The sequence below is a fragment of the Jeotgalibacillus terrae genome, from assembly GCF_016908195.1.
GTDB lineage: Bacteria > Bacillota > Bacilli > Bacillales > Jeotgalibacillaceae > Jeotgalibacillus > Jeotgalibacillus terrae.
In genome coordinates, this window is record NZ_JAFBDK010000004.1 from 1 (window position 1) to 57,671 (window position 57,671).

Consider the following 57,671-nt stretch of genomic DNA (forward strand, 5'->3'; position numbering starts at 1 on the left):
AACAAGGCTTATTTGAGTGTGATCAAGGACCTGTACGACGGATCTGCCGTAGCCTATAAGATCGGTCACTTCAACAACAACGCCTTGGTGATGGACACGCTGAAGGCAGCCATCGAAGCGAACCCGGACGCGGCTCCCCTACTCCATAGCGACCGTGGATCACAGTATACATCGAAAGAATATCGCTACATCACGACAGAGGCAGGGATCACGCGTAGTATGTCCCGCGTCGGGAAGTGTATCGACAACGCGCCGATAGAGAGCTTCTTCGGTCACTTCAAATGTGAAAGCTATGAATTGAAACAGTACAAGAGCTATGAAGAATTGGTCGATGACATCGATCAATATATACGATTTTATAACGAGGGACGATATCAAGAGAAATTAAACAACCTGGCACCGATAGAGTATCGATACCAGGCTGTAGCGTAGATCTAACCTTTTTTCTTTTTTACTGTCTACTTGACAGGGCGCAGTTCACATTCTGACCGGTCTTTTCTTTTGAATACATCGAAACCGGCTTGCATATACTTCACTACCACCACTAAAGGGAGTGAGGACTTGCACAAAAAGGGGCGTCCGCTTCTTTATGTCAACCAGCCTGAGTTTCCGGAAATTAAACCCGTCATGCAGCATTATTATCAGGCACCTATTACAAAAGAAAAAGCGCCTGTTAAAAAACCAAAAGTTCCACCGCTTGGATATATTGAGGAATCTGAAAAAGAGCTGTCTCCTGAAGAACCAGGCAAAGAACAGACTTTTTCTTTCAGAGAGCTAAAGCCTTTTAAGAAAATGACCCTTCCTGAAAAGATTGATTATCTGGGAGCTTTTGAAGGGCGCAGAGCACCCTTTCAATGCCGGTTTGTCAAAGAAGATGGAAGCGAAGTGCACGGAATTATCACTTCAAAAAACAAACATGACCTGTCAATTAAAACGTTAAAAGGAGAAGATCTTCAGCTTGAAAGAAATGAAGTTCTAGATATTCAAATTTATTAAGAAGCAATAAAAAGAAAGGAAATGAGCCTGCTGTAGCAGGTCCATTTCCTTTTTTATTTTTCCTGCAACATATGAGGCAGGATGATATTAGAAGAAAGATCAGGGAGACTCCCCGTGTTAGTCACAAATGCCGAGATAAACGTCTTTAATACATTGTACAGCGCAGAAGCAGCTTAAGTCGACAGTGATGCAGCTGTCAGTTGAATCGAAGTCAGTCACTTTACATAATTTGCCCAGGTTAATTTTTGTTCCGCAATCATTCAGCAGATCAACTTCTTTACCATGGTGATCTCTTGGCTCAAGTACACGAAGTGTTGCACAGCATCCGTCAAAGATCGTTTCAACTCTGAAAAATACTGAGATACAATCGTGGTCTTTTAAATCTGTGTCTTTGTAAAAAGCATGGAAAGGTGAACCATCTTTAGACTTCAGAGTGAACACCCGAGTGTCTGCACGGCGTCTTCTTGACGGTGCAGTCAAGTCACCAAGCGGCTCTAAAAAGCAATTCGTTAAACATGGCTGACAGTCTACGTCTACCGCATTGTCCTGAATATCTTTTATTGCCCGGACAACTTCACAAACGCAGTTACGGTCATTACCTACGCCACCAACTTCATTATTTCGGCCACAACCCATTTTTTCTCCTCCTTTTTCTGGATTCTATATACTTTATTCAATATAGAAAACGGAAGATTGGTCATTTGCCGTGGTTTTAAAAATTAGGCATAAAATGTTTTCTCTCAGACAGACTATAACTATTCACAACAGCGAAGAGGCGATCGAATGAAAAAGATGATGCTAATAGCAATCAGCATCCTGTACCTTACAGGATGCGCAGCATTTGAACAAACTGGACCGGTCCATGTGAAAATACATGATGGTGAGAACGGAACGGTCAAAGAAGTGGCACAGCGTATAGAAGATACGAAAGAGCTCTATGATTCAGTCGTTGTGGCTGCAGATTCCACACTTGTTGTCAGTTACAAAGTAAAACATATGAATAGATTTCAGATGAAGTCGATTGAAAAAAAAATGAAACGCTGGCTTACTGAGAAATATCCTGAAAAAGAAATTGTACTGTCAAGCGATTATAAAATTTTTATGGAATTATATGCGTTTTCAGATAAATGGAATACAGGGGAATTGAATGAACAGGAAGCGATGAAAGAGATCGAAAAAATTATTAAGCTTAAAAAAGAAATGACATAAGGAGGTATATGATGGCAGATCATTGGATTACCCAATCAAAAGCAGCTGCTGATGCCCACGAACTGAAAAGACCGGTCTTAAAAAATTGTATAAAGGCTTTTCTCGTTGGGGGTATCATTTGTACGATCGGACAACTGGTTACACTTCTGCTTATGCTGTATTTTCCATTTACAGAACAGACAGCAGGTAATCCGACTGTTGCGATTATGGTGTTCTTCTCTATGCTGTTAACTGGTTTTGGACTTTATCATAAGCTTGGTCAGTTTGCAGGAGCGGGAAGTGCTGTTCCTGTTACCGGATTTGGAAACGCAGTTGTCAGTGCAGCAATCGAACACAGAAGTGAAGGACTGGTGCTTGGCGTAGGAGGAAACATTTTTAAATTAGCCGGGTCAGTCATCGTATTTGGCGTGATCTCTGCCTTTATTATTGCACTGATTAAAACAGTGCTGTTTCAATTGGGAGTGATTTAGATGAAGACGTGGCATTTTCCATCGCTGCCATCTATCATTTCCGCTTCTGTGGCAGCCGGACCATTTGAAAAGAAGAGTCCATATGCTGATCATTTTGATACATTTTTTGAAGATTTATATATGGAAGAAAAAAGTTTTGAAAAGGCGCAGAGGAAACTGCTTGAAACATCCGTGCAGGGAACACTCCAAAAAGCCGGTATGAGCGGTCAGCAGGTAGATTGTATGATCGCCGGGGATCTGATCAATCAGATTACACCTTCGAATATTGCAGCCAGAACGCTTGGCATTCCTTACTTAGGTGTTTTCAGTGCGTGTGCAAGTTCAATGGAAGGGCTTGCGCTTGCAGGAGCGCTTGTTCATGGAGGTTACTCAGAAGCAATGTTAACCGGGGTATCAAGTCACAACGCAGCAACTGAAAAGCAATTCAGATATCCGACAGAATACGGCGGACAGAAACCGCCGACAGCGCAATGGACAGTTACTGCAGCAGGAAGTGTGCTGGTAACAGGGAACACAGTTGATGCGTTAGCTCACATAGAAAAAGCGACAATTGGAAGAGTACAGGATATAAACGTGACTGATCCTTTCAATATGGGGGCTGCTATGTCACTGGCTGCTGCTGATACAATCGAGCGTCATTTTATCCAAAGCGGGGAGTCTGCCCGTGACTATGATCTGATTATTACCGGGGATCTTGCAGAAATCGGACATGCTGCAGTGAAAGATATTTTAAATAAAAAACAGATTCATCTGTCGGCGGACCAGTTTCTGGATTGTGGAAAGATGATTTACCAGGGTCTAGACGAAGTACAGGCAGGCGGCAGCGGACCCGCGTGTTCTGCAGCGATGGTGTACGGATATTTTCTAAAGCTGTTAAAAGAAGGCGTGGTGAACAGAGTGCTCGTCATAGCAACAGGGGCATTACTATCTCCTCTGACTTTCCAGCAAAAAGAAACCATCCCGTGTATTGCTCACGCTGTATCATTGATTAAACCGCAGAAAGTGGGTGGTTAACATGGTACCAATGTTTTTCTGGGCGTTTATTGTCGGCGGTCTGATCTGTGTGATCGGCCAGCTGATGATGGATGTTTTAAAAATGACGCCCGCACACACGCTCAGTACACTGGTCGTCAGCGGTGCAGTCCTTGAAGCTTTCGGCCTTTATGAACCACTTATCGATTTTGCCGGTGCAGGTGCAACTGTACCGATTACATCATTTGGTAATGCCCTGCTTCACGGCGCGATGCAGGAAGCAGAAAAGCATGGTGTAATCGGTGTCATGACCGGTATGTTTGAAGTGACCAGCTCAGGTATTTCAGCAGCCATTATTTTTGGATTTATCGGCGCTTTGATATTTAAGCCGAAAGCCTGAATCTGCTGCCCAATCTTTCTCTTTCCCTCTTACATAGAATATAAAAAGTCAGGGGGTGAAGGTATGTACGGCAACTGTGGATATGGTTCTTACGGCGGGTACAATGGCGGCTCGACATTTGTGCTGATTGTTGTGCTTTTTATTCTGTTAATTATTGTAGGCGCGAGCTTCATTTAAGCACGAAAGCCACTCCCGGTGAGGAGTGGCTTTTGACGATCAAAGGGAGGGATCATGAATGAATGATGCTTTTTTCAAAAAAGTAGAAAATAAAACAGGGGTAAAAATGGAGGAGCTGTTTGCACTGGCCAATGCCTTTCAGCATGCTGATCTGAATGATGAACAAACTTTGAAAAAACTTGTCAGACAGGTTGCCCAGGCAGCAGGTAAGCCGGTTACAAAAGAAATGGAAGAAAAAATTACAAAAGCTGTATCCTCTAAAGGGGAAAAAATTGATTATCAGACACTTTCCAATATGATAAATAAAAAATAACCCCCATAAAAATGAGGTTTTATTCATAAAGTATAGTAGAAGGTTTAAAACTTTGTAAAAAGGTAATAATAAAATAAATTCGGAGGTGAGAAGAATGGGCTATATCGCACCAGTCAATCAACTGCAGTATCAGCAGTATGCCGAAAGAGTAACGATGAAGGATTACGATCCGTACTACTTAACGCCTGTTCAAAGAGTTAATCCATTACGCAGATCTGACAGGGATTTTGAAGAAGAACTTGAACAGGAAATGGATAAGCGTGAAAAAAAACGTGAAAGTGAATTCAAAAGCGGTGATGCGCCAATCTTTCACATCCAGACAATACCACCACATCTAATTCCGAAAGTAACCGGAAAAGGCCAGAACTTTAATGCATCAATTTGATAAAAAACAGCTGCGACCTATGCCGCAGCTGTTTTTACGTGATTAAATTTCTTTTAACATTTTATAATGTGGAATCCCGGCATCCATGAACTCATCAGAAATGACATGATAACCCAGCTTTTCATAAAAACCAAGCGCATGTGTTTGAGCATTCAGTACAAGAGCAGGCAAGCCCTCGTTTTTTGCGAATTGTTCAATTTCATTCATTAGAAGAACGCCTGCATTCTGACCGCGCAGTGATTTCATGACGCACACACGCTCAACTTTCCCTTTTCCTTCCACAATTCTGAAACGGCCTGCTCCAGCAGGCTGATCATTATGATAAAGGACAAAATGAACAGCTGATGAATCAAATTCATCGAGTTCCAATTCTTCAGGAACTTTTTGTTCACCTACAAAAACTTCTTTTCTAATATGATATGCATCCTGCAGTTCCTGTTCTGACTGTACGTGCTTTACCTGCATCAGCTGACTCCGCCTAACCGGTAAGTTTCATACACAGTCCATGATCCGTTTTCAAGCTGATACAGCAGGTGAAATCTGTCTACCGTTTCCTCGTGATCAACGCCTGCCATCCGAAGAGAGCCATATACATCAGAATGTTCATCATCAGAGAGTTTTTGGGCGACCGTAATGTGCGGAACAAAAGAATATGGAGACTCATCGCCAAACTCTACACTCTGCAGTGACTGATACAGGTTCGTTAATTCAGGTACTGAATCAACCTTCATATAAATCACATTATTGACCGGTTGAAATGAGCTGATTTTGTAAGCCCGTAAAGTAAAAGGTTCAGCATTCTTTGCCACATCATTTAATTTCTTGGCGATTTTATTGATTTCCTCATCTGTTGCTTCAAAAGGTTCTTTCAGTGTCAGGTGAGGTGGAATTAATGAATAATGTGGATCATACCGTTTTCTGTACGAGTTAGCAAGATCCTGTAATTTTTTCGAAGGGAATACTGCGATACCAAACTTCATGTTTTGTCAGCCTCCTCTATTCACATCATAAATAAATCTTTTTCTCATACAATTATATCAAACAACGGTACTCAATTTGCCTTTATTAATAAGAAGTTTTTTTAAACATTTTTTCCATGACACGTGCTAGATCAGGCTGCCAGTATTTCCAGGAATGTTCACCATCAAATTCGTCATAAAAAACACTGTATTGTTTTTCTTCCATGACCTCATGAAGTTCTCTGTTAGGATTCAGAAAATCTGCTTCTGAGCCATTTGTTGTTTTAACAGCTGTTTCTTTTTTACCGATTATATGATAGAAATTGATCAGCTGAACATCTTTAAATGATCTGGCGTTTTCAAGTACATCTTCATTGACAAGTGGAGACTGCATTATCACTCTGCCGAACGTATTTGGGTACTTCAGTGCTGTCTGGAAAGAAATGGTTCCGGCGAGTGAATCGCCAATTAATGCCCGGCCTATCCCGATATTATAAGTAGGATATTCATCATCTATAAAAGGCACCAGTTCTCTTGCGATAAATCTGATATAGGCCTCGTGCTGGCTGCCTCCCGGGTGATATTTGTCATATCTGTCTTTTACACTTTTATATGGAACGCCAACAAAGATAAGGTTTTCGATTTTTTCGTCTTCATTCAGCTGATCCAGGAGCCGCGGCACTCTGCCAAGCTGGAAATAATCTTTTCCATCCTGTGCGATCAGCACTGTATATTTATATAACGGTGAGTAGTTGTGAGGAAGGTATACGAGCAGATCCATCTCCTCCTGAAGTGCCTCACTGTAGATTTTATGTTCTTTTACTGTCCCTGTCTTAGCCATCAGAAATCCTCCCTGTTACAAAAAAAGTTTGAAGCGTTTACAAATAGATTGTATCATATCAGTCTATAGAGGTCTCAGATTCAGGATACTCTGTCTGCACTGCTAACCCGTTCAGGAAATCAACAACTGACTGTCAGGCGGAATGGCTGTGCTGTAAATTATATAAAACAAAAGGAGATTTTTTTATGACCCATGAGAGAGTTCATTCACACGACGTCACTCAGGCTGCCTATCAGGTATTGCGTGAGAGGGGCGTAACGATAAATGATATAGCCGAAATTGTTCTTGAAATGCAGGGACCTTACAATGAAAAGTTAAAGTTTGAAGAATGTGTTGAAAGTGTAGAAAAAGTACTGCTGAAAAGAGAAATGCAACATGCTATTTTAGTAGGAGTTGAGCTTGACCGGCTGGCAGAGCAGAAAAAACTGTCTGAGCCCTTGCAGACACTCGTTGAAACAGATGAGGGACTGTTTGGTGTAGATGAAACAATCGCACTCGGCGCATCTTTGGGGTACGGCAGTATTGCAGTGACAACGTTCGGCCATTTAGATAAAAATAAGATAGGTATCATTGAAAAACTTGATACGAAAAGAGGCGGTGGTATTCATACCTTCCTTGATGACATGGTAGCAGCAATCGCAGCGAATGCTTCTTCACGGCTTGCCCACCGTTTGAGAGATATTGAAGAGAATCTGCCGAAAAGTGAACGCAGAATTATCGAGGACGAATAGTATTCAAATTTTATACAAAACCCTCCATCATTCACCAAAAAATATTACAAAGTATGTAAAAACGTAAAATAAACAGATAACGTTTACATGATTGATTTATCAACATTTGTTGAAAAAGAAAGTTGTGTTAAATGATTTAAGTTTGACACAAATGTAATATTGCGTGATAAAATAGTATACGCAGTTATGCAATTTTATAAGGAGGGGGAACTACTTTGAAAAACAAAAAGTTTAATTTAAGCATGATTCTGCTGATTGCAGTATCAATGATTCTTGCTGCCTGCGGCGGAGATGATAGCGGCAGTGGGGATTCAGAAGGAGGTTCAGGTTCAGACCAGCCTGAATTTATTAATATCGCAACCGGCGGTACTGGCGGTACATATTATCCGCTTGGTGGAACATTTGCACAGCTGATTGAAGACGAAACAGGTATTACAACAACTGCAAATACTTCAAATGCATCTGCTGAAAATATGGCGATGATCGACAATGAAGAAGCTGAGATTGCATTCGTTCAGACGGATATCGCTTCTTACGCTGTTGAAGGATCACAAATGTTTGATGCACCAATCGAAACAATTCAGGGCCTTGCAACACTTTATCCTGAAACGATTCAAATCGTAACAAGTGCTGAATCAGGAATTGAATCAGTTGAAGATCTTGCAGGAAAGACAGTTTCTGTAGGTGAGTCGGGTTCAGGTACACGTTTGAATGCTGAACAGATTCTTGAAGTACACGGTATGTCATTTGATGATATGGACGTTCAGAACCTTTCATTTGACGATTCAACTACTGGTATTCAGGACGGCTCGATCGATGCAGCATTCATCACTGGCGGAACACCGACTGGTGCTGTAGAAGGTCTTGCTGCACAAGTTGATGTTGTGATTGTACCAATCGCAGCTGATATGGCTCAGGCTCTAATGGATGAATACCCATTCTATTCTGAAGATGAAGTTGCTTCAGGCACATATGGTCTTGAAGAAGCAGTTCCAACTGTAGCTGTTCAAGCTATGCTTGCTGTATCTTCTGAGCTTTCAGAGGATGTTGTATACGATATTACAAAAGCAATTTTTGAAAACACTGACTCAATCACTCACCCTAAAGGTGAATTCATTACAGTAGATTCTGCTCTTGATGGTATTGGTATTGATGTGCACCCTGGTGCGCAGCGTTATTATGACGAGCAGTAATTAAGAGCTAAATGATTAAAATGAGGCAAACAGGTCCGATTAGGGCCTGTTTGCCCATTCTTATGGAGTTGTCAAAGAAATGCAGAAGAAAAAAATCATTCCGTTACTGGTGATTCTTATTGCAGGAGTATTTTTTGCTGCTGTATTTCTGCCAACAAGAAAGGCGATTACTTTTTACCATCAGCAAACAGGAGAACTGCTCAGTTATATCCCCGTTACAAATCAAAATGATTTTCAATTAAGTTACACACATTCAATTCATCGATCCGAAGTAATTGACTACTATGAAATAACAAAAGAAAATGAAATCCGGCAGGTAGCACTTGAGTTCGAAGATACAGCAATCGGTATGCCCTCAAATGCTTTGTATGAAGGCGAGGAATTTGTTGAAGAGAACGGGAAGTACAGAATTGAAAACATGAACCGGCTATTTCCCGAAATTAATCTGCATACAAGTCAGGTGGTAGTCAGTCATGTTTTTCATTATGATGACCATGACTATGCCCTGCATGATTATATTGATACAGGAACTTTTATTACGATTTCAATTAAGAAGTTATCACTCGCAGAGTTATTGAGAGGAGTTGGTATGGATGACTGAGGAAAAAAATAAAGCTGAACTCGAGCATAAGGATGATGAACAGTTCGGTGAAAAAGAACAGAAGGACTTGCTTGCTAAGTATGATCCGGATGCGAGAACGAAACAGTATAAAGGCGTATTAAACTGGGTTGTCTTTCTCGGCCTGATTGCTTTTTCAGTGTTTCAAATCTATGCTGCAATCACACAATCTATTCCTAGACAAACGCTATTATCTATTCACTTAGGGTTTGCACTGACACTTGTATTTATACTGTTTCCTGTGACTAAAAAGAAAATCGGACATAACAAATTGACGTGGTACGACTCTATACTTGCTCTGTTATCTATTTGGGTGGGGGCGTACTATCCACTGAATGAAGACCGTATCGTAAATACAATCGGAACGATCTCGCCGATGGACTTCTGGACAGGCTTAATTGCCATTTTACTTGTACTTGAAGCGACGAGACGTGCAGTTGGTCTTCCGATTATGATTATTGCGGTTACATTCATGGCCTATGCTTATTTCGGACCTCAAATGCCAGGCTTCCTCCGTCACAGAGGATTGGATATGGAATCACTTGTTAATACGATGTTTATTTCTTCAGAAGGAATCTTTGGTACGCCGCTTTACGTATCAGCAACCTTTATCTTTCTGTTCCTGTTGTTTGGTTCATTTCTTGTTAAAACAGGTATTGGGCAGTATTTCAATGATCTCGCAGTCGCTTTTGCAGGAAAAGCAACTGGTGGTCCCGCAAAAGTAGCAATCTTCTCGAGTGCACTGCAGGGAACAATCAGCGGAAGTTCTGTTGCGAATGTTGTTACTTCAGGTTCATTCACGATTCCAATGATGAAAAGGCTTGGCTACCGCAGGGAATTTGCGGGGGGCGTAGAAGCAGCCGCTTCTACAGGAGGCCAGCTGATGCCGCCGATTATGGGTGCTGCTGCCTTTCTAATGGTTGAATTTATCGGAGGGGTTACTTACTGGGAAATTGCAAAAGCTGCAACGATTCCTGCATTGCTATATTTCTCTGGTATTTGGATTATTACACATTTCGAAGCAAAAAGAATTGGTCTTACCGGCCTTCCGGATTCAGAAATACCAAAAAAATCTACTGTACTTAAAAAGATTTATTTATTAACACCAATCTTTGCTGTAATTTTCCTGCTTCTTGATGGTAACTCTATTATCAGAGCAGCACTTTACTCAATAGTGATTACCATTTTGGTAAGTATGATTCGCAAAGACACACGCATAAACGTAAGAAAGTTTTTCGACGGTCTGGCAGATGGTGCAAGAACAGCACTTTCAGTCGCTGTTGCCACTGCCTGTGCCGGTATTATTGTAGGGGTGGTTACCCGTACAGGTCTTGGGTTAAAACTTGCTAATGGGCTAGTTGAACTGTCAGGCGGTATTTTACTTCTTACATTATTCTTTACGATGTTTGCCGCCATTGTTCTCGGTATGGGTTCACCGACTACCGCTAACTACGTTATTACTGCAACAATTGCTGCTCCGGCGCTGATCTTATTAGATGTACCGCCGCTCGCAGCACACTTATTCGTATTCTATTTCGGAATTGTAGCTGATATTACACCGCCTGTAGCACTGGCTGCCTTTGCTGCCGCAGGGGTCTCAGGGGGAGAACCGATACGAACCGGGGTTAATGCCGCTAAACTTGCAATTGGGGCATTTATCATCCCATATATGTTCGTTCTCTCTCCGCAACTGCTGCTAATTGATACAAATGCTGTAGAAATTACGCTCTCAGTTATTACGGCACTTGCCGGAATGACGGCGATTGGAGCTGCGGTGATCGGATACTGGTATAGACCGGTTCATCCAATTGAACGTATTCTTGCTCTAATAGCAGGTCTGATGCTGATCTATCCTGAAGGTATCACTGACATTACCGGTGCAGGACTGTTTGTAGCACTTCTTATTTTGCAGTTTGTCTGGAAGCGAAAAGATAAAAATCAATTAAAAACTGCACAGGCTTAGTAAAAAGCATTCCATTTTTCGGATGACCCATCCGAAAATGGAATGCTTTTTTATATGTCTGTGTTACAGGCCATGGTTGTTTTAGCACAGCTGGTGATTGCAGCTGAAGGGGGACAACTCCAGCAGGCTCAAAGCACGCCTTTCGGAAATCGTTCCCACTGAAGCGGAAATCAACGCCACCTTTAACAGTACTAAATAAAAAACGCCTGATCCTTAAAGGACAGACGTTAAAACGTATGATTCCGACTGGTCTCGAACCAGCGACCTCCACCCTGTCAAGGTGGCGCTCTCCCAACTGAGCTACGGAATCATGATATGTATCAGACAAATATCATTATACCTTTTAGACAATTGACCGTCAATGCGTTATTGTTCAATAGAGATATGAATTAACCTGATAAACGGAGTGTGTGTATGAAGAAAATAGTGATCATCGGTGGGGGAATAGCAGGTGCATCAGCCGCTTATTATCTTTCCGGGAAGAATTGTCATGTGACACTGGTTGACAGGCAAGACTTTGGACAGGCTACCGGTGCAGCAGCGGGTATTATTTGCCCATGGCTTTCACAGCGACGTAATAAAAAATGGTATTTTCTTGTGAAAGAGGGGGCTGCTTATTATCCGGAATTGATCCGTGCACTGAAAGAAGATGGAGAAGAGGATACAGGGTATAAAATAACGGGCGGCATTGCATTACACCGCGAAGAAGAGAAACGAAATAAAATGTATGAACGCGCATTGAAAAAAAGAGAGGACGCCCCTGAGATGGGAGATGTGACATCTATTAATGCTGAACAGGTAAATCAGCTGTTTCCTTATCTGACAGAAGACTTTTATGGGCTTCATGTATCTGGAGCAGCAAGAGTTGACGGCCGGAAATTAAGACAGGCACTGATTAATGGGCTCAAAAAAAATGGAGGAAGGCTTCTGACTGGTGAAGCAGAGCTGATCACTGAAGCAGGAGAGGTTTCAGGCGTAAGGGCAGCCGGAGAAAAACTTCAGGCCGAAAGTGTGGTAGTGGCAGCGGGTGCCTGGGCACCTGCAATCTTTGAAAAGCAGGGTGTCGATATTGATGTCAGTTATCAAAAGGCTCAAATTGTTCACCTTGGTATAGAGAATGAATCAAAACATTTACCGGTTGTCATGCCTCCTGGAGATCAGTATCTGCTTTCATTTGATGATCACAGGATCGTTGCAGGTACAACACATGAAAATGACAGACCGATGGATGATCAGGTTACGATGGGCGGACTTAATGAAATTTTTCAAAAAACCATCAGTATTGCATCCGATCTTGAATCAGCTGCGTTTCTTGAAGCAAGAGTGGGGTATAGACCTTTTACACCGGGATTTTTACCTGTCGCCGGACCATTTCCTGAGATGAAAGGCGTCTTTTTTATCAATGGGCTCGGTTCATCCGGATTGACCTCAGGACCGTTCATCGGCAGAGAAGTAGCGAAAATGGCTATCAATGAACCTTCTCTGATTAACCCGGAGGACTATCCTGTTAAAAATATTATCAGATAAATGTAAAAGCAGGGAGTCCGGACTCCCTGCTTTTTCTGTCTATTTTCTATGGACAGGGAGTGTAATCTCAAACCTCGTTCCCTGATTTTTACTGCTGAAAACTTTTATTGAGCCGCCGATCGCTTTAATAATACTGTAGGAAACCATCAGACCTAGGCCTGTCCCTTTTTCTTTTGTAGAAAAATAAGGTTCGCCAAGCCGGTTAACTTCTTCTTCCGTCATGCCATACCCTTCATCCTCAACGACAATGGTACAGCCCCTCAGCTGCTCGGAGAGGGTGATCGTAAGCGTTCCACCTTCAGACATTGCTTCAATTCCATTTTTAAAAATATTAATCAGGCATTGCTGAAACTGTTTTCTCTCTGCTTTTAACATCGCTTCATCATGCAGATGGTTTTTAACAGAGATTTGGACGTTATTCATATTTGCCAGCGGCTGGAGTACTTTCACTGAATGGGTTATCTCATCATTAATATGGAGGACTGTGTGCTGTTCTGTAGCAGGCTTTGCAAAGGTAAGATAATCGTTAATAATATCAGTGGCGTGATCAATTTCCCTGATTGCTGTATCAAGATAGTATTGCTGGCTTTGATCATCCTTGCTGTCCTGCAGAGCCATTTGAATAAAGCCTCTGCTGACTGTCAGCGGGTTCCTGACTTCATGGGATATACTAGCTGCAAGGTGGCTGACAACAGACATTTTCTCAGCTCTGATCAGATCATTTAAAATGAGAAAGTTCGTCCTGATTATTTCCCACAGGATCAGTGCAATCACCAGGCCTGTTATATTTATAATGGTAAAGGTTATCCACACATCAATCGGCATAAGTACATCAAAAATAAAGTAAGATAACGCCAGATTACAAATGACCAGGAAAGATACTAATAAAGTTCCAATCATGATTTTCCCCGGTATATGCGAACGGTGGAACCTCTTCATAAAAATGAAATACAAAACCCATATCAATAATAGTGTTATGGTAGATATCAACACGCCATCCCCGCCAAGGAACGCTCTGCTGATTAATGCTACAATTGTGAGGAAGATCCCCATAGGATAGCCGCCGTATAAAGTTCCTAAAACAATCGGAACTGCACGGAGGTCCCACAGAAAACCTTCATTGATCGTAAAAGGGAAAGAGAGGCACAGTAAAATTGAAATCGCAGGGAAAATAGCAGCGAGTCTGCCTTCTTTATTTTGAAGACGGTTACGGTAAGAATAAAAATATACGATTTGTATAAATAATAAAGGCAGAATCATTAATAAAAAATTGACAAGTAAATCTTTTGTTAAAACGTCCATTTATCAAACCTCAAATTAGTAGTCAGTACGTATCATAATAACACAGTTTAGAACGTTTTGATTGAAATTCCGGAGGCATTGCGATATGATTTTTACTCAGGCTGCGTTGTGCGTATGTTCTAAGTAAGTTTTAACCTTTGATCTGTTAACGGGAGTTTTAAATAAAAGCCGGATTGTCATGCCTCATCAGCGTATGAGGACGCACATGAACGCTTTTGCGAACACCCACTTTGAGGAGTGGTGGTTTAAAAACTTTCTTAATAAAACTACGGCAATTGCGGCTTAAAAAAACCGGGGATATCCCCGGTTTTTTTATATGGATTATTCTTTATAGTTCAGTCCGTAAATCCCATAGTTCAGGAAAGAAATACGAATCAAGGACGCTTTTTAAGTAGTTGACACCCGAAGAGCCGCCAGTCCCTTTTTTAAATCCGATAATTCTTTCAACTGTTTTCATATGCCGGAATCGCCATTGCTGATGCCAGTCTTCAAGGTCCACCAGTTTTTCAGCCAGCTGATACAGTGTCCAGTATGTCTGACTGTCTTTATATACTTCGCTCCAAGCCGCTTTAACTTCTGTGTTTTTTTGATACGGTTTAGAAAAATCTCTATCAAGTACTTCATCAGGTATATCAAACCCTGCTTCAGCAAGTTTTTCAATCGCAATGTCATATAATCCTTTAGCATGGTAGGCTTTTTCAAGTACATCGAATACTTCCTGATCCTGCTTGTAGATCTTGAGGATATGTGGGATTTTGTAGCCAAGTGAAAACTCAATCAATCTGTACTGATATGATTGAAAGCCGGAAGCCTTTCCAAGTGAATCACGAAACTCAATATACTCAGAAGGCGTCATTGTAGCAAGTACATCCCAGGCTTTAATAATCTGTTCCTGAATTTTGGATACACGGGCCAATTGTTTAAAAGCAGGCTCGAACTGATTTTCTTTGAGGGACTGACACGCTGCCTGTATTTCATGAATAATTAATTTCATCCACAGCTCGCTTACCTGGTGAATGACGATAAAAAGCATTTCATCATGATGTCCTGATAATCTGTTTTGTGATGAGAGAAGGCTGTCTAAAGATAGATAATCTGCATATGTCATTTCATCTTTAAAATCTGTATACACTTTTTGATCACTCATTTTCCCACGCCCTTTAAGTAGTTTCATTCATCTAACATTTTAACAAAATTCTTTTTGTACAATATGAAATATTCAAAAATAATTACGTTCTTATGTATTTCTGTGGTAAAATCGATCTATTGGATAAGAAAAAATTAGGTCTTTATCATTTAATTTACTCATTGCTGTCAAAATATTCAAAGAGGTGTCAGAATTGTTAAATAATGATCATGAACTTTTCAAAATTCAACAGCAGCGACTGTTCCAGCTTGCAAAAATAAAAAAAGTCTCTTCGAATGACCTGCAATATACAATCGAACAGCTTTGTGAAGCCATGTCTGAAATGATTCAGTGTGAGCGGGTAAGTGTATGGACATTTGATCAGGAACGCCCTGCATTAACCGCGCTGAATATTTACCATAAGGGACAGCACTCAAATGGTGAAGTACTACATAAAGAGCAATTCCCTCATTATTTTAATCTGCTTCAGGGAAACAGGGTCTTATCGATTCCTGACGTATCAACTGATCAGCGGGTAAAAGAACTATATCCTCATTATTTTGAAGCTTCAGGTCATATTAGATCAATGATAGATGCGCCGATTGTGATGGCCAGTGGAGTGATAGGAGTCATCTGCTGTGAAACATCAGAAAAGATTGACTGGGGGAAGCTGGAGGAATCACTGGCTGGCACATTTGCAGATCTGATCGCGTTTATTTTTGACCGGATCCAAAAGCAGGAGCTCGAAGAAAAGCTGGAGTTCTTAGCCTACTACGACCAATTAACTTTTCTGCCAAACCTCAATATGTTTTATAAAGAAGCAGACCGCCGCTTAAAGGAATCTTCGCATCCGTCTGTCTGTTATATTGAAATCGATCAATTTACACAAATGGTTGATGCGATCGGGTATGATTCAGGAGATGCAATTGTAAAAGCTATTGCAGAACGTTTCCTGCAAATATTGAAGCCGGGAGAATTTCTCGCTCAGGCTGATCAGTTTCATTTTGTGCTTTTCACCAGTCATACACAGGTTGAAAACAGAATTGCAGAACTTCAGGTTTCTTTGGCTGAACCGTTTAAAGTTAACGGGTTCGATGTGGCTGCTTCTTTCAGCTTCGGGATCAGCATGAATGACCATTCTATTAAAGAACTTCTGCAAACTGCTCAGATCGCTTTAAATAAAGGGAAAGAACATTCATCAAGAAACAGCTTAACGTATTTTTCAGAAGAGATGAAAGAGTCGAGCCGTGATTATTTCGAAATTGAGATGAATCTTAGAAAAGGGTTGATTGAAAATCAATTCACGTTGTATTTTCAGCCACAGATATCAGGACCAGATGCAAGGATAGATGGCTTTGAAGCGCTTGTGAGGTGGAATCATCCTGAAATTGGACTAGTAAGGCCGGATATTTTTATTCCGTTAGCAGAATCAACAGGTTTTATTGTTCCGCTAGGAGAATGGATTATGCATGAATCACTTAAAACACTCAGGAAGTTCCATGAGGCAGGCATGACTCATTTAGGCGTGTCAGTTAACATTTCTTCAAGGCAATTTATTCATGAACATTTTCCACAGATGATTTTTCAGGCACTTGAGCAGTATCAGCTATCACCTGATAAGCTATGTCTTGAGATAACAGAATCTGTGGCAATGGAGGAGAGTACAATTGTTCTTGAAAGACTTCATCTTTTTACAGAAAAAGGCGTTAAGTTATCAGTAGATGATTTTGGTACAGGCTTTTCAGCTTTCGTCTACCTGCAGGACTATCCGATAAACGAAATTAAAATTGACCGGGAGTTCATCAGACTGCTTACACAGAACAAAAAGAGTGAGGCGCTGGTAAAGACGATTATCGATCTTGCAGACAATCTGAGACTTTCAGTCATTGCTGAGGGAGTTGAAACACAGGACCAGCTGGTTTTACTACAAAGCCTGGGCTGCCAAAGGTTTCAGGGTTATCTCATAAGTAAACCTGTTCCGCCGGGAGATTTAACTCAATGGATAGAGAATTTCAGACCGGAACATATGATGTGAAAAGAAAAGGCATCAGCTGTCATTTAAGACAGCTGATGCCTTTTTTATAAGTATAATTGCTTAACATTATTAAATGCTTGTCAGGAAGAGCAGAAGGGCAGTGATGACTCCTGTCCCAGCGAAACCTGTAAGTATATCAGACTTTGTATATGAAACATTTTCTTCTCTCATGATGATCTCCTCCTATGATGTGGTTGTTTTGTTTGTGATATTAGTCCATTCCCGGATCACAAATGATTAAACAAAATCATGTTAAAAAGAAGAAAAAAGACCTGCATAAGCAGGTCTTTAGACGGTTATTCTGTCTTATATTGCATATAGGCTACGTGAGTCACAAGGAAATCATCAAGCCCGTGTTTCCCATCTGCTCCACCAAGTCCTGATTTGCGGACGCCGGCATGATACCCCTGTAACGCCTCAAAATTTTCTCGGTTAACAAAAGTCTCACCAAATTTTAAGCCGTTAATTACTCTCATTGTCTCATGGTAGTTTTCAGTATAAACAGAAGATGAAAGTCCAAATTCTGTGTCATTGCTCATTTCAATTGCCTCATCTAATGTTTTATAAGTCACAATCGGCAATACCGGTCCAAAGATTTCTTCTTTTATAATTGAAGAATTGTGCTTTACATTGCCAAGTACTGTCGGGGCATAGAAAAAGCCTTTTTCACGGTCAAGCGGCTTACCGCCTGTCAGAATTTCAGCACCTTCACTGACTGCTTTTTCAACCATCTCGTGTACAGTGTCAAGACGGTCTTTGCTGACCAGTGGTCCAAAATCCAGTCCGGTTTCATCATTCGGATTACCGGTTTCAGATTTTTCCATAGCTTCTGTCAGCTTTTTAGTAAAAACGTCTGCAACAGATTCATGTACATATACACGTTCAGCATTTGTACATGCCTGACCTGAGTTTGTCAGTCTTGAGGTAACAATATGCTTCACCGCAAGATCAAGGTCAGCATTCTCTGTAACAATCGCAGGTGCTTTTCCACCCAGTTCCAGATTTACTTTTGTAATGTTCTGAGCAGCAGCTTCCATCACTTTTGTACCAGCACCGACACTGCCTGTCATTGTAATGATGCCCACTTTCGGGTGAGAAGCCATTACATTACCAATTGTAGAACCGGTTCCTGTTACATAGTTATAGACGCCTTTTGGAATTTCATCCATTTCATCAACGAGCTTTGTGAATTCAGCAGCTGTATTCGGGGTCTGCTGACTCGGTTTTAAGACGATTGAACATCCGGCAATCAATGCTGTAGCAACTTTTCTTGCGAGAATAAATACTGGGAAGTTCCATGGTACGATGCCGGCAACAACGCCAATCGGCTTTTTATAAATAAATATGTTTTCATTTGGACGGTCACTTGGAAGGATTTCTCCTTCAATTCTTCGTGCCCATTCAGACATGTAATAAAAATAGTCAATTGCTGTATCAACTTCATCTGAAGCCTGATCCTGAGGCTTACCCTGTTCTTCAATCAGCAGCTTAATGAATGTTTCACGTTTTTCTTTAACCTTGTCGCCCAGCTTTCTGACAATCTGACCACGTTCATTAGAGGGAACTTTTTCCCACTGCTTTTGAGCTTCAAATGCAGCATCAATCGCTTTATTTACGTCTTCTTCAGTCCCTTTAGGTGTCTGTGAGATGACTTCTTCTGTAGCAGGATTAACTATGTCAATCCACTCATCACCAGTTGATTCTGTGTATTGCCCATTAATATAAAGTTTATGTTTAATCATAAGAAATCCTCCTAAGTATGGAATAGTGTATGTTTTCCACATTTAGCAGGATAGAAACATTTTGATGCTCTAAAGAGATTCAAACTTTTTTTCGAGCCGGATGTCAACGTTTCCTTTCAGTGCTCTTGAGATCATACAGCTCTCCTCTGACTGCTCCATATACCGCTCTATTTTCTTCTGATGACCTGCTTCAGATTTAACGTAAGGACGATGAATAATCGTTTTATAGGTAATGACGCCTTTGTCATTTACTTCAACAATACCCTCCGATTCAAGGGTCATTTCTGCAGGTGTGATTCCGGCACGCTCAAGCTTTGCTGCCAGTGTAATAATATAGCATGTTGCAGCAGCCCCGAGTAGCATTTCATCGGGATTCGTTCCAATGCCAGGGCCGTTCATCTCAGGCGGAATTGAAATATCAGTCTTCAGATTACCTGCCTCGATGTTACCCACGCTGTTTCGTCCGCCGGGCCAGTCAGCTTTTAAATGAAAAGAATGTTCAGCCATCTAATCTTCCTTTCTGAAAGTTGATTCATCAACATTGTAACATTGATGTTCAAAAAGGAAGCTGCAGAAAACCTGTGCTACAATATTTTAAAAAGACGCAGGAGAGATCATTGTGAAGAAAAAAATCCTGATTGTTGAAGATGAAGAAAAAATCGCGCGTGTGCTCGAGCTCGAACTTGGATTCGAAGGATATGAAACAGAGAAAGCTTTTTCAGGATATAGTGCACTTGAGAAATACAGGGGAGAAAGCTGGGATCTGATTTTACTTGATGTCATGCTGCCTGAAATGACCGGTATCGAACTGCTTCGCAGAATCCGTTCCTCTGATTCATCAACGCCTGTCATAATGCTGACAGCAAAAGATTCTGTAGAAGATAAAGTATCAGGCCTCGACCTTGGCGCTAATGATTACATCACAAAACCGTTTCAGATAGAAGAACTTCTTGCCAGAGTCCGTGCTGTGCTCAGGACAAAACGTTCAGAAGATACGCAGGTTTTAAAGGCAGGAGATCTGGAATTAAATGAACAAACGCGTGAAGTAAGAAGAGGCAGCTCAGAGATAGAGCTGACTCCAAGAGAATTCGATCTACTCGTCTATTTATTGAAAAACATGAAGCAGGTCTTAAATCGTGAACAGATTTTAAATGCAGTCTGGGGCTATGATTATTATGGTGATACGAATGTTGTGGATGTCTATATCAGGTATATCCGGAAGAAGATTGATCCGGACGGCGCAGCACCTCTCATCCATACGGTCAGGGGAGTTGGCTATGTATTGAAGGTGAATGAATGAAGCTGCAAAATAAAATTCACTTGTATACGTCAGGCGTCTTTGCGATCCTGCTTCTTTTGATCAGTATTGCGATCTACTTTACGTTCAGCAACCTGACCTATAGCAGTGAACTGAATTCAGCTGAAATGGATACTTCAAGTACTGCTGCGAGTATGATCAGCAGTGTAGGTGTGATCCCTGAAGAAGATCTTCTGCGGGCTTTTGGACCACTCGATGGTGCAGCATCCATAGTCACTCAAGATCAACGTTCTTTCGGAACTGTACTCTCACCCGGGCAGAATACACTGAGAAATATTGAAAGGAATTTTTACTCATCGGAGCATGCTGAAATCATTAAAGTGGATGAGGAAACCTTTACATTTGTGTCTATACCCATGATATGGACAGACGGTTCTGTCGTGAATCTGCAGGTTTATGAAAGTATAGAAACAGCTGTTTCAAACTTAGAAGTGCTGCGAAATACGCTTGCAGCAGTGATGATATTGGCGCTGATTCCTGTATTTATTTCCGGCAGGCTGCTGGGTAATGTCATTATGGGGCCAATCAGGTCTATGACCGGTACGATGAAGGATATACAAAGGAGCGGGGAGTTCAAGAGAATCCCACTTGAAGAAAAATCTAAAGATGAGTTATATCAGATGGGAGAAAGCTTCAACCATATGATGAGCCTTCTTGAATCAAACTATGAAAAGCAGGAACAATTTGTCGCAAATGCTTCTCATGAATTGAAAACACCACTGACTGTGATTGAAAGTTACGCTGAGTTAATCAAGCGCAGAGGAACAGATAATCCGGAAGTAGTGGACGAATCGGTTGAAGCCATTCATTCAGAAGCGATCAGAATGAGGGAGTTAACACAACAGCTTTTGCTTTTAGCAAAGCATGGGGAACAGTGGAAGCTCGAGCTTGAGCGGGTGAATATTACTTCTCTGGTTAAGGAGTCTGCTGAAGGCTTTAGAAATGCTTATGGCAGAGAGATAGCAGTTGAAGCAGAAGAAAACATAACAGCTAAAGCGGATGCGCAAAAACTCAAACAGCTGATTTATATTCTGATGGATAATGCGATAAAGTATAGTGAAAGTGCAATCAATGTTTCCGTTAAAGCGGATCGAGACCAGGGAGTCATTACTGTGAAGGATAATGGAATTGGTATACCTGAGAACGATTTACCTAAAGTATTCGACAGATTTTACCGCGTTGATAAAGCCAGAACGAGAAAGTCAGGCGGATACGGACTTGGCTTATCACTGGCACAGGAATTATCAGAAGTAATGGGCATGGATATCGATCTGCAAAGTGCAGAAGGAGTGGGAACGACAGCTTCGATCCGTTTCAATCTATATTCTTAATCTGTTTCTCATCAGTTTCTAATCTTCACAGGATATGATAGGTAAAAGTGGAGGTGAAGGCAGTGAAAAAGCAAAGGTTTATCTGGATGACCGGTGGTGCTCTACTTGCTGTCGTGTTAATCGTTTTAGTCCAGCAATTCATGACTTCCGGCACTCAGGCTGCGCCTATGACACAGGAAGAGGCGCTTCAATTAATAGATGAAAGGTATCCTGGTCATGCTGCAGAACTGATTGAAGAAGATGGAAATTTATTTGTCTTTAACCTGGAAAATGAAAGTGGACGATACTCATTGGAGATCGACCGTGAAAGTAACAGTGTCTCACACCTTGAAAATATTTCTATAAACGATTCTGTTGAAGCTCAGGAAACAGCTGAACTGACTGAAGAGGAAGCGCTTGAAGCTGCCAGAAAAAGCAGTGAGGGGAAGATTGTTTCAAGTGGCCTGTCAGAATCTGCTGATGGTAAACAATATGAGTTCGTGTTTGAGGAGGAATCCCGTATCGTTACAATCGCAGTAAATACTGAATCCGGTCAAGCTGAAATCATTGATGAAGAACAAAAAGAAACAGATATAGAAGAGCCGGCGAGAATTTTGACTGAAAAGGAAGCAATAGGTATTGCTCTTGAAGCTGTTTCGGGTGAAGTGGATGATATTGAACTCGAACAGACAGATGGCGTACCATATTTTATTGTTGAAATTGAAACTGAGGATAATGAAGCTTCAGTACAAATTAATGCGATTTCAGGTCAAGTGATGTCTACCTATTGGGATGATTAAAAAGAACAATAAAATATCTGGATCAATAAAGAGTGCCGGTTCATTCCGGAGGCTCGAACGTTCGTCCGCAGAAAGCGAAGGAATGACCCGGCACGGCTTATAAAATTCAACAACCTGACAAAACGGACGTAAGGTCCGTTTTGTCTTTCAGTGTGTGTATAGTAAACTGATACATAGATGAAAATTACAGGAGGTTTATATATGCAGGTGAATACAAGAGAAACAATGAATTTATTAAAGGAACTTGTATCAATTCCAAGTCCTTCAGGGAACACATTTGAAATCATTACATATATCAAAAACTGGTTGGCTGAAAGAGACATTCCATCAAGAGTAACGAATAAAGGTGGACTAATTGTAACTTTTCAGGGTGAGAATCATCAGCAACATCGTGTGTTAACTGCTCATGTTGATACACTTGGGGCAATGGTGAAAGAGATAAAGCCGGACGGCAGATTAAAAATGTCGATGATCGGCGGCTTCAGATGGAATGCTGCAGAAGGTGAATATTGTACGGTTGAAACAGCAGAAGGGAAAAAGTACACCGGCACAATCCTGCTGCATCAGGCATCTGTTCACACCTATAAGAATGCCGGGACACTTGAGCGCAGCAACGACAATATGGAAGTCAGGCTTGATGAAGTCATTCAGTCAAAAGAAGATGCAGAAGCACTTGGCATCTCAGTAGGGGATTTCATTTCTTTTGATCCACGTCCTCAAATCACAGAAAGTGGATTTTTTAAATCACGCCATATTGATGATAAAGCGAGTGTGGCAATGCTGATGAAAGCAGCAGAACTGCTTAAAGCTGAAGATGTTTCACTTCCCTATACCACCCACTTTATTATTGCAAATAACGAAGAAATCGGTTTTGGGGGGAATTCAAATATTCCTGTTGAAACAAAAGAGTACATTGCTGTTGATATGGGAGCACTCGGGGATGGTCAGAGTTCTGACGAATTTACAGTATCCATCTGTGCAAAAGACAGTTCAGGTCCCTATCACTACGGCCTGAGAAAACATTTAGTACAGCTTGCTAAGGATCATGGAATTGACTATAAAGTGGATATTTACAATTATTATGGTTCCGATGCGTCAGCTGCTGTCAGAGCGGGAGCGGATATCAAGCACGGATTAATTGGAGCAGGTGTTGACGCTTCTCATGCCAATGAACGTACACACGAGAAATCCCTATACCATACTGAAACGCTCATTCTTCATTATCTTACGTCTTCATTAAGCAATGATTGAACAAATATAAAATAAGAGTAAAATATCAAATGAAGAAATTATTTAACGAGTGAGGAAATCATGATGAAAACAAATGAATTAATAAAAGATTTATCATTTATTAAACAAACTGGTACACTGCCTGGAGAAATTGCATCACTTGAAATCGATTCAAGAGCAGTAACAGATGGGACCGCATTTATCTGTCAGAAAGGCTATACAGTTGATGGCCATGATTTTGCTGATCAGGCAGTAAGAAATGGCGCGAAGCTCGTCATAACAGAAAAAGAGCTTGAGATTGAGGCCTGTCAGATTATCGTTAAAGACTCTGCACGGGCACTTGCTTTCCTTGCAAACAGGTTTTACAGCTCTCCATCTGAAAAGATGAATGTCTTTGGTGTTACCGGCACCAATGGTAAAACGTCTGTTTCAAACCTGATTCATGAGCTGATCAGAAAGCTGGATGGTCGATCAGCACTCTCAGGTACGATTGGTTTTGATCTTGATGGTGACCTGCGCCAAAGCGCCAATACAACGAGTGATCTTCTGACGACTCAAAAGATGATTCACACGGCAAAAGAGCATGGGATCAGTAATATGATCTTTGAAGTTTCTTCTCACGGTCTTGTTGAAGGCAGGCTGTGGGGTGTTGATTTTGACGTGGCTGTATTTACTAATCTGAGCCATGATCATCTTGATTATCATCACACAATGGAGCACTACGGCTATGCAAAAGGGTTACTTTTTTCTCAGCTTGGACAGGATCTGTCTAAGAAAAAAGCCGCTGTATTAAACCTTGATGATGAATGGTTTGAACGCTATGCACAAATGACACCGCATGAAGTAATCAGTTACAGTATGGAAAAACCGGCTGACTTTTACGCTGAAGATATTCAGTATATGGCAGACCGCACTTATTATAAGCTGATGTCACCTGAAGGGGCATTTGACCTTGAAACGCAGCTGCTTGGAACGTTTAATGTATCAAATACACTCGCTGCGATTGCTGCTTTGTATGCAAAAGGCTACAGGGTATCTGACCTGGTAGAGGCATTAAAGGAAGTTGCACCGGTTTCAGGCAGAATGCAGCTGGTTCCGACCTCAGCACCGCTTTCAATCTATATTGATTATGCTCACACACCTGACGCGATTGAAAAAGCAATTAAGTCGGTGATGCCGTTCAAGAAAAACAGAATCCTTTTCTTAATCGGTACAGGCGGCAATAGGGATAAGTCCAAGCGTCCGGCAATGGCTAAAATGGCATCACTTGCCGACTATGTTGTCTTAACGACAGATGACCCGCGTTATGAAAGCTATGATAGCATTACTTCTGATCTCGAAATAGGGATGGAGCACAAAGGGTATGCATGTATTGGAGACAGGGGAGAAGCAGTCAGACACCTGATGCAGAAGGCGGAACCTGATGATATTATTATTTTCGCAGGCAAAGGACATGAAGACTACCAGATTATCGAAAATACCAAATACCCGCACAGCGACAGCAACATTGCACTTGAAGTCATCGCAGAGCGGTTCTAAGAAAATACCGCACCAAAAAAGGTTGTCCGGATGGACAACCTTTTTTACTAACTATGACAATCAGATAATTGGATTTGCACAGCTGTGATTGGAGCGGAAGGGGGCGACTCCAGCAGGAGAAGTCGGGCAGGTGAGACCCCGGAAGCGCCCTGCGCTGAGGAGGCTTACCGCCGGCCCTGCGGAAAGCGCCCCCTGCAGCGGAAATCAGCAGCCAACTTTAACAGAACCCTTCTGCTTAAAAGAACATACCTGCAATAGATGCAGAAAGCATTGATGCAAGCGCACCGGCTGCAACAGCGCGAATACCCATACGTGCAATATCAGGACGTCTGCTCGGTGCAAGATTACCAAGTCCGCCAAGCAGAATCGCAAGAGAAGAAATATTAGCGAATCCACAAAGTGCGAATGTGATAACTGCTACCGTTTTATCTGAGAATGAATCCATTTCAGGCGCGAAGTTTGCATAAGCGACAAACTCATTCAATACAAGCTTCTGACCGATAAAGTTACCTGCTCTTACTGCTTCATCCCACGGAATACCAATTGCAAATGCAAGAGGTGCAAAAATATAACCAAGAATTAATTCAATTGAAAGCTGTTCAAAACCGAACCAGCCGCCAATTCCACCGAGAATCCCGTTTAACATTGCGATTAAAGCGATGAATGCGATTAACATTGCACCAACGTTAAGAACCAGCTGAAGACCAGTACTTGCACCTTTAGCTGCTGCATCAACTACGTTAGAAGCTTCTTCATCAGCTTCCATTTCGAAGTCTTCAGGGTCAGGACGATCATCTGTCTCAGGAACAAACATCTTTGCCATGACAAGACCTGCAGGTGCAGCCATAAAGCTTGCAGCTAACAGGTATTCAAGTGGTACACCAAGCTGTGAATATCCAATCAGAACAGAACCTGCTACAGAAGCCAGTCCCCCAGTCATAACTGCAAACAGCTCTGAGTTTGTCATATTAGCGATATAAGGCTTTACGACTAACGGTGCTTCAGTCTGTCCAACAAATATGTTGGCTGAAGCTGACATTGACTCAGCTTTTCTTGTGCCAAGCATCCAGGATAGTCCACCGCCTAAAAATTTAATAACAACCTGCATGATTTTCAGATAATACAGCACTGAGATTAAAGAAGAGAAAAAGATAATAATGGTTAATACGTTAATAGCAAATACCATTCCGCCTTCAGCCTGATAGCCGAATCCGCCAAGAACGAAGTCTATACCTGCATTTGCATAGTTGATAATATTATTTACACCAAAAGTCAACCATTCAAGAAAACTTCTACCAACACCGGTCTGAAGAACCAGAAAAGCAAACGTTAATTGAATAGCCAGCCCGACAAGTACTGGCCGCCAATTAATTTTCATTCTATTATTTGAAAAAACAAAGGCAATTCCAAGGATTGTTAAGATCCCGAAAAATCCCCATAAAATATTCATATTTACAGCTCCTAATCGTTTGTAAAATGTGTGTTGCTTAATTGCTTTTCTCATTCTACAATGCAATTGCAAGCGTTTCAATAATCGTCACAGAAACGTCAATAAAAGTATGATGTCTGACATCTGAGGAGGTATGGAACTTGAAAATTAGAAAAAGCTATGGTTCTTACGGAGAAAGAACTGTGTATATTCATGAGAATAAAAAAGAAGAAACAATACTGGTTGCGATTCCCTCGTTAGAATGGTCCTGGTTTTTCACATATGATGAAGCGGGCGGGGAACTGCTTAATCAACTGAGTGAATCGTTGTCTCGCCGGACTGATCAGTCAGAAGCGGAAGAACTTGCTTCACGCATCCGTCAGTGGACGGGGGAAATGTAGCACATATTAAAGGCTGATCAGGCCTGATCAGCCTTTAATTCAGTATATACTACTAATCTCTCAACATATCCACCATTCCCACGGTCAAAATACCCCGTACAAGTAATCAGGTTAAGTCCTTTTTCAGATGAAGAACCAAATATTTCTTCGATAGGAGCTTCGCCTGTATCGTAAGCTACAGAATCTTTTACAACAAACACAAGGGTCTCACCATTACTGTCTGTCACTGTAATCTCATCACCGGGATTCAGTTTTTTCAGATCCCAAAAAACTGCCGGTGCTTTTTCACTGTCAACGTGACCGGCCAGAACAGCATTCCCTCTTTGACCGGGTTTAAAGCCGGGTTCAAACCATGCAACTTCATCCCCATTATCGGGTACTGCCATTCCGCCTGATTCATCAAGTCCGTACGGATTGACAACTGCATCTACACCAATCGCCGGAATTGTTACTCTGTTTGGTTTCAGGGATGTATCCCGTACAATAGAAGTAACAGTCGGCTCACTTTGGCTGGTGTCATCATTTTCTGTTTCAGCATCATCTATTACCGGCTGAGGACTTTGTGCTTCAATTTTCTCAGTATCTTCTGCAGAAGGAGCAGCCGTATCTGCAGAAAAAAGCTGATCAGATGATGAGCATCCACTCATCATCAAAATCAGCCCTGTAAATATCAATAGTCTTTTCATTAATTAAGATTGGAATACGCGCTTACGGAATACAATGAGAAGTGCTGCTCCGGCAGCCATTGCTGCTACTGCCATCATTCCTGCATTAGACTGGTCAGCTGCTCCACCCATACCTGTTTCAGGCATTTCAGATGGCATACCGGATGAAGCCGGTGCTGTTACAACTAATGCTTCAATGCTGTCAAGTGTATTAACTGCATACACACTGTAAGCCATTCCAGCTTCTAGTGCAGTCCCTGACAGGTCAAGTACCTGGTCACCTTCTGGCGTACGTACTTCTAAGTCATATGTTCCAGCTTCAAGTTCAGCAAAATCAGTTACGCCTGGGAATTCAGCGCCAGAAAATACTGCATCTCCACCGATCAGACCAACATCAACTGCCGGTGCATCAGGAGAGAAGTGACCTGCACGAACTTTTGTCATTCCTTCACCAATTGAAAGGTCGTCCTGTGTCACATTCAGTTGAATGCTATCAAGTGTTCCTACAGCAGCTGCAGTATAGTACATACCTTCTTCAACTGTAAGTGTCTCTGAAATGACAGCTGTTTCTGTGTCTCCGGCAGGGAAGATTTCAACTTCATGATCTCCTGCAGGAAGTGCTAAGTAATCAGTGAATGCTTTGAATTCTGCGCCTTCAACGACTGCTTCTCCATTGACATACACATCAACAGCAGGTGCATCAGGTGATGCGTGAATAACTCTTACCCAACCTTCTCCACCTTCATGATTGTCTGCTAATGCAGCGCCGCCCATCATAGCCATAACCATAATCGCAGCAGCAAGGGTACTGAAAAGTTTCTTCACAAAAATCACTCTCCTTTTTTTATTGGTACAAGTAATGTACAACTTATTTATACAATGTGTTTAACATTTGCACAACTCTGAATGTGCTTATTTACATGTTGAGTCTGATTGCAATATGTTATAGAAACTAATATGATGTTACTTGTAGAAATTCATACATGAGAGGAAATGGATATGACATTTATAGATGAGGTAAAATCACGGCGGACGTTTGCAATTATTTCTCACCCGGATGCCGGTAAAACAACGCTGACAGAGCAGCTGTTATTATTCGGCGGAGCAATCAGAGCTGCCGGAACTGTTAAAGGAAAAAAAACCGGGAAGTATGCAACTTCGGACTGGATGGAAATTGAGAAGCAGCGTGGGATCTCGGTAACATCCTCAGTTATGCAGTTTGATTATTCAGGTAAAAGAATCAACATTCTTGATACACCAGGTCACCAGGACTTCAGTGAAGATACGTATCGAACACTGATGGCAGTTGACAGTGCAGTCATGATTATTGATGCTGCTAAAGGGATCGAGGCACAGACTTTAAAGCTGTTCAAGGTGTGTAAGATGAGAGGTATTCCAATTTTTACATTTGTTAATAAGCTCGACCGTCAGGGACGAGAACCTCTTGAAATTATGGAAGAGCTTGAAGAAGTACTTGGCATAGAATCATATGCAATGAACTGGCCAATCGGAATGGGGAAAGAATTCCTCGGCATTTATGACCGTTATCATAAGAGAATTGAACAGTTCAGAGTCGAAGATGACCAGCGTTTCCTTCCATTGAATGAGGAAGGAGAACTGGACGGAGATTATGATATTAAAAACTCTTCTCTTTATGATCAGGCGCTTGAGGATGTCATGCTTTTGAATGAAGCCGGAAATGAATTTACAACAGACCGTTTGCAAAATGGTGAGGTTACACCTGTGTTTTTCGGGAGTGCACTGACAAACTTTGGTGTTCAGACGTTCCTTGAAACGTATCTGCAGTTTGCTCCTATGCCTCAGCCACGTAAAACGGACCAGGGGGAAGTAGCGGCAACTGAGGAAGAATTTTCAGGTTTCATATTTAAGATCCAGGCGAATATGAACCCTGCACACCGTGACAGAATTGCTTTCCTTAGAATATGTTCAGGACAGTTTGAAAGAGGAATGCCTGTTCAGCTGAGCAGAACAGGTAAAACGATTAAGCTGAGCTCTTCAACTTCATTTCTCGCTGATGACCGTAATACGGTTGACAATGCAGTAAGTGGAGATATTATTGGTATTCACGATACAGGAAATTATCAGATAGGTGATACACTCTCAGGCGGTAAAAAAAGTTTTGCGTTTGAAAAGCTGCCTCAGTTCACACCGGAACTATTTATGCGAGTTACAGCAAAAAATGTGATGAAACAAAAGCACTTCCATAAAGGGATCAATCAGCTTGTACAGGAAGGTGCTATTCAGCTGTATAAAACATATCGAACAGATGAAATTATATTAGGTGCTGTCGGACAGCTGCAATTTGAAGTGTTCGAACACAGAATGAAGAATGAATATAACACGGATGTCATGATGGAGAATATCGGGTCAAAAATTGCCAGATGGATTGAAAATGAGGAAGATGTGAAAGATGCTATGTCTTCGCAAAGAAGTATGCTGGTGAAAGATAGGTACGGTAAGCTTGTGTTCCTTTTTGAGAACGATTTTGCTATGAGATGGTTCTCTGATAAACATCCTGAAATAAAATTGTATAGTCTCTTATAAAGTATATGAGTCAAAAATAACCCTCCCTGAGCATTAGGGGAGGGTTATTTTTTGAAAAAAGAATAATATTTACTACGATATAGGAATAAAGTATGTTTTTAAGGGTAGATAATTAGCAGTATTAAAAAGAAGGTGGGGGCGTTAATATGTTTACAAAGTGTGCAAATTGTGGTGTTAATATGAAGTTTTCAGATGAAGGGACATTTCATTTGAAAAATATTTCTGAAAGTGAAATTAAATCTTTGTCCTTTCCTGTGATTGGCCTTGGTGATACGTATAAATCAGGATATCAGAGTCTTGAACAGCTTGCAGAAATGGCAGATGAAGTTTCAGCAGTTAATAGTGAGTTGGAATGTGGTATATCAGCTAAGAATAATTATGCACAATATATGAAAGCAGATCTTTTTAAAACTCGGCTTGAAAATAGAGAAACGGTTGAATTTATTCAAAGCGGAAAACTGATCAGTCATTTGCAGCCAATCGTAAATATATCTACAGGAGAATTGTATGCTTACGAATCTTTATTACGTGCAGATAGTAGTGAAAAACCAATTTCACCCTATGAATTATTCCAGGTAGCAAATAAAGCTGAAATGCATTCACTGTTAGATCAGCGTGCAAGAGAAGAAGCAATCCGCGCGAGAAAGAATCATATTCAATCAGGTGTAAAGAGCTTTATTAATTTTCTTCCTTCAACAATTTATAACCCGGAATATTGTCTGCAGCATACATTTCATGTAGTTAATAAATATAATGTAGATCCGGCAGACCTTGTATTTGAAGTAGTGGAAACTGAAAAAATTCAGGATGTAAATCATTTGAAAAAAGTGTTCGAAACATACAAGCGTGAAGGGATGAAAGTTGCTTTAGACGATGTAGGAGCAGGATTCTCTACAATTGAGATGCTAAAGCTGCTTGAACCAAACTACGTAAAAATTGATCGTTCTTATGTAGACAGATGCGATGAAGACTCAGAAAAACAAAAGTTTCTTAAAGAGGTTACACATGTTTCGAAAGAGCTTGGCATTACTGTATTAGCCGAGGGCCTTGAAAGAATTGAAGAATTAAAGGTCTGCAAAGATGTAGGCATCGACCTTTGTCAGGGTTATCTGATAGGAAAACCTGAACCGACTGCCAAAACACCGATCATTAATACATCAGTGGCTTCTTAAAGATTTTTTCTTGACTCAACAGAAAATCCGATATAAAATCATAGTACACTTTATCACTTAAAAGCGTTTAAGTAAAACAGTATATTGCGATGATCCGCAGATACAGTAGATGTTTGGACTGCAGTAATCAGAGACTGGGAGTATGCTGAAATCTCAGGCTGTTCAGATGTTGAATTACACCTGCACGATGGATGTACGTCAAAAGAGAGCAACATGCTAATTTGGGTGGTACCGCGGAGTTAACTTCGTCCCTCTATGGGAGACGGAGTTTTTTTGTGTGCAGATTGATATATTGGAGGATTAAGGATGAAAAATATAAAAAGAACAGCTACTCCTTCTCTGGCAGAAGGAATCATGATTTTAATCATGATCATAGGCATCATGAGTGTTAGTATGATTGGATTTGGTTCAGTTCCGCATATTCCGATTATGATTTCGATATTACTTCTATTATTATTTGGACTTTTTAAAAAGTCACAGTTCAATGAGCTCCAACAAGGTATGACTACAGGTGCGGCAACAGGTCTTGGTGCAATATTTATTTTTATCTTTATTGGTATGTTAATCAGTGCCTTTATGCTGTCGGGAACAATCCCTACATTAATGTACTATGGTTTATATCTGACTGAATTCCCATTCTTTTTTGCAGCTGTATTTGCTATTACAGCCATTATCGGAATCAGCATTGGCAGCTCTTTAACGACGGTAGCTACTGTGGGTGTTGTATTTATCAGTATTGCAGGTTCACTCGATTTCTCCCTTGCTGTTACAGCCGGGGCGATAGTATCAGGTGCATTTTTCGGGGATAAAATGTCGCCTTTATCCGATACAACCAATCTTGCCTCATCAGTAGTAGGCGTTGATTTGTTTGAACACATCAGGCATATGTCAATGACGACGGTTCCTGCATTTATTCTAACAGCTGTATTTTTTATGTTCTTTCCTGCAGATCTGCAGGCGGAAGCAGCAGGAAGTGTTGTTCAGCTTGGGGATGACCTGATTGGTACGGGACTGGTTCACTGGTATAGCCTGTTGCCGATCGGACTGCTGTTTTTATTTGCTGCGAAAAAAGTACCGGCACTATTAACGTTAACTGCTGCAATTATGTTCAGTATTGTCATCTCATATTTTCATTCGGCAACGCCTGTGTCTGAACTGTTCCGGATTTTATTTTCCGGGTATGTATCAGGCTCTGATAGTGAACAGGTAAATGAATTGCTGAGTCGTGGCGGGGTGGAGTCAATGATGTTTACAGTTTCGCTGGTTGTTCTTGCGCTGGGTCTCGGAGGATTATTATTCACAACAGGTATCATTCCTGTATTATTTGAACGAATGACAAATCAGAAAAACACATTATTCAAAGCAGCAGGAACTGCTATTGGTACAAATGTGCTGGTAGGAGAACAATATTTGTCTATTTTGCTGACAGGTGAAACATTTGCTCATCAGGTGGATCAGGAGAAAATTGAACGTAAAAATTTATCGAGGGTTCTTGAAGACGCGGGAACCGTGATTAATCCATTAGTCCCGTGGGGCGTATGCGGTGTATTTATCACAAGTGTGCTGAATGTCAGCGTATTAGACTATTTACCATTTGCATTTTTCTGCCTGGTCTCACCAGTTATTACATTAATCTATATCAAAACAGGCTGGACCATTACGAAAAACGGATGATTTGATGATATTGTGAACGAAGCATTTTAAAATTGATTAGCGACAGGTTTGTCGGTATAGTGAAAAGTACAGTAAAGTGCCAGTCTGTGCAGATTGGCGGAAGGAGCGTTTCACTTGAATATCAGTCGTTTTTCAATCCGGCGACCTGTTTTTACGATCGTCACCATGCTGATTGTTCTTCTGATCGGAACAATCTCATTGACCAGAATTCCCCTGCAGCTGATCCCAAATATTAATGCACCTGTTTCAGTTGTTGTTACTTCATACCCGGGAGCGGGACCTACTGAAGTATTAGAAAAAATAACGAAACCAATTGAGTCTGAAGTATCACTACTTCCAGGGCTGGAAAGTGTCCAGTCTACTTCAACAGAAGGCTCAAACCTGATTTTGCTCGAATTTAACTTCTCTACTGATATAGAAGAAATTGAAGCTGATATCAGACAGGCGGTAGAACAGGCACAGTTACCTGATGATGCAAATGAACCGCGAGTCCTGCAGTTCGACCCATCTCAATTTCCAGTTATTCAGATGAGCCTTCGTTCAGGAGAGGAAGGCACGGATATCAGGGAACTTGCAGAAGAACTGGAAGTGGAGCTCACTCGGACTGAAGGTGTTGCAAGTGTTGATATCTCTAACTCACTCTCTGAAGAGGTCAGAATTTCACTTGATCAGACTCAGCTTGAAACGTATGGCTTAACTCAAACTGATATTTCAAACTCAATTCAGTCTAATAACATTTCATTTCCCGGTGATTCAGTTGAAACTGATGGGAAAAGCCTGACAACCAGAATTTTAAGTACGCTCACTTCAGTAGAAGATATTAAAGAACTTGTAGTATCTGCAGACCCGGAGACCGGAGAAGATATCACAATCAGTGATGTTTCTGAGATTACGCTTGGAGAACCTGAGCAGAATGTTATCACTAGAGCAAATGAAGAAGATGCAGTTCTAATTAGTGTGCTCCAGGAATCAGATGCGAATACTGCTGATGTATCTACGGCTTTTCAGGAGTCACTTGATGAATTGCTGGATGAAGAACGTTATGAAAATGTAACAGCCGATGTACTTTTCGACCAGGGGGATTATATCCAGCTGGCGATCGGAAATATTGCAAGCTCACTGATTTTCGGGGGCATATTTGCAATGGCAGTATTGTTTCTATTTTTAAGAAATATTAAAAGTCCGATTATCATCGGTGTAGCCATTCCATACTCAGTGATTGTCACATTTGTTCTGATGTACTTTGCAGATTTCTCACTGAATATCTTCACACTTGGTGCACTTGCACTCGGAATCGGGATGCTCGTCGATAATGCGATTGTTGTACTAGAAAATATTTATCGTCATCTCGCTATGAAGAAGGATCCTAAAACAGCTGCTAGAGAAGGCTCAAAAGAAGTTGCCAGTGCAATAACAGCTTCCACACTGACCACAATTGCTGTTTTTATACCAGTCGTTTTCATTGAGGGTCTGATCGGGGATCTGTTCACTGAATTTGCTTTAACGATTTCATTCAGTTTATTTGCCTCGCTTGTTGTTGCTTTGACAGTGATCCCGATGCTTGCGAGCAAAATGCTGAAAGAGCCGAAAGAAGATATTGAAGAAAAACGGAGAGAATCACCATTTATCAAACGTTTTATCAATTCAGTAAGATGGTCTTTAAAACGCAGATGGCTGCCGTTGCTTATCATGACAGCGTTACTTGGGGCAAGTGGATACGGATTATTCAGCGTCGGTACACAATTCCTTCCGGCGACAGATGAAGGATTTTTCGACATCAGTGTCTCACTTGAAAACGGAACTGCTATAGAAGAAACTGAAGCTGTGGTTGATGCAATTGAAGAAGAGCTGATGCAGGAAGAGTCAATAGATGTCTACTTGAGTCAGATCGGATCATCTCAGCAGGGATCCTTCGATGGATCTACCGATGGTTCAACTGCAAGTATTTTTGTTAAAATGGTGCCGCTTGATGAACGTGACATATCCATTTTTGAACTGATCGAAGATATTTCACCACAAATCGAAGATGCTGCAGCTGAAGTGAATGAGACAGCAGAAGTATCGGCTTCACTACAGACAGCAACAGGTACATCTCCGCAGACATTATCTTTTGATGTGAGAGATGTGAATGAAAACCGACTTAATGAATCAGTTGAAGAAATTAGAGAAGCACTGCTGGCACTTGATTCAATTACAGAAGTTGAAACAGACCTTGAAGATACAGTAGAAGAGGTCCAGATTGAAATTAATAGAGAAGAAGCCAGAACTGCAGGCCTTGCTCCTGCCCAGATCGCCCAGGAGGTTAATGCTGTAACACGTGGTGCACTCGCAACTCAAATCATTACAGATGATTCAAATGTGTATGATGTGTACATTCAGTATGAAGAGGATATTGCGAACACAATTGAAGGACTTGAAGATCTATCGCTGCGCTCTCCTTCAGGAGAATTTGTCGCACTCGGCGACGTTGCAGATATCATAATTGGTGAAGGTCCTGTATCGATACAAAGAATCGATCAGCAGTCTGCTGTAGGATTCACCGCTTCTTATACGACTGACACAAATCTCGGAGTTGTGTCTCAAGAAGTAGACGAAGCAATTGCAGATCTTAATCTGCCTGAAGAAACTGAAGTTGTATTTGGCGGGGATAGAGAGCTGCTTGAAGATTCTATCGTGGACATGCTTCTTGCTGTCGCCCTTGCGATTGTCCTCGTATACTTTGTAATGGCGGCGCAATTCGAATCATTTAAATACCCGTTTGTTATTATGTTCACTGTACCGCTAATGATTATTGGTGTTGCGCTTGCTCAATTTATTACGCAAACACCAGTAAGTGTAACGTCGATTATTGGATTACTCATATTAACCGGTATCGTAGTTAATAATGGTATTGTGCTTGTTGATTATATTAATCAGCGCAAACAGTCAGGAATGGAGAGTTACGATGCCATCGTTACTTCGGTACGTGACCGTGCCAGACCGATTCTGATGACGGCACTGACTACAATTCTGGGACTTGTACCATTGGCTCTTGGATTTGGTGAGGGGACAGAGATTAATCAGCCTATGGCAATTACAGTCATCGGTGGATTAATCAGTTCGACATTCCTTACACTTTATATTGTGCCGATTATCTACAGTTTTATTGACCCTGCAACCAGAAGAATGAATAAAAAAGCGAAATAACCTTTAAAGGGCTGAGACGCATATGTCTCAGCCCTTTATTAATTAACCATTTATTCTGTATAATTGGTAAAAAAGGAGTGGTGGGATGAAGACAGGATATTTTATGACAGGATTTCCGGGTTTTATCAGTGAAAAGCTGTTAAGGAAATGGCTGAATGAGAAAGATGAAAAACATATTTACTTACTTGTGCTTCCTTCGATGCAGCAAAAAGCAGCTGCAAGAATTGAGCAGCTTAAGTGTGAAATCCAGACTGTATCCACAATTCATATTGTACAAGGAGACATTACAAAAAAAGATATTGGTTTATCTTCGACTGTTCATACTTACTTAAAAGATAAAATAAATTATGTCTGGCATCTTGCAGCAGCGTACGACCTGGCTATTGATCAGCCGACAGCATATAAGGTAAATGTGAAAGGGACTTATCATGTAAATGAGTGGGTTAAGTCTCTGACAACATTAAAACGATATGTATATTTTAGTACCGCTTATGTTGCCGGCAGAAGAAACGGGCTTATTAAAGAAAATGAGCTGATCAGACCGGAGCAGTTCAGAAATTACTATGAAGAAACGAAATTCGAAGCGGAAGTACTTGTAGATAAGATGAAAGAGGAGTACCCGGTTACGATTTTACGGCCTGGGATCGTAAAAGGTGATACTGCAACAGGCGAAACAAGTAAGTTTGATGGGCCATATTATTTACTGAATATATTTGATAAAACTAAAAACTTTTCACGTATTCCATACATTAGCAGGAGCAGCGCAAAATTAAACGTTGTACCTGTCGAATATGTGATTGATGCAGCTTCTTACCTTGGAAGGTATGAAGAAAGTGCGGGAAAGACATATCACCTGACAGATCCAAACCCCTACCCGGCGAGAGAGATCTACAGGTTTCTAATGCAAAAGCAAACCGGGAAAACACCAAAAGGCTTTATATCCCACAAAATGATGGATAAAGCATTAGCAATTCCTAAAGTAAGAAAACACCTGGGAGCTGAAAGAGAAGGACTTGAATATTTCTTCTGGGATGGAGAGTTTGACCAGGCTGAAACAGCAGGAGATTTAAAAGGTTCAGGTATCAGGTGTGCAGACTTTCTGGATGGTCTTGACGCGATGATAGCATTTTATAATCGACATAAAGACGAAAAAGAATTTCATACTTTGATAAAATAACCTTGTAAAAAATCCCTGCAATGATATAATAAATTCAATTCAATAGCGCTTTGACATCTGTCAAGGGGGAGTAGCTTTAGCTGTTAATCAGCTAATTATGATCGTCACGACATGAACACAGCGGTTCATCGGTCATAATGGCATTGTCATAATGCTTAGCAAGACCTTTGCCTTTTATTAGGCAAAGGTCTTTTTATGTTTATTTCACCTGTTATGGCAAATGATTAATTCCTGGCGAATTGGAGAAAATGAAAAGATACAAGAGGAGGATACAAAATGGATGCAGCATTGTTACTGGAGTATGGCTGGGTACTGCTGATTCTGATTGGACTTGAAGGAATTCTCGCAGCTGATAACGCAGTTGTGATGGCAGTTATGGTTAAGCATTTGCCACCTGAACAGCGTAAAAAGGCATTATTCTACGGATTATTTGGAGCATTTGTTTTCAGATTTGCTTCACTGTTTTTAATTGCAATATTAATTGACGTGTGGCAGGTGCAGGCAATCGGAGCTGCTTATCTGCTCTATATTTCAATCAGTCATGTAGTTAAACAAATCAGATCAAAAAATAATGATACAGTTGAAGCTGATGAAGCTGAAAAATCCGCTAAAGGATCAGGCTTCTGGATGACAGTATTAAAAGTTGAACTTGCTGATATTGCGTTTGCAGTTGATTCCATGCTGGCTGCAGTTGCACTTGCGTTAACACTGCCGGCAGTTGGAGCTTTTGAAATTGGAGGAATGGATGGCGGACAATTCATTGTCATTTTCCTCGGCGGGCTGATCGGCCTGATCATTATGCGTTTTGCAGCACATTGGTTTGTAAAGCTGCTTGGTAAATATCCATTGCTTGAAACAACAGCTTTCTTAATTGTTGGATGGGTTGGTGTAAAGCTAGCCGTTCTGACACTTGGACATCCAAATGTTCAGCTGATTGATACGCATTTTCCACATTCAACAGAATGGAAAATCATTTTCTGGTCAGTACTCGTGCTAATTGCAGGAGGAGGATACGTGTTAGCAAAAAGAAAAGGTCAGGAAAGTTCTGCGCATTAATTATGCCCTTGTCAAATTTGGCTGGTGATTTCCTCACCAGATTTGCTAAACAACATTTAACTATAACAATGCGTTAATGATGAAAAAGCTGGGACTATGTCTCAGCTTTTTTATTTTATTTCAAAGCTTTGTTAAAGCCTAATGTGGTTTTAGAACAGCTCGTGAATACAGCGTTAAAGGGTACGACTCCAAGCAGGAGAAACGTGATAGAGCGCCAAGCGCTGAGGAGGTCAGATTGAATCGGAGCCACAAGACGGCTTCATTCGGAAAGCGTTTTATTTGTAACATAAAATTGGGCAGCTGACTTTAACAGAGCTTATTTCAAAGAAATTAAAAAGACCCCCTTATATTACAAAGACATTACGTAAAGTTTATTAAAAGGGAAATGTTTCTTTCAACACAGTTTACCGGTACAATTTATCTATCATGTGTTGAATAGAGGTGGAGAGGTTGATATCTTTCCTATTATTTGGGTTATATAAGTTTTCTTCTAAAGCTACGCTTGAAGAAAAAGTGAAGCAGATACAAATAGGGGATACTGAGCTGTTATCAGAAGTGCTTGAAGCATATAAGCCTTTTGTTAAAAAAACCGCTTCAAAAGTATGCCGCCGTTATATATATGATTCTGACGATGAGTTTAGTGTTGCACTGATTGCTTTTCATGACGCGCTAATCAAGTATCAGCCTGATAAAGGGGCTTCAGTGATCAGTTTCTCGGAACTTGTAATCAAACGTCGTGTCATTGATTATTTGCGTACTCATCAAAAGGAAAAACAGGAGATATTATTTGAGCCAGGCAGTGAGTCTGTGGAATCAGCAGGTTATCTTGAAAATGATCAGTCAATGAAAGCTTTTGCCAGTGAACAGGATGCTGAAGCAAGAAAAGAAGAGATATTAAGATATAGTGCATCACTGAAAGAGTATGGTTTGTCATTTAATGAACTTGCAGTCAGCTCACCGAAACATAAGGATGCAAGGGAGAATGCGGTCTTTATTGCAAAACTGGTCAGCTCAAACAGTGAATGGTTTGCTGAACTGAGAAGGAAAAAAAGGCTTCCGATCAAGCAGATCGAAAAAGAAGTGGATGTCAGTAGAAAGACCATTGAAAGGAATCGTAAATATATCATCGCAGTAGCAATTTTAATCAACGGCCACTTTCCTTATCTTTATGAGTATGTGAAGGAGCAATTGCAATGAAAAAAGGAATCGTAATGGAAATTAAAAAACGGCACTTAATTCTTTTAACTGTTGATGGCGAATTCTGCAGAGTTAAAAGTCCGGGTGGGCACGTCCATATCGGAGAAGGGGTCGTGGCAAATGAGTATAGTGCGCGCAGTTATCCCCATATTGCTGCTGCCGGCGCGCTCGTGGCAATTATGATGCTGGCTTTTGTCATATTAGAACCGGTATTTAATCAGAAAACTTATGCCTATGTCGCAGTGGATATTAATCCAAGTTTTGAAATTGAATTAAATAAAGGCACTGAGGCAATAAAAGTTGACGCAGTAAATCAGGATGCACAGAAATTGATCGGAAATCTGGAACTTGAAAATCTTGATATTGAAGAAGTGATATCAATCATCATTAATGAAAGTATTCAGGAAGGTTATTTATTACCTGAAAATGGACAAGTGACGATATCGACAGTGATCTCTGAAGAGGCTGATCAATCATTTGAAGAAGAACTGGAGTCACTTTTAGCAAATGTCTCCAGGGAGGCAGATGTATCGAATTTTGCGTTTTATGAAGGTTCACTCAGAGATGTTGAGGCTGCTGATAGACGGGGTATTTCATTTGGGCAACTGCTGGCAGAAAAAAATAGTAAAAGTGAAGAGGATATCACTCCTGAAAAACCAGTCATTGTAGAAACTGAAACGGCGGATAAGGAAGATGATGAAACCTTAGAAGATCTACAAGAAAACGATCATGAGGAAACCCTGGTGGATGAAGAGGAAACAACAGAAGATAAAAATGACCAAAACCAAGATTTGCCTGAAACAGAAGCTGAAAATACAAGTGTGGAAGATGATATAATAGAGAGTAATAAAGACAGTAATAGCAGTGGCAATAACGGTAACAGTGGCAATAACGGCAACAGCGGTAATAACGGTAACAACGGAAAGAATGGCAATAGCGGTAACAACGGCAACAACGGGAACAATGGCAATAGCGGTAACAACGGCAACAACGGCAACAACGGCAACAATGGGAACAATGGCAATAGCGGTAACAACGGCAACAGCGGTAACAACGGCAATAGCGGTAACAATGGCGACAACAGCAATAATGGCAACAACGATATCAATGGAAACAACGGCAACAGCGGAAACAGCGGCAACAACGGAAACAACGGAAACAACGACTAAGCAGGAGCAATCCTGCTTTTTTGTATGTAAAATATTCAGGCCTTCTGAAAAAAGCTGTTTAAATACCGCCAGTTTTCATATAAGCTATGTATAGATTTAAACGAAAGGAACTATAATCATGTGGCAGATGCTGAAAGACCGGCTTAGAAAGATGAAACCTGCCCAGTTGATTGTCAGCTATTACTTTTTGGCTATCAGTTTATCATTTGGACTGTTACGGCTGCCCTGGGTGCATAAGCCCGATCAGGAAGTTTCGTTAATTGATTCACTGTTTACTGCTGTAAGCGCAGTTAGCGTTACAGGCCTGTCAGTGATTCAGATTTCGGATACTTACACTGTATTTGGGATCGTTATGGTGATGCTGATTCTTCAATTGGGTGGTATCGGGATAATGTCCCTTGGCACATTCATCTGGTTATTAATCGGAAAAAGAATTGGACTAAGAGAACGTCAGTTAATTATGCTTGATCACAATCAATATAACTTATCAGGCGTTGTAAAATTAATCATTGAGATTATAAAAATTCTATTAATTATTGAAGCAATTGGAGCGCTGTTATTAAGCCTGTATTTCACACAATTTTATGAGACATGGTCTGAAGCTGTTTTACATGGCGTGTTTGCTTCAGTATCAGCAACAACCAATGGAGGATTTGATATTACAGGTCAATCTATGATTCCTTACGCTGATGATTATTTTGTCCAGATGGTAACGATTCTGCTCATTATTCTGGGTGCGATAGGATTTCCTGTACTGATTGAGGTAAAACAGTTTATCAGTCATAAGTCAGGGCCATTCAGATTTTCACTGTTTACTAAACTAACAACGATTACGTTTGGTATCTTATTAATTGTGGGAACGCTTCTGATCTATTTAATCGAATTTAATCAGAGGTTTGAAGGGTTAAGCTGGCATCAGGGATTATTCTACGCATTATTCCAGTCAGTGTCGACCCGTTCAGGGGGACTGGTGACAATAGAGGTAAGCACCTTTACGGAGCCAACTCAGTTAATATTAAGTCTGTTGATGTTTATCGGGGCTTCACCAAGTTCTGTAGGTGGCGGGATCAGGACCACAACCCTGGCAATCGCAGTATTATTTCTGATTAACTTTTCAAGAGGAAGACATCAGATCCAGGTGTTTGGTCGTGAGATTCACCTGATTGATATTTTCCGCTCTTATGTAGTTATTATTTTAGCGGTATTAATGTCGATGGTATCGGTTATCACAATCATGATCATTGAAGATTTGAATGTTATTTCAGTCATATTTGAAGTCACATCTGCATTCGGAACTTCGGGTATGTCTATGGGAATTACACCTACATTATCTACACCGAGTAAAATCATATTGATGTTCCTGATGTTTATTGGACGTGTCGGACTGATTTCATTCCTGTTCATGATTGGCGGAAATAATAAAAAAGAAAAATTCCGTTATCCAAAAGAACGGGTTATTATCGGATAATACAAAAAGAACCTCAATCTCTGAGGTTCTTTTTGTTAAGATATTAAATGCTGAACACTTGTTTTTGGAAATTCAAATATCGATGCTATTCCGTTTTTCGGATGATAGTAAGCAAGCAGATAAGTGGAAACCGACTCGCCGTCAGTCAGCTTTAAGCCTTCCTCAAGTACTGTATGCTTATATAATTCCTTCTGTTTCAAATTCAATGCAGTAAATGCTTCTCCAGCGATAGACGGGTCACTGAGCAACCCTTCGTAAACACTGCTGAAGTTTTTATCCTCTTTACCCCACCATGCTTTACGGGGCTTAAATTTATGGTTTTTCAGATAATCTTTTTTCATCAGATAAGTTGTATTTTCAAGTGCATCAGGCTTATATATTTCTATAAACTGATAGAGGCGTTTAAACAGATCCTCAAGCTGATGACCAATTCTAGACCAGCCCGACTCATCCCAGAAAGTACCGAAATCCTGATAAAAATCAAATGGTGTGTCAAATACATCTCCGGTTAAATAGGCAATCGTTTCATCGAGTCGATGATCATTCCAGTATTTTTCCAAAACATCTTCAACCTGCTTGATCCTGAGAATCTCATCAAATGTCAGCTGATTGTTGCTGAGGATCTCATAAGGCGCATGATCCATATAGACATAGTCATGTTCAGCGGCATTTATTCTAAGCCCTGTTCCACGAAGCATCTTTAAAAACCCTAGCTGCAGTTCTTCAGGTTCAAGTTCATACACGTCATTAAAGGTTTGTTTGAATGAAGCATAATTTTCTTCAGGAAGACCGGCAATCAGATCAAGGTGCTGCGCAATTTTACCGCCATCTCTTACCATGGTGACAGTACGCTTGAGTTTTTCAAAGTTCTGTTTACGTTTTACAAGTTCGTTCGTGTGATCATTCGTTGACTGTACACCTATTTCAAAACGGAATAATCCTGCAGGGGCATGATCATTCAGATACTGAATCACTTCAGGACGCATAATATCACCGGTGATTTCAAACTGAAAAACGGTGCCGGGCTTATGCTCATGAATTAGAAATTCAAACATTTCCATCGCATAGCTTCTGCTGATATTAAACGTTCTATCTACAAACTTAAAAACACGTGCTCCGTGTTCCATTAAATAACGGATATCTGCTTTTACAGCCTCACGGTCAAAATATCTTACGCCTGTTTCAATTGAAGAAAGGCAGAATTGACATTGAAAAGGGCAACCTCTGCTTGTTTCAATATAAGTGATTCTTTTGCCCAAAGAAGATTGATCTTCTTCAAATCTGAAGGGTGAAGGCAGCGCTTTTAAATCAGTTTTTGCAGGCTGGGGGCGCAGGTGCATTTTCCCGTCAGCCAGGCTTGCTGCACCGTGAACATCAGAAAATTCAATCGTGCCTGAGAAATAATCAAGCAGTTCTTTGAAAGTCTTTTCTCCTTCACCGATTACAATAAAATCTGCATGGTCCTGAAGCCGGTTAAGCCAGTATTGTACATCATACGTAACTTCCGGTCCGCCGAGTATTACTTTTACCTCAGGCAAAATCTTTTTCAACATGCCGATTACCTGAATGGTTTCTTCAATATTCCATATATAGCAACTGAATCCTATTACATCAGGCTTTTTTGCATATAAATCTCCGGCAATATTTAAGATTGGATCATTAATCGTATATTCAGCAAGCTCTATGTCATACTCATTCTCAGCTGCTGCCTTTAAATATCTGATGGCAAGATTCGTGTGAATATATTTGGCATTTAGTGACGCCAGTACTGTTTTCATGTTCCTTCTCCTTTATTAACAAATCAATATTAAGTGTACATGACCATATACAGACTGGCAATGAAGTTCTTTATAATGAATCATCTTGAATGAAAAGGTTTATTTTATTTTTGTTAAGTGTTAAGATGTTGTTAAATATTATCCAAATTTTCTAACTTTGCCTATTCTTTGGATTTCATCAATTTTTTGGCTTTTGAGGCTCGTAATTCTACAATCGGCTGCCCTGCAGCTGCAACAAATCTTGACGATAGAAAAATGGTTAACAGCAATGAAGCGGCCATAATGATGAGTAGTGATACGTATGGATTCACGATGAGTCCTAGATTGCTCTCACGGTAAAATTGAATGATGAAACCGTGAAACAGATACACGTATAAAGTATTAAGACCCCACTTTGTAAAAAATGTCTTGTTCACTGGTGACAGTGAAAAGAATGCAATGACAAGCCAGAAGCTCACACCATAGATCAGCAGCCTTAATAACGGACTGGCCTCTACTGGTGTTCCAAGATCTTCATAGGAATGGGAACCAAACAGCCATCTGCTGCTCCAATCAGGCAAAAGGAAGATCGAAATAAATACTACAAGTATCGAAAGGACAGAGAATATCTGACCTTTTTTTGACGCAATCTTATTGAAAAATTCCCGATTCAGGTAATGACCTGCCAGGAAGAACGGGAAAAATACAAATGTCCTTGAAAGGCTGAGTGTGGACGTATAATCATTTATAAACCCAACCATTACACCAAGTCCAATACTAATACCCATTGCTGCTTTCCATTTCAGCTTCAATACATCCACGAATAAAATCAGCAGCAGACTCCAAAAGAACAGACTGACTAAAAACCACAGTGCCCACTGGGGATTAAATGGATCGATCTCTATATTTTTCTCATTTCTCAGGAAGTAATAATAAATCGTATAGATGACCTGAAAAATAATATAAGGTACAATCAGTTTCTTTAACAGTTTCAGGAATAACCCTTTCGCATAATTTGCTTTGGCAAAGTAGCCGGCAATTAATATAAAGGCCGGCATATGGAAAAAGTAAATGGTCTGATAGGTAGTCATCAGAAGTGCATCTTCTTCAATACTGCTTTGAATAGCGTGACCAAATACCACTAAAAAAATTAATATAAATTTTGCATTGTCAAAATAATAGTCGCGTTTCGACATGATTACACCGCTTTCTCTAACACTTAATTGTCGTTCAGATACATACCCGTTTTCGCAAATAATAAATCTGGTGATAATGACATATTTATAATTGTCATTCATTTTATTGAAAAGAAGGGATATAAAAATGCTTTCAAGACATTTGTCTCAAATAGAATCTTTTCATCACGCAGAGCAGCAGGGAGACAGCCTCCCATCCAGTAACAGATTGCTGAATTACATAAATGAATGTGCATTGGTTATCAACCAAAGTGGAATTATACTGAACTTCAATAGGCAAAGCAACGGACATTTGAACCCCAGAACTGGAACATCACTTTTTACATATTTGAAAAGTGAAGATATTGAATGGCTGGAAGCTTGTCTTAAAGGTGAAATTGTTCCACAGAAAATGATCAGATATTTCGGTGGAAACAAAACGATAGAAGGAATCGGGGAATGTATTTCAGTCGAGGGTGAAGAATATTTATTTATTTTAAAAGATCTAAATCATCCACCTGAGTCATTAATTTACGAAAATATATTCAATAAAGCGATACACGGCCTCATCGTTATTAATGAAGAAGGAACAATTGTAAGGTCTAACTTATTCGCGGATGAACTTCTGAAAATTAAATTTGAAGAAGTTATTAATTTATACGATCTGCTCGATCAATATCCTGATGAATCAGGAGTACCAGGGTTTACGCAACCGCTTGCTCCTCACGAAAAAGAAAATATGCTAAGCAGGGTCGTAAGGGTTCAATCCAGAAGTTATGAGTTTACTAAAGTGGACAGAATAGCAGGGGATTATGATCTTGTTGTGATCAGGGATATAAGTGAAGAGGTTAATTTTATACGTAAAGCAAATGAGCATGATACGTTAAAGGTTGTCGGTCAGCTTGCAGCAGGAATTGCTCATGAAATCAGAAACCCGATGACTTCTTTAAAAGGGTTTATACAGCTGCTCGAGCCAAACCTGCGTGAACATCAGAAAATGTATTTTGAAGTCATCAACTCTGAACTGAAACGAGTTGAGACCATTATGACGGAATTTTTAATGCTGGCAAAACCTAAAAAGAGTGTCTTCAGTAAAATCAACTTAAAATATGTCATTCAGGAAACAATTGAAATTATGAAACCACAGGCTACGCTGCACGATCTGGAGATTATGTATGAGACATTAGATGGGGAGTGTCATGTATTTGGAGATGCAAACCGTCTGAAGCAGGTCTTTATTAACCTGATTAAAAACGCTATTGAGGCTACTCCGGCAAAAGGTAACATTCAGGTTGGAATGAGCCGGAAAGCAAGTGGTATTATGGTGTCGGTATCTGACAGTGGGTGCGGGATTCCAAAAGGAAAGCTTGAAAAGCTGAAAGAACCTTTTTTTACAACAAAAGAAAATGGTACGGGTCTTGGGCTCCCGGTCAGCCTGAATATTATAGCTGAACACCATGGTACTGTGGATGTCAAAAGTGAATTAAATAAAGGAACAATATTTGATATTTGTCTGCCTGCACTCCAGTAGTAAGTTGATCAAATCCTGCTGCAGAGGGAAGCATGACCTTCCCTTCTGCAGAATAAGTTGTTTCAATAGTACTCCGTTCTCCGGTCATCAAAAATCGGTATTCTTTTACGTATTTCTTCTACTTCTTCCACACTGATTTCCCCATAAACGATCTCTTCCTGATCAGTTCCCTCAGCGATTACTTTGCCCCACGGATCAATCACAATAGAGTGTCCGCCAAACTCGTTGGCCGGGTCATTTCCGACTCTGTTACAGGCGATGACATATACCTGATTTTCAATCGCTCTGGCTTTTAAGAGCGTAATCCAGTGATCGATTCTTGGAGCCGGCCATTCAGCAGGCACCACAATGACTTTTGCGCCATTCAGCACTGATTTCCTGATCCATTCAGGAAACCTGATATCATAACAGATAAACCCGGCAAAACTGATGCCATCCAGTACAAAGGAAGGGTCATCAGAACCGGCCTGCAGGTGTAAGTGCTCGTCCATTAATTTAAACAGGTGGAGCTTACTGTATTCATGAATCAGTGATCCGCGATTATCGATGACCGGTAACGTGTTATAAATGCCGTCATCTTTAACATTTGCTGCAGAACCGCCAATCAGGTTTACATTGTGTGTAACTGCAAGCTCTTTTAACAGTTTAATTGTACGGTCGTAATGGTCAGACATGTTTTTAAGATTTGGCAGGTCATAACCTGTTGTCCAGAGTTCCGGCAGGACGACAAGATCCGCATTTTCCATCTGGTTAAACCAGTCCTTCACCTTCTTATAGTTTTCTTCAAAAGACCCAAATGCGAGGTCCATCTGGAAAATTGCAACTTTCATCAGTTCACCCACTTTTCAGAATCGTCTTTACAATGATACATTTACGTTATAACATTTAGTGCAATAATTTGAAAGAGGGTTGTCTTTGTGAAAAAGTTTGAACAGGCTCATCGTTTACAACAGCTTCCGGAACAATTTTTTGCGAAGCTTTCAGCAAAAGTGATGGAAAAAGTCGCAGCAGGACATGATGTGATTAATCTCGGACAGGGAAACCCGGACCTTCCAACGCCTGATCATATCGTCAGAAGACTCCAGTCAGCCGCTGAAAATCCGGTCAACCATAAGTATTCACCTTTTAAGGGCATGTCCTATGTAAGAGAGGCAGCTGCCGCTTTTTACGAAAGAGAATATGGTGTCAATCTGGATCCTGATAAAGAGGTGGCATTGCTTTTCGGGGGGAAGGCAGGGCTTGTTGAACTTCCGCAGTGTCTGGTGAATCCAGGAGATGTGATTCTGGTTCCTGATCCGGGGTATCCTGATTACTGGTCGGGTGTGTCTCTTGCAGAGGCTGAGATGGTGATGATGCCGCTCCTTAAAGAAAATCAGTTTCTCCCTGACTTCTCGCAGATTGCTGAAGAAACGGCACGTAAAGCAAAGCTGATGTTCCTGAATTACCCGAACAATCCGACGGGTGCACTTGCAGATCAGTCATTCTTTGATGAAGTGATTGCATTTGCAGAGAAATACGATATTTGTGTCGTACATGATTTTGCATATGGATCGATTGGGTTTGATGGGAATAGACCGGTCAGTTACCTTCAGTCTGAGCGGGCAAAAGAAAATGGCGTTGAAATCTATACGTTATCTAAGACTTTTAATATGGCGGGCTGGCGTGTTGGATTCGCTGTGGGGAATCCATCAGTCATTGAATCGCTGAATTTGCTACAGGATCATTTGCATGTGAGTTTATTTGGTGCAGTTCAGGAGGCTGCAGAAGCGGCTCTGACTGAGTCATATCAGCCCGCACTGGACCTATCAGATCTATATGAAAAAAGAAGAAATACCATGGTAAGTGCTTTTAATGAAGCAGGGTGGAACGTTGACGCACCGAAGGGATCTTTCTTTGCATGGTTTGAGGTGCCTAAAGGGTATACTTCTGAGAGCTTCAGTGATCTGCTGCTTGAAAAAGCAGATATCGTTGTAGCCCCTGGAATCGGCTTCGGCGAGAGTGGTGAAGGATACGTGAGAGTAGCACTTCTGACAAGTGAAGAAAGAATAAAAGAAGCTGCAGCAAGACTGTCAAAACTGAACCTGTTTCATACATAAACTGTTTTTATTGACCCGGGGGGTGAATGAATTGGCCAACGATCATATTCAATTAACCATACTTCAGACCAATGATGTTCACGGACATGTGAAATCAACTTCTCATTGGGGCACTGACAAGACGCACGGGATGGCGAGGCTTTCTTCGGTTATCAAAAATAAGCGGAAGGAAGATCCGGAACTTCTCCTGTTTGATACAGGAGATATGTTGAAGGGGAGTCCACTCACCTATCATTACGCAAAATATAATGACTATATGCCAAATCCGATGATATCAATTATGAATGAATTGCAGTACGATTGCGGTGCAGTTGGTGAACATGATTTCGATTATGGACTTCCGTTTTTAAGCAGAGCGATCAGCCGTTCATTTTTCCCGTGGCTAGCTGCTAATGTTGTTCATAAAACGACAAAAGAGCCATACTTTGGCTTCCCTTATACAGTCAAAATTGTAAAAGGTGTCAAGGTGGCGATCCTTGGTATTTCAGCCACCAGAATGAACGGGGAAGAACCATTTATCATTAAAGATATATTATTTGAAGATGCATATGTTGCAGCAAAACGGTGGGTTGGGTTTATTCATGAGAATGAAAGTCCTGATCTTGTTATTGTGAATTATCACGGAGGATTCAATACTCAATCTGCACGCTCAATTAACCAGGGAGATATGATATGCTCAATTGACGGAATTGATATTCTGCTAACCGCGGGGGACCACACTGTGATGAATGAGAGACGTTCAGGTAAACTGGTTCTGCAGTCCGGCGCATTTGCACAATGCCTGGGAGAGATTAAGCTTTCACTTTCGAAATTTGGTTCGTCATACAAAATCGAAACGGCAGAGGGGCGGCACACTTCAGCTGAAGATGCAGAGGCTGGATTTGAAATCGAAAAGCTTATTTATTTTCAGGAGCTTGAAACGTTTAATTGGGCCAGGGCTGAGTCTGCAGCCAGACACTTTCCGCTTAAAACAGACCAAGATCTGACAGTGATTGATTGGTTGAAAAGCGTGAGGCTGAAGGAATACATTGACTTTTTTTAGGTTGCATCGCTATACTTTAAAAGATGATAATGACAAAGGAATGACTGACTATGACTGATGGAGCGGACTATAACCAATCATTAAAACTTTTTATTGTATTATCCAGAGCCTACAAAGCGATCAATGAATCAAGCAGCAAATTCTTTCAGGAAAAAGGGTTAAATCCTACTGAGTTTGGTGTACTTGAACTGCTGTATCATAAAGGAAAACAGCCACTTCAAAAAATAGGCGGTAAAATTCTCCTCGCAAGCGGGAGTATTACGTATGTAGTCGATAAGCTTGAAAAAAAAGGTCTGATCTGCAGAGTGGCATCACCTGAAGACAGAAGGGTCACCTATGCGGAGATCACTGATAAAGGTGAACAATTCATGAGTGAGATTTTTCCTGCTCACGAAAAAAACTTGCACGAACTGATGACTGCACTTTCAGATGAAGAGCAAAAGCAGGCAATTGAACTGCTGAAAAAGCTAGGATTATCGATTAAAGATCTATCATACTAGCAGAAAAATCAGCACCGGGCGATGATTCCGGTGTTTTTTTATGGTAATCAGCAGGAAGTAAAGCACTGACAGTCGAAATATAAGGGTGGAGTAAAAAGAGTGGAGGAGACAACATGTTAACATTTAAGGATTATACATATAAACGACCTGATTTCGAACAGGTAAAAAGAGAATTTGAAGCACTGCTTGATGATTTCAGCAATGCAAAAAGCATGATTAAGCAGGAAGAAGCAATGAACAAACTCAACCAGCTCAGAGACGATATATCAACCCAGGGTAACCTTGCTTTTATCAGAGCATCTATTGATACGAGGGATTCTTTTTATGAAGAAGAAAAGAATTACTTTGATGAAACAGCTCCGCAATTTGAGGAATTGATTACATTATTTTATAAAGAGCTTGTAAGGTCACCATATAGAAAAGAATTAGAAGAAAAATGGGGCAGTCAGTTTTTCAATCTGGCAGATTATTCGATTAAAGCATTCAGTCCGGAAATTATCCCGCTTTTACAGGAGGAAAATCGTTTGTCCTCCGAATATTCCAGGCTCGTCGCTTCAGCTGAAATCGATTTTCAGGGTAAACAGCTGACACTGGCCCAGATTGATCCATATACAGAGTCTGTCGACCGGAATATCCGTGAAGAGGCTGTTAAAGCTAAGTTTAATTTTTTTGCTGATCACGAGGAGAAATTTGATGAGCTGTATGACAAATTGGTTAAAACCAGACACGAAATTGCGCTGAAACTTGGCTATAAAAACTTCGTTGATGTTGGATATTTAAGAATGCTGCGGGTCGATTATAGCGCAGCGCAGGTAAAGGTCTTCCGGGATCAGGTGAAAAAATATGTTGTGCCGCTTGCAACTAAATTAAGAAAGCGCCAGCAGGAGAGAATTGGCGTTGATCATCTGATGTTTTGGGATGAATCCCTGGAGTTCCTTACAGGAAATGCTAATCCGCAGGGCGGTCCCGAGTGGATTATTGAACAGGGGAAAAAGATGTATCAGGAACTTTCTGATGAAACAAATGAGTTTTTCACATTTATGAACGAACGGGAACTCATGGACCTTGAAGCGAAAAAAGGAAAAGAAGCAGGCGGATACTGTACATTTATAGAAAACTATGAAGCACCGTTTATATTCTCCAACTTTAACGGTACTTCAGCAGATATAGATGTACTGACACATGAAGCAGGGCATGCGTTTCAGGTATATATGAGCCGCAATATTCAGATCCCTGAATATATCTGGCCTACGCATGAAGCAGCAGAAATTCATTCTATGAGTATGGAATTTCTGACGTGGCCATGGATGGAAAATTTCTTTGGTGAACAGACTGAGAAATATAAGTTTGCTCATTTAAGCAGCGGCATTTTATTTTTGCCTTATGGGGTAGCAGTAGATGAATTTCAACACAGAATATATGAAAACCCTGAAATGACCCCGGCAGAGAGAAAAACTGTCTGGAAAGAACTTGAAAGCATATATCTGCCGCATCGTAATTATGGCGGACATGAGTATCTGAATCAGGGTGGCGTCTGGCAGAGACAGGGACACATTTATGAGGATCCGTTCTATTATATTGACTACACATTAGCCCAGATTTGTGCTTTTCAGTTCTGGAAAAAATCAAGAGAGGATTTTGACGGTGCATGGGCAGATTATGTACACTTATGTAAATTAGGCGGGTCAAAATCATTTACAGAATTGGTTAAAGAGGCAAATCTCAAATCTCCATTTGCAGAAGGAAGTCTGGAATCTGTCGTAAAGGAAATTGAAAATTGGCTTGATGAAGTGGACGATCAGGCTTTATAAATGAAAAAAGAGACTGCCGGCGCAGTCTCTTTTTTCATTTACATTTTCCCGATTTTAATTTCGCCGTCTACAAGTACTGCTTTCAAGTGTTTTTCTTCAGGGTAGTCATACATGAAGTCTGTCACCTGATCTTCAAGTGTTTCCTGAATCACTCTTCTTAACGGCCGGGCACCAAATGAAGGGTGGTAACCGAGTTCAGCTATCCGCTCTTTCACATCCTGTGTGACAGAGAGCGTCATACCCTGTTCTTCTATCAACTCATTCAGTTCATCTAACATCAGATCAACAATCTTAATCAGATGATCCTTGCCAAGCGAGTCAAATTCAATAATACTGTCAAATCTGTTCAGAAATTCAGGTTTGAAAAAGTCGCTCAGTGATTCAAGAATAGAAGCTTCATCAGCTGCCTGGGTCGCACCGAATCCAACGGCTTTCTTTCTCGTTCCCACACCTGCATTACTCGTCATGATAATCACAGTTTCCTTAAAGCTTACCGTGCGGCCCTGGCTGTCAGTCAGACGGCCATCCTCCATAATCTGCAGGAACATATGCATAACATCAGGGTGGGCTTTTTCAATTTCATCAAGCAGCAGAATCGTATAAGGAGAGCGGCGTACTTTCTCAGTCAGCTGCCCTGCCTGATCGTGACCAACATATCCTGGTGGTGAACCGATCAGTTTTGATACGCTGTGCTTTTCCATGTATTCGCTCATATCCATACGAATCATGTGTTCTTTAGAGCCGAAAAGTTCTTCTGCCAGTGTTTTGGATAGCTCGGTTTTTCCGACACCTGTAGGACCTACAAACAGGAATGAACCTGCAGGGCGGTTTTTGGATTTCAGTCCCGCACGGCTTCTGCGGACAGCTTTTGCCACTCTTTTAACAGCTTCATCTTGTCCGATCACATGATGACGAAGGTTTTCCTCAAGTTCAGCCATCTTTTTATGCTCGTCCTGTTCAATCTTACCGACAGGAATACCGGTTTTTCTTTCGATTAATTTCTGAATCATCTCTATGCCAACGACAGGCTTTTCTTTAGCAACAGGCTGATTCAGAGCAAGTTCGAGCTGTTCTTCCTCATCGCGTAACTTTGCGGCTTTTTCATATTCTTCATGTTTCAGTGCTTCTTCTTTTTCAGCATGAATCGTTTTCAGGCGGTTTTCAATTTCTGTTTTATCCGCCAGATCCAGGGTTAAGTTGAGCTTAGAACCCGCTTCATCCATCAGGTCAATCGCTTTATCCGGAAGGAAACGGTCCTGAATGTAGCGTTTTGAAAGTGTAACAGCAGCTTCAATAGCTTCAGTACTGTATGTGACACTGTGGAAATCTTCATATCTTGTTGCGAGCCCTTTTAGAATATCTATTGCTTCTGATATCGAAGGCTCTTTCAGGTGAATCGGCTGAAAGCGTCGTTCAAGTGCTGCATCTTTTTCAATCTTTCTGTATTCAGCAAGCGTGGTTGCACCGACAAGCTGGAGCTCACCGCGTGCAAGTGCAGGCTTCAGAATATTACCTGCGTCCATCGACCCTTCAGCAGAACCTGCACCGACGATCTGATGAATTTCATCAATAAACAGAATAATATTTTTTCTTTGTTGTAGTTCACTGATCAGCTGCTTCATTCTTTCTTCGAATTGTCCTCTGATCCCTGTATTCGAGACGAGTGAGGCTACATCTAACAGGATGACTTCTTTTTGCTTCAGCTTCTGAGGGACAGACCCTTCAGCGATCTTCAGTGCAAGTCCTTCAGCTGCAGCAGTCTTACCAATGCCCGGTTCACCAATTAACACCGGGTTATTTTTATTTCTTCGATTTAGAATTTCAATCATTTGTTCAATTTCAGCATCTCTGCCGATCACAGGATCAATGAGGCCGGCACCTGCAAGATTTGTGAGGTTTCTGCCGTATTCCTCAAGAAGCCCATCTTCCTTTTTAGGTTTTTGCTGCTTCATTTGTTCAAATGGCTGGAATGAATCGCTGCCTTTTTGATTCATAGCTGCGTGAAGCTTTGAACGTTCTTCTTTATAGCATACGGAGCACAAATGAAAATCCTGTACCTGATCATTTAATTGAACTCTGAATTGTATATTTGCTGGTTTAGTCTGGCATTTTTGACATATCATCGTGACTCCTCCTTATTAATCAATTACAATTTGACTATCTTTGACTTTCTGATCTCAGTATACTTTGACCTTTATTGACTTTCAAGTTTTGTGCTCAAAAAAACCGCTCCCTGATTTAAGGAAGCGGTCATTTGTATTATTCAATTGATTCTGCCATTTGGACGAATGCATCTTCAAGGCCTGAATCAGCCTGCGTGTGGATCTCAATTCTTACAAACATATCGTTCAGTTCATAAAGGTAAGTCTTAAACTGGTTTTCACCAACAGCTGCTTCATAACCTGCAATCACATTGTCAGCATCAGCTGGCGTCCATTCAGCAGCAGCCTCACCCTGAATCGCATCTGCCTGACCTTTCATCTGATCTTCAATCAAAGATTGTTCAGATTCAGCCTTCGGATAAGTATGAATACGCATAAACTGTGAATCGTCTTCGTCAAAATAGATCTGGTCAACATTTGGTTCTTCCATTGTATAAGAGAACCCTTCTGCTACATAGACACTGTAATTGTTCTCTTCACTTTCCTGAAGAAAAGCAGTTCTTTCTGACTCTTCTCCATTGATCGTGAATGTCATCTGCTGTTCAAGCAGGCGCATATCACTTTCACCTTCGCTCTCTTCCTCAGCAGCTTCTTCTGTTACTTCAGCTGATTCATCTGTTGATTCTTCAGATGCTTCTTCTTCAGTACTTTCCTCTTCAGCAGCTTCTTCAGACTCAGCTTCCGATTCTTCAATTGGAACATCTGTAGCAGCTTCTTCCGTTTCTTCCGGCATGACAGTTTCTGCATTTTGTTCCCCTGCAGTATCGTCTTCACTGCTATTTTCAGTACCGCATGCAGCCATAAAAGCAGCGAGCATTGAAATGAGCATGAACATCATCATTTTTTTCATATGATTTCCTCCATTCTATATGTATGGTCTCATTGTAGTAGACGTATCAGATTTGTAAAAGTTTCAAATGTCTCATAAAGTGATATAGAGAAATAGATATTTATAAGCAGGTGATGAAAATGACAAAAGAAGAAGTGAATGTTTTACTCGATCAATTAAAGAGTGGGGAATTAACCGAAGTAGCAGTCGAAAAAGAGGATTTCGATTTGTTCAGCAGTGTGTTGAGGGTAAGAGATGACTTTAAACATTTCAGAGGTATTGCCGGGCATTATGGAAAAACGGTTTATCATTACCTTGAAGAACCCAGAAGTTAAAAGGAGGATACATAAATGAAGACTGTTATAGTGACGGGAGCAGCCAATGGAATCGGACTGGCGATCTCAAAAGCATATGTAAATGAAGGTGCATTCGTTTATATGGTAGATAAGAATAGAGAGAAGCTCACCGAAGAAGCCGGAAAGCTTGAAAATACTGAAGCGGTTTCTGCTGATGTCTCAAGTTATGAAGAAGTAAAAAAACTTTTTCACCATATAAATGAAAAATCAGGAACGGTTGATATTTTAATTAACAACGCAGGAATTTCGAAGTTCAAATCAATTTGGGATGTATCAGTTGAAGATTGGGAGGAGATTATACATACGAATCTCTCAAGCGTTTTCTACTGTTCAAGAGAAGCAGCTTTACTAATGGATCAGGGGGGCTCAATTGTCAATTTGTGTTCAACAAGAGCTCATATGTCTGAGCCTGATACTGAAGGGTATGCCGCTTCAAAGGGCGGTATCTTTGCACTGACGCACTCGTTGGCAGTTACGTTATCTGAAAAAGATATTACGGTCAATGCAATCAGTCCAGGCTGGATTCACACAGGAGATTATGAAAGTCTGCGAACAGTTGACCACGAGCAGCATCTGTCCAACAGAGTTGGTAAGCCGGAAGACGTTGCCAGAGCGTGTCTGTTTTTGACAGATGAAGCAAATAATTTTATCAATGGAGAAAACCTCGTGATCGATGGAGGAATGACAAGAAAAATGATTTACGAGCATTGATACTTAAAGACCGGGACATATTCCGGTCTTTTTCATTTTTTTACTATAACGATGAAACCTTTTTTCCGAATTTTTAGTATAATAACTATAATTGACTAAAAGCGGAGGAGAGATTTGATGAAAAGCATCATACAGCAGGAAGTTGGGAAATCAGTCGTTGGCAGAGACAGGGAAGTGGAATTACTGACAATTGCCATGCTTCAGGGAGGACATGTATTGCTTGAAAGTGTACCGGGAACGGGTAAGACACTCCTTGCAAAATCATTTGCTAAAGCAGCGGGCGGAAAATTTTCACGTATTCAATTCACACCGGATGTACTGCCATCTGATGTGACAGGACTCCATTTTTTTAATCCTGAAACGAGAAAGTTTGAATTAAAAGAAGGACCGGTTATGACGAACTTCCTGCTCGCAGACGAAATAAATCGTGCAACGCCAAGAACGCAGTCAAGTCTGCTTGAAGTCATGGAAGAAAAACAGGTAACAATTGACGGTGAGACACTTACTTCATCTTTTCCATTCATGGTCATTGCCACACAAAACCCTGTAGAGTCACAGCAGGGAACTTTTCCATTGCCTTATGCGCAGCTCGACCGTTTTATGTTTAAGCTGCCTTCTGAATATCCCGGTTTCGAGGACGAATCAAGTATTTTAAAACAGTGGATCCAAAAAGAGGAATCTCCACATATATCAGCAGTAATTTCAATTGATGAGCTTCAACAGGCTGCAGATGAAGTAAGAAATATTTCTGTACATAATGAAATCACCGACTATATTTTAAAGCTGATCCGCTCAACAAGGTCCCACCCATTAATTGAATGGGGTGCGAGTCCGAGAGCAGCTGTCACTTTGCTGAAAGCGGCACAGGGTTCAGCTTATCTCCAGGGACGCTCACACATTATTCCTGAGGATGTAAAAAATCTTTTTCACTATGTACTTGCTCACAGAGTTCAGCTGACGCCGGAAGCCTCCCTGATGAAAAACACAGATGAGATTCTGACAGAAGTATTAAAGGATACTGATGCACCAGTTGAATTGAGGCTTTAAGATGTGGCTTGAAATAAAGTCGGCAGAGAGGCATTTAAAGTTACTTGAAGTCATCACTCTTTTAAGCGGATTGTTCTTCTTTCTCGGAAGTCAATTTGCCGGGGCTGCTGTATGTGCCGCGCTCATTATTTTTATCAGGTTTCACCTGCACTACAGTGAGCATGCAGGGTCAGATATGACTTTCATCGAAAATGAACAGGCTGAACGTCTGAATGTAGAAGATGAAGCTGACTGGACAGTTGCTTTCCGTAATGGGAAATATCCAATTAGAGATGTAACCATGACATTGACTTTCACAAATCATGCAACTTTTCTTAATAAGGATTCTATTAAGGTAG

At 40.9% G+C, this 57,671-nt stretch carries 55 protein-coding genes, 1 tRNA gene, 1 other RNA gene and 1 riboswitch (1 of these 58 running past the window's edge); of the genes, 40 read left to right on the forward strand and 17 right to left on the reverse strand.

What is annotated here, in order from left to right; translation table 11 throughout:
- Both JOD21_RS04450 and JOD21_RS04455 read left to right on the forward strand, forming a co-directional pair.
- A partial coding sequence (locus tag JOD21_RS04450; protein WP_204728475.1) for a DDE-type integrase/transposase/recombinase occupies positions 1-432 on the forward strand: 432 nt, incomplete at its 5' end.
- A gap of 129 nt (positions 433-561) precedes the next feature.
- A complete protein-coding gene (locus JOD21_RS04455) occupies positions 562-996 on the forward strand; it encodes a CotO family spore coat protein (RefSeq protein WP_204728476.1) in 435 nt (144 codons plus the stop codon).
- 117 nt (positions 997-1,113) lie between these two features.
- Here JOD21_RS04455 and JOD21_RS04460 read toward each other — a convergent pair whose 3' ends face one another.
- Positions 1,114-1,632: a CotY/CotZ family spore coat protein gene (locus tag JOD21_RS04460; protein ID WP_204728477.1), complete on the reverse strand. Its 519-nt coding sequence runs from the start codon at positions 1,630-1,632 to the stop codon at positions 1,114-1,116.
- A gap of 147 nt (positions 1,633-1,779) precedes the next feature.
- Between JOD21_RS04460 and JOD21_RS04465 the strand changes: the two genes are divergently transcribed.
- From JOD21_RS04465 to JOD21_RS04495, 7 genes are all read left to right on the forward strand, one after another.
- Positions 1,780-2,205: a YhcN/YlaJ family sporulation lipoprotein gene (locus tag JOD21_RS04465; protein ID WP_204728478.1), complete on the forward strand. Its 426-nt coding sequence runs from the start codon at positions 1,780-1,782 to the stop codon at positions 2,203-2,205.
- Between the two features lie 11 nt (positions 2,206-2,216).
- Complete coding sequence (gene spoVAC / locus JOD21_RS04470) at positions 2,217-2,675, forward strand: stage V sporulation protein AC (RefSeq protein ID WP_239581399.1); 459 nt, start codon at positions 2,217-2,219, stop codon at positions 2,673-2,675.
- Entirely contained in the window at positions 2,676-3,689 is a 1,014-nt protein-coding gene (spoVAD, locus tag JOD21_RS04475; RefSeq protein WP_204728480.1) for a stage V sporulation protein AD, read from the forward strand.
- Between the two features lies 1 nt (position 3,690).
- The gene (gene spoVAE, locus JOD21_RS04480; protein WP_204728481.1) at positions 3,691-4,047 is read left to right on the forward strand and encodes a stage V sporulation protein AE; all 357 of its coding nucleotides are present in this window, start codon (positions 3,691-3,693) and stop codon (positions 4,045-4,047) included.
- A gap of 63 nt (positions 4,048-4,110) precedes the next feature.
- Positions 4,111-4,224, forward strand: coding sequence for a YjcZ family sporulation protein (locus JOD21_RS04485; RefSeq protein WP_084218635.1), 114 nt, complete (start codon positions 4,111-4,113; stop codon positions 4,222-4,224).
- Between the two features lie 58 nt (positions 4,225-4,282).
- Positions 4,283-4,537 (forward strand): stage VI sporulation protein F, encoded by a 255-nt coding sequence (locus JOD21_RS04490; protein ID WP_204728482.1) that lies wholly within the window; start codon positions 4,283-4,285, stop codon positions 4,535-4,537.
- A 94-nt stretch (positions 4,538-4,631) separates the two neighbouring features.
- The gene (locus JOD21_RS04495; protein WP_204728483.1) at positions 4,632-4,922 is read left to right on the forward strand and encodes a hypothetical protein; all 291 of its coding nucleotides are present in this window, start codon (positions 4,632-4,634) and stop codon (positions 4,920-4,922) included.
- 42 nt (positions 4,923-4,964) lie between these two features.
- Here JOD21_RS04495 and JOD21_RS04500 read toward each other — a convergent pair whose 3' ends face one another.
- The 3 genes from JOD21_RS04500 to JOD21_RS04510 all read right to left on the reverse strand — a co-directional run bounded on the left by JOD21_RS04500 (position 4,965) and on the right by JOD21_RS04510 (position 6,722).
- Positions 4,965-5,387: a GNAT family N-acetyltransferase gene (locus JOD21_RS04500; RefSeq protein WP_204728484.1), complete on the reverse strand. Its 423-nt coding sequence runs from the start codon at positions 5,385-5,387 to the stop codon at positions 4,965-4,967.
- The gene (locus JOD21_RS04505) at positions 5,387-5,902 is read right to left on the reverse strand and encodes a YjcG family protein (RefSeq protein ID WP_204728485.1); all 516 of its coding nucleotides are present in this window, start codon (positions 5,900-5,902) and stop codon (positions 5,387-5,389) included. Before JOD21_RS04505 ends, JOD21_RS04500 begins: the two co-directional genes overlap by 1 nt.
- Positions 5,903-5,987: 85 nt before the next feature.
- Positions 5,988-6,722: an alpha/beta hydrolase gene (locus tag JOD21_RS04510; RefSeq protein ID WP_204728486.1), complete on the reverse strand. Its 735-nt coding sequence runs from the start codon at positions 6,720-6,722 to the stop codon at positions 5,988-5,990.
- 185 nt (positions 6,723-6,907) lie between these two features.
- Here JOD21_RS04510 and JOD21_RS04515 point away from each other — a divergent pair, with 185 nt between their 5' ends.
- From JOD21_RS04515 to JOD21_RS04530, 4 genes are all read left to right on the forward strand, one after another.
- Positions 6,908-7,453 carry a phosphatidylglycerophosphatase A family protein gene (locus JOD21_RS04515; RefSeq protein ID WP_204728487.1) on the forward strand — a complete coding sequence of 182 codons (546 nt, stop codon included), beginning with the start codon at positions 6,908-6,910 and terminating at the stop codon, positions 7,451-7,453.
- A gap of 215 nt (positions 7,454-7,668) precedes the next feature.
- Positions 7,669-8,646 (forward strand): TAXI family TRAP transporter solute-binding subunit, encoded by a 978-nt coding sequence (locus JOD21_RS04520; RefSeq protein ID WP_204728488.1) that lies wholly within the window; start codon positions 7,669-7,671, stop codon positions 8,644-8,646.
- 79 nt (positions 8,647-8,725) lie between these two features.
- Positions 8,726-9,247 (forward strand): DUF1850 domain-containing protein, encoded by a 522-nt coding sequence (locus JOD21_RS04525; RefSeq protein WP_204728489.1) that lies wholly within the window; start codon positions 8,726-8,728, stop codon positions 9,245-9,247.
- Positions 9,240-11,228: a TRAP transporter permease gene (locus JOD21_RS04530; protein ID WP_204728490.1), complete on the forward strand. Its 1,989-nt coding sequence runs from the start codon at positions 9,240-9,242 to the stop codon at positions 11,226-11,228. Before JOD21_RS04525 ends, JOD21_RS04530 begins: the two co-directional genes overlap by 8 nt.
- A gap of 237 nt (positions 11,229-11,465) precedes the next feature.
- Here JOD21_RS04530 and JOD21_RS04535 read toward each other — a convergent pair.
- Positions 11,466-11,538, reverse strand: a tRNA-Val gene (locus JOD21_RS04535).
- A gap of 104 nt (positions 11,539-11,642) precedes the next feature.
- Between JOD21_RS04535 and JOD21_RS04540 the strand changes: the two genes are divergently transcribed.
- On the forward strand, positions 11,643-12,755 hold the full coding sequence (locus tag JOD21_RS04540; RefSeq protein ID WP_204728491.1) for an NAD(P)/FAD-dependent oxidoreductase: 1,113 nt from the start codon (positions 11,643-11,645) through the stop codon (positions 12,753-12,755).
- Between the two features lie 39 nt (positions 12,756-12,794).
- Here JOD21_RS04540 and JOD21_RS04545 read toward each other — a convergent pair whose 3' ends face one another.
- Positions 12,795-14,057 (reverse strand): ATP-binding protein, encoded by a 1,263-nt coding sequence (locus tag JOD21_RS04545; protein WP_204728492.1) that lies wholly within the window; start codon positions 14,055-14,057, stop codon positions 12,795-12,797.
- 95 nt (positions 14,058-14,152) lie between these two features.
- Here JOD21_RS04545 and ssrS point away from each other — a divergent pair.
- A non-coding RNA gene (gene ssrS / locus JOD21_RS04550) (6S RNA) lies at positions 14,153-14,345 on the forward strand.
- 40 nt (positions 14,346-14,385) lie between these two features.
- Here the strand turns inward: ssrS and kynA are convergent.
- A complete protein-coding gene (gene kynA / locus JOD21_RS04555; protein ID WP_380269075.1) occupies positions 14,386-15,204 on the reverse strand; it encodes a tryptophan 2,3-dioxygenase in 819 nt (272 codons plus the stop codon).
- A 193-nt stretch (positions 15,205-15,397) separates the two neighbouring features.
- On the opposite strand from kynA, the gene JOD21_RS04560 reads away from it, so the two are divergent.
- Complete coding sequence (locus JOD21_RS04560) at positions 15,398-17,218, forward strand: sensor domain-containing phosphodiesterase (RefSeq protein ID WP_204728494.1); 1,821 nt, start codon at positions 15,398-15,400, stop codon at positions 17,216-17,218.
- A 296-nt stretch (positions 17,219-17,514) separates the two neighbouring features.
- Here JOD21_RS04560 and aldA read toward each other — a convergent pair whose 3' ends face one another.
- Both aldA and JOD21_RS04570 read right to left on the reverse strand, forming a co-directional pair.
- Entirely contained in the window at positions 17,515-18,960 is a 1,446-nt protein-coding gene (gene aldA / locus JOD21_RS04565; protein ID WP_204728495.1) for an aldehyde dehydrogenase, read from the reverse strand.
- A 69-nt stretch (positions 18,961-19,029) separates the two neighbouring features.
- Positions 19,030-19,467: an SACOL1771 family peroxiredoxin gene (locus JOD21_RS04570; protein WP_204728496.1), complete on the reverse strand. Its 438-nt coding sequence runs from the start codon at positions 19,465-19,467 to the stop codon at positions 19,030-19,032.
- A 112-nt stretch (positions 19,468-19,579) separates the two neighbouring features.
- Here JOD21_RS04570 and JOD21_RS04575 point away from each other — a divergent pair, with 112 nt between their 5' ends.
- The 5 genes from JOD21_RS04575 (at position 19,580) to JOD21_RS04595 (ending at position 25,157) form a co-directional block, all read left to right on the forward strand.
- Positions 19,580-20,260, forward strand: coding sequence for a response regulator transcription factor (locus tag JOD21_RS04575; RefSeq protein WP_338032869.1), 681 nt, complete (start codon positions 19,580-19,582; stop codon positions 20,258-20,260).
- Complete coding sequence (locus tag JOD21_RS04580) at positions 20,257-21,609, forward strand: sensor histidine kinase (RefSeq protein ID WP_204728497.1); 1,353 nt, start codon at positions 20,257-20,259, stop codon at positions 21,607-21,609. Before JOD21_RS04575 ends, JOD21_RS04580 begins: the two co-directional genes overlap by 4 nt.
- 62 nt (positions 21,610-21,671) lie before the next feature.
- A complete protein-coding gene (locus tag JOD21_RS04585) occupies positions 21,672-22,388 on the forward strand; it encodes a PepSY domain-containing protein (protein WP_204728498.1) in 717 nt (238 codons plus the stop codon).
- Between the two features lie 201 nt (positions 22,389-22,589).
- The gene (locus tag JOD21_RS04590) at positions 22,590-23,639 is read left to right on the forward strand and encodes a M42 family metallopeptidase (protein WP_204728499.1); all 1,050 of its coding nucleotides are present in this window, start codon (positions 22,590-22,592) and stop codon (positions 23,637-23,639) included.
- A gap of 63 nt (positions 23,640-23,702) precedes the next feature.
- Positions 23,703-25,157: a UDP-N-acetylmuramoyl-L-alanyl-D-glutamate--2,6-diaminopimelate ligase gene (locus tag JOD21_RS04595; RefSeq protein ID WP_204728681.1), complete on the forward strand. Its 1,455-nt coding sequence runs from the start codon at positions 23,703-23,705 to the stop codon at positions 25,155-25,157.
- A 235-nt stretch (positions 25,158-25,392) separates the two neighbouring features.
- On the opposite strand, the gene JOD21_RS04600 is transcribed toward JOD21_RS04595, so the two are convergent.
- Positions 25,393-26,607 (reverse strand): NupC/NupG family nucleoside CNT transporter, encoded by a 1,215-nt coding sequence (locus tag JOD21_RS04600; protein WP_204728500.1) that lies wholly within the window; start codon positions 26,605-26,607, stop codon positions 25,393-25,395.
- A gap of 140 nt (positions 26,608-26,747) precedes the next feature.
- On the opposite strand from JOD21_RS04600, the gene JOD21_RS04605 reads away from it, so the two are divergent.
- Positions 26,748-26,987 (forward strand): YueH family protein, encoded by a 240-nt coding sequence (locus JOD21_RS04605; RefSeq protein ID WP_204728501.1) that lies wholly within the window; start codon positions 26,748-26,750, stop codon positions 26,985-26,987.
- A 17-nt stretch (positions 26,988-27,004) separates the two neighbouring features.
- Here JOD21_RS04605 and JOD21_RS04610 read toward each other — a convergent pair whose 3' ends face one another.
- Together JOD21_RS04610 and JOD21_RS04615 are read right to left on the reverse strand one after the other, a co-directional pair.
- Complete coding sequence (locus tag JOD21_RS04610) at positions 27,005-27,637, reverse strand: class F sortase (RefSeq protein WP_239581401.1); 633 nt, start codon at positions 27,635-27,637, stop codon at positions 27,005-27,007.
- A gap of 39 nt (positions 27,638-27,676) precedes the next feature.
- On the reverse strand, positions 27,677-28,477 hold the full coding sequence (locus JOD21_RS04615; protein ID WP_204728503.1) for a DUF4397 domain-containing protein: 801 nt from the start codon (positions 28,475-28,477) through the stop codon (positions 27,677-27,679).
- A gap of 174 nt (positions 28,478-28,651) precedes the next feature.
- Here JOD21_RS04615 and JOD21_RS04620 point away from each other — a divergent pair, with 174 nt between their 5' ends.
- From JOD21_RS04620 to JOD21_RS04660, 9 genes are all read left to right on the forward strand, one after another.
- Positions 28,652-30,217 carry a peptide chain release factor 3 gene (locus JOD21_RS04620; RefSeq protein ID WP_204728504.1) on the forward strand — a complete coding sequence of 522 codons (1,566 nt, stop codon included), beginning with the start codon at positions 28,652-28,654 and terminating at the stop codon, positions 30,215-30,217.
- Positions 30,218-30,363: 146 nt separating this feature from the next.
- Positions 30,364-31,389, forward strand: a complete 1,026-nt coding sequence (locus JOD21_RS04625; protein WP_204728505.1) for an EAL domain-containing protein — start codon at positions 30,364-30,366, stop codon at positions 31,387-31,389.
- Positions 31,390-31,695: 306 nt separating this feature from the next.
- Positions 31,696-33,063 (forward strand): Na+/H+ antiporter NhaC family protein, encoded by a 1,368-nt coding sequence (locus JOD21_RS04630; protein ID WP_204728506.1) that lies wholly within the window; start codon positions 31,696-31,698, stop codon positions 33,061-33,063.
- A 114-nt stretch (positions 33,064-33,177) separates the two neighbouring features.
- Positions 33,178-36,249 carry an efflux RND transporter permease subunit gene (locus JOD21_RS04635; RefSeq protein WP_204728507.1) on the forward strand — a complete coding sequence of 1,024 codons (3,072 nt, stop codon included), beginning with the start codon at positions 33,178-33,180 and terminating at the stop codon, positions 36,247-36,249.
- A gap of 85 nt (positions 36,250-36,334) precedes the next feature.
- On the forward strand, positions 36,335-37,426 hold the full coding sequence (locus tag JOD21_RS04640; RefSeq protein ID WP_239581404.1) for an SDR family oxidoreductase: 1,092 nt from the start codon (positions 36,335-36,337) through the stop codon (positions 37,424-37,426).
- 53 nt (positions 37,427-37,479) lie between these two features.
- A riboswitch (yybP-ykoY riboswitch) is annotated at positions 37,480-37,652 on the forward strand.
- A 50-nt stretch (positions 37,653-37,702) separates the two neighbouring features.
- Positions 37,703-38,482 (forward strand): TerC family protein, encoded by a 780-nt coding sequence (locus JOD21_RS04645; RefSeq protein WP_204728508.1) that lies wholly within the window; start codon positions 37,703-37,705, stop codon positions 38,480-38,482.
- A 450-nt stretch (positions 38,483-38,932) separates the two neighbouring features.
- A complete protein-coding gene (gene sigI, locus JOD21_RS04650) occupies positions 38,933-39,679 on the forward strand; it encodes an RNA polymerase sigma-I factor (RefSeq protein WP_239581406.1) in 747 nt (248 codons plus the stop codon).
- Positions 39,676-40,848: an anti-sigma factor domain-containing protein gene (locus JOD21_RS04655; RefSeq protein WP_204728510.1), complete on the forward strand. Its 1,173-nt coding sequence runs from the start codon at positions 39,676-39,678 to the stop codon at positions 40,846-40,848. The genes sigI and JOD21_RS04655 overlap by 4 nt, the downstream gene beginning before the upstream one ends.
- A 118-nt stretch (positions 40,849-40,966) precedes the next feature.
- The gene (locus JOD21_RS04660; RefSeq protein ID WP_204728511.1) at positions 40,967-42,316 is read left to right on the forward strand and encodes a TrkH family potassium uptake protein; all 1,350 of its coding nucleotides are present in this window, start codon (positions 40,967-40,969) and stop codon (positions 42,314-42,316) included.
- 35 nt (positions 42,317-42,351) lie between these two features.
- On the opposite strand, the gene JOD21_RS04665 is transcribed toward JOD21_RS04660, so the two are convergent.
- Entirely contained in the window at positions 42,352-44,094 is a 1,743-nt protein-coding gene (locus JOD21_RS04665; protein ID WP_204728512.1) for a B12-binding domain-containing radical SAM protein, read from the reverse strand.
- Positions 44,095-44,255: 161 nt separating this feature from the next.
- Positions 44,256-45,269 (reverse strand): acyltransferase family protein, encoded by a 1,014-nt coding sequence (locus tag JOD21_RS04670; RefSeq protein ID WP_239581408.1) that lies wholly within the window; start codon positions 45,267-45,269, stop codon positions 44,256-44,258.
- A gap of 127 nt (positions 45,270-45,396) precedes the next feature.
- On the opposite strand from JOD21_RS04670, the gene JOD21_RS04675 reads away from it, so the two are divergent.
- Positions 45,397-46,779: an ATP-binding protein gene (locus JOD21_RS04675; RefSeq protein WP_204728514.1), complete on the forward strand. Its 1,383-nt coding sequence runs from the start codon at positions 45,397-45,399 to the stop codon at positions 46,777-46,779.
- 62 nt (positions 46,780-46,841) lie between these two features.
- On the opposite strand, the gene JOD21_RS04680 is transcribed toward JOD21_RS04675, so the two are convergent.
- The gene (locus JOD21_RS04680; protein ID WP_204728515.1) at positions 46,842-47,609 is read right to left on the reverse strand and encodes a carbon-nitrogen family hydrolase; all 768 of its coding nucleotides are present in this window, start codon (positions 47,607-47,609) and stop codon (positions 46,842-46,844) included.
- Positions 47,610-47,696: 87 nt separating this feature from the next.
- Here JOD21_RS04680 and JOD21_RS04685 point away from each other — a divergent pair, with 87 nt between their 5' ends.
- The 4 genes from JOD21_RS04685 (at position 47,697) to JOD21_RS04700 (ending at position 52,228) form a co-directional block, all read left to right on the forward strand.
- Entirely contained in the window at positions 47,697-48,875 is a 1,179-nt protein-coding gene (locus tag JOD21_RS04685; RefSeq protein WP_204728516.1) for an aminotransferase class I/II-fold pyridoxal phosphate-dependent enzyme, read from the forward strand.
- A gap of 31 nt (positions 48,876-48,906) precedes the next feature.
- Positions 48,907-49,917 carry a bifunctional metallophosphatase/5'-nucleotidase gene (locus tag JOD21_RS04690; RefSeq protein ID WP_204728517.1) on the forward strand — a complete coding sequence of 337 codons (1,011 nt, stop codon included), beginning with the start codon at positions 48,907-48,909 and terminating at the stop codon, positions 49,915-49,917.
- A 50-nt stretch (positions 49,918-49,967) separates the two neighbouring features.
- A complete protein-coding gene (locus JOD21_RS04695) occupies positions 49,968-50,417 on the forward strand; it encodes a MarR family winged helix-turn-helix transcriptional regulator (RefSeq protein WP_204728518.1) in 450 nt (149 codons plus the stop codon).
- 113 nt (positions 50,418-50,530) lie between these two features.
- Positions 50,531-52,228 (forward strand): M3 family oligoendopeptidase, encoded by a 1,698-nt coding sequence (locus JOD21_RS04700; RefSeq protein ID WP_204728519.1) that lies wholly within the window; start codon positions 50,531-50,533, stop codon positions 52,226-52,228.
- Between the two features lie 38 nt (positions 52,229-52,266).
- Here the strand turns inward: JOD21_RS04700 and JOD21_RS04705 are convergent, their stop codons facing one another.
- Together JOD21_RS04705 and JOD21_RS04710 are read right to left on the reverse strand one after the other, a co-directional pair.
- A complete protein-coding gene (locus tag JOD21_RS04705) occupies positions 52,267-54,351 on the reverse strand; it encodes an ATP-dependent Clp protease ATP-binding subunit (RefSeq protein ID WP_204728520.1) in 2,085 nt (694 codons plus the stop codon).
- Between the two features lie 136 nt (positions 54,352-54,487).
- Positions 54,488-55,240 (reverse strand): hypothetical protein, encoded by a 753-nt coding sequence (locus JOD21_RS04710; protein WP_204728521.1) that lies wholly within the window; start codon positions 55,238-55,240, stop codon positions 54,488-54,490.
- 119 nt (positions 55,241-55,359) lie between these two features.
- Here JOD21_RS04710 and JOD21_RS04715 point away from each other — a divergent pair, with 119 nt between their 5' ends.
- The 4 genes from JOD21_RS04715 to JOD21_RS04730 all read left to right on the forward strand — a co-directional run.
- A complete protein-coding gene (locus JOD21_RS04715) occupies positions 55,360-55,554 on the forward strand; it encodes a hypothetical protein (RefSeq protein WP_204728522.1) in 195 nt (64 codons plus the stop codon).
- Positions 55,555-55,569: 15 nt separating this feature from the next.
- Positions 55,570-56,286 (forward strand): SDR family NAD(P)-dependent oxidoreductase, encoded by a 717-nt coding sequence (locus JOD21_RS04720; RefSeq protein ID WP_204728523.1) that lies wholly within the window; start codon positions 55,570-55,572, stop codon positions 56,284-56,286.
- A 117-nt stretch (positions 56,287-56,403) separates the two neighbouring features.
- Positions 56,404-57,333: an AAA family ATPase gene (locus JOD21_RS04725; protein ID WP_204728524.1), complete on the forward strand. Its 930-nt coding sequence runs from the start codon at positions 56,404-56,406 to the stop codon at positions 57,331-57,333.
- Between the two features lies 1 nt (position 57,334).
- Positions 57,335-57,671, forward strand: the 5' end (the start) of a protein-coding gene (locus tag JOD21_RS04730) for a DUF58 domain-containing protein (protein ID WP_204728525.1). The gene runs 827 nt beyond the window's last position; 337 of the gene's 1,164 nt are visible here — the first part of the coding sequence; its start codon is at positions 57,335-57,337; its stop codon lies off the right edge, out of view.

Excerpts from the sequence above, each read along its gene's own strand:
- JOD21_RS04670 (WP_239581408.1), bottom strand. The coding sequence starts at position 45,269 with ATGTCGAAACGCGACTATTATTTTGACAATGCAAAATTTATATTAATT.
- JOD21_RS04485 (WP_084218635.1), top strand. The coding sequence starts at position 4,111 with ATGTACGGCAACTGTGGATATGGTTCTTACGGCGGGTACAATGGCGGC.
- JOD21_RS04540 (WP_204728491.1), top strand. The coding sequence starts at position 11,643 with ATGAAGAAAATAGTGATCATCGGTGGGGGAATAGCAGGTGCATCAGCC.
- JOD21_RS04530 (WP_204728490.1), top strand. The coding sequence starts at position 9,240 with ATGACTGAGGAAAAAAATAAAGCTGAACTCGAGCATAAGGATGATGAA.
- JOD21_RS04710 (WP_204728521.1), bottom strand. The coding sequence starts at position 55,240 with ATGAAAAAAATGATGATGTTCATGCTCATTTCAATGCTCGCTGCTTTT.
- JOD21_RS04625 (WP_204728505.1), top strand. The coding sequence starts at position 30,364 with ATGTTTACAAAGTGTGCAAATTGTGGTGTTAATATGAAGTTTTCAGAT.
- JOD21_RS04645 (WP_204728508.1), top strand. The coding sequence starts at position 37,703 with ATGGATGCAGCATTGTTACTGGAGTATGGCTGGGTACTGCTGATTCTG.
- spoVAE (WP_204728481.1), top strand. The coding sequence starts at position 3,691 with ATGGTACCAATGTTTTTCTGGGCGTTTATTGTCGGCGGTCTGATCTGT.
- JOD21_RS04680 (WP_204728515.1), bottom strand. The coding sequence starts at position 47,609 with ATGAAAGTTGCAATTTTCCAGATGGACCTCGCATTTGGGTCTTTTGAA.
- JOD21_RS04505 (WP_204728485.1), bottom strand. The coding sequence starts at position 5,902 with ATGAAGTTTGGTATCGCAGTATTCCCTTCGAAAAAATTACAGGATCTT.
- JOD21_RS04655 (WP_204728510.1), top strand. The coding sequence starts at position 39,676 with ATGAAAAAAGGAATCGTAATGGAAATTAAAAAACGGCACTTAATTCTT.
- JOD21_RS04665 (WP_204728512.1), bottom strand. The coding sequence starts at position 44,094 with ATGAAAACAGTACTGGCGTCACTAAATGCCAAATATATTCACACGAAT.
- JOD21_RS04640 (WP_239581404.1), top strand. The coding sequence starts at position 36,335 with ATGAAGACAGGATATTTTATGACAGGATTTCCGGGTTTTATCAGTGAA.
- JOD21_RS04465 (WP_204728478.1), top strand. The coding sequence starts at position 1,780 with ATGAAAAAGATGATGCTAATAGCAATCAGCATCCTGTACCTTACAGGA.
- JOD21_RS04705 (WP_204728520.1), bottom strand. The coding sequence starts at position 54,351 with ATGATATGTCAAAAATGCCAGACTAAACCAGCAAATATACAATTCAGA.
- JOD21_RS04720 (WP_204728523.1), top strand. The coding sequence starts at position 55,570 with ATGAAGACTGTTATAGTGACGGGAGCAGCCAATGGAATCGGACTGGCG.
- JOD21_RS04660 (WP_204728511.1), top strand. The coding sequence starts at position 40,967 with ATGTGGCAGATGCTGAAAGACCGGCTTAGAAAGATGAAACCTGCCCAG.
- JOD21_RS04460 (WP_204728477.1), bottom strand. The coding sequence starts at position 1,632 with ATGGGTTGTGGCCGAAATAATGAAGTTGGTGGCGTAGGTAATGACCGT.
- JOD21_RS04675 (WP_204728514.1), top strand. The coding sequence starts at position 45,397 with ATGCTTTCAAGACATTTGTCTCAAATAGAATCTTTTCATCACGCAGAG.
- JOD21_RS04490 (WP_204728482.1), top strand. The coding sequence starts at position 4,283 with ATGAATGATGCTTTTTTCAAAAAAGTAGAAAATAAAACAGGGGTAAAA.
- JOD21_RS04495 (WP_204728483.1), top strand. The coding sequence starts at position 4,632 with ATGGGCTATATCGCACCAGTCAATCAACTGCAGTATCAGCAGTATGCC.
- JOD21_RS04620 (WP_204728504.1), top strand. The coding sequence starts at position 28,652 with ATGACATTTATAGATGAGGTAAAATCACGGCGGACGTTTGCAATTATT.
- JOD21_RS04525 (WP_204728489.1), top strand. The coding sequence starts at position 8,726 with ATGCAGAAGAAAAAAATCATTCCGTTACTGGTGATTCTTATTGCAGGA.
- JOD21_RS04595 (WP_204728681.1), top strand. The coding sequence starts at position 23,703 with ATGAAAACAAATGAATTAATAAAAGATTTATCATTTATTAAACAAACT.
- kynA (WP_380269075.1), bottom strand. The coding sequence starts at position 15,204 with ATGAGTGATCAAAAAGTGTATACAGATTTTAAAGATGAAATGACATAT.
- aldA (WP_204728495.1), bottom strand. The coding sequence starts at position 18,960 with ATGATTAAACATAAACTTTATATTAATGGGCAATACACAGAATCAACT.
- JOD21_RS04590 (WP_204728499.1), top strand. The coding sequence starts at position 22,590 with ATGCAGGTGAATACAAGAGAAACAATGAATTTATTAAAGGAACTTGTA.
- JOD21_RS04510 (WP_204728486.1), bottom strand. The coding sequence starts at position 6,722 with ATGGCTAAGACAGGGACAGTAAAAGAACATAAAATCTACAGTGAGGCA.
- JOD21_RS04580 (WP_204728497.1), top strand. The coding sequence starts at position 20,257 with ATGAAGCTGCAAAATAAAATTCACTTGTATACGTCAGGCGTCTTTGCG.
- JOD21_RS04600 (WP_204728500.1), bottom strand. The coding sequence starts at position 26,607 with ATGAATATTTTATGGGGATTTTTCGGGATCTTAACAATCCTTGGAATT.
- JOD21_RS04700 (WP_204728519.1), top strand. The coding sequence starts at position 50,531 with ATGTTAACATTTAAGGATTATACATATAAACGACCTGATTTCGAACAG.
- spoVAC (WP_239581399.1), top strand. The coding sequence starts at position 2,217 with ATGGCAGATCATTGGATTACCCAATCAAAAGCAGCTGCTGATGCCCAC.
- JOD21_RS04500 (WP_204728484.1), bottom strand. The coding sequence starts at position 5,387 with ATGCAGGTAAAGCACGTACAGTCAGAACAGGAACTGCAGGATGCATAT.
- JOD21_RS04630 (WP_204728506.1), top strand. The coding sequence starts at position 31,696 with ATGAAAAATATAAAAAGAACAGCTACTCCTTCTCTGGCAGAAGGAATC.
- JOD21_RS04715 (WP_204728522.1), top strand. The coding sequence starts at position 55,360 with ATGACAAAAGAAGAAGTGAATGTTTTACTCGATCAATTAAAGAGTGGG.
- JOD21_RS04725 (WP_204728524.1), top strand. The coding sequence starts at position 56,404 with ATGAAAAGCATCATACAGCAGGAAGTTGGGAAATCAGTCGTTGGCAGA.
- spoVAD (WP_204728480.1), top strand. The coding sequence starts at position 2,676 with ATGAAGACGTGGCATTTTCCATCGCTGCCATCTATCATTTCCGCTTCT.
- JOD21_RS04515 (WP_204728487.1), top strand. The coding sequence starts at position 6,908 with ATGACCCATGAGAGAGTTCATTCACACGACGTCACTCAGGCTGCCTAT.
- JOD21_RS04570 (WP_204728496.1), bottom strand. The coding sequence starts at position 19,467 with ATGGCTGAACATTCTTTTCATTTAAAAGCTGACTGGCCCGGCGGACGA.
- JOD21_RS04545 (WP_204728492.1), bottom strand. The coding sequence starts at position 14,057 with ATGGACGTTTTAACAAAAGATTTACTTGTCAATTTTTTATTAATGATT.
- JOD21_RS04695 (WP_204728518.1), top strand. The coding sequence starts at position 49,968 with ATGACTGATGGAGCGGACTATAACCAATCATTAAAACTTTTTATTGTA.
- JOD21_RS04610 (WP_239581401.1), bottom strand. The coding sequence starts at position 27,637 with ATGATGAGTGGATGCTCATCATCTGATCAGCTTTTTTCTGCAGATACG.